At 64.6% G+C, this 56,264-nt stretch carries 54 protein-coding genes, 1 other RNA gene and 1 pseudogene (2 of these 56 cut by a window edge); 32 read left to right on the top strand and 24 right to left on the bottom strand.

Annotated features, from left to right (window positions below; all coding sequences use genetic code 11):
• The 3 genes from urtC to urtA form a co-directional block, all read right to left on the bottom strand.
• On the bottom strand, positions 1–410 hold the 5' end (the start) of the coding sequence (gene urtC, locus HV675_RS10765) for an urea ABC transporter permease subunit UrtC (protein WP_175110884.1). It extends 778 nt beyond the left edge of the window; 410 of the gene's 1,188 nt are visible here — the first part of the coding sequence; the start codon lies at positions 408–410; its stop codon lies off the left edge, out of view.
• A 1-nt stretch (position 411) separates the two neighbouring features.
• Positions 412–2,073, bottom strand: coding sequence for an urea ABC transporter permease subunit UrtB (urtB, locus tag HV675_RS10760; RefSeq protein WP_175110883.1), 1,662 nt, complete (start codon positions 2,071–2,073; stop codon positions 412–414).
• Positions 2,074–2,222: 149 nt separating this feature from the next.
• The gene (urtA, locus tag HV675_RS10755) at positions 2,223–3,521 is read right to left on the bottom strand and encodes an urea ABC transporter substrate-binding protein (RefSeq protein ID WP_175110882.1); all 1,299 of its coding nucleotides are present in this window, start codon (positions 3,519–3,521) and stop codon (positions 2,223–2,225) included.
• Positions 3,522–3,958: 437 nt separating this feature from the next.
• Between urtA and aptA the strand changes: the two genes are divergently transcribed.
• Positions 3,959–5,287: an omega-aminotransferase AptA gene (gene aptA / locus HV675_RS10750; RefSeq protein ID WP_175110881.1), complete on the top strand. Its 1,329-nt coding sequence runs from the start codon at positions 3,959–3,961 to the stop codon at positions 5,285–5,287.
• 152 nt (positions 5,288–5,439) lie between these two features.
• Here aptA and HV675_RS32430 read toward each other — a convergent pair whose 3' ends face one another.
• Positions 5,440–6,504, bottom strand: coding sequence for a DUF3443 domain-containing protein (locus tag HV675_RS32430; protein WP_246270176.1), 1,065 nt, complete (start codon positions 6,502–6,504; stop codon positions 5,440–5,442).
• A 16-nt stretch (positions 6,505–6,520) separates the two neighbouring features.
• Here HV675_RS32430 and HV675_RS32425 point away from each other — a divergent pair, with 16 nt between their 5' ends.
• Positions 6,521–7,210, top strand: coding sequence for a hypothetical protein (locus HV675_RS32425; protein WP_175110796.1), 690 nt, complete (start codon positions 6,521–6,523; stop codon positions 7,208–7,210).
• Here HV675_RS32425 and HV675_RS10735 read toward each other — a convergent pair.
• From HV675_RS10735 to HV675_RS10725, 3 genes are all read right to left on the bottom strand, one after another.
• On the bottom strand, positions 7,146–7,622 hold the full coding sequence (locus HV675_RS10735) for a DUF2844 domain-containing protein (protein ID WP_175110880.1): 477 nt from the start codon (positions 7,620–7,622) through the stop codon (positions 7,146–7,148). The two genes, HV675_RS32425 and HV675_RS10735, sit on opposite strands and share 65 nt — an antisense overlap.
• Positions 7,623–7,898: 276 nt before the next feature.
• Positions 7,899–8,222, bottom strand: a complete 324-nt coding sequence (locus tag HV675_RS10730; protein WP_175110879.1) for a rhodanese-like domain-containing protein — start codon at positions 8,220–8,222, stop codon at positions 7,899–7,901.
• A gap of 47 nt (positions 8,223–8,269) precedes the next feature.
• The gene (locus HV675_RS10725) at positions 8,270–8,923 is read right to left on the bottom strand and encodes a protein-L-isoaspartate O-methyltransferase family protein (RefSeq protein WP_175110878.1); all 654 of its coding nucleotides are present in this window, start codon (positions 8,921–8,923) and stop codon (positions 8,270–8,272) included.
• 416 nt (positions 8,924–9,339) lie between these two features.
• Between HV675_RS10725 and HV675_RS10720 the strand changes: the two genes are divergently transcribed.
• The 6 genes from HV675_RS10720 (at position 9,340) to HV675_RS10695 (ending at position 16,353) form a co-directional block, all read left to right on the top strand.
• Positions 9,340–10,326 carry a LacI family DNA-binding transcriptional regulator gene (locus HV675_RS10720; RefSeq protein WP_246270180.1) on the top strand — a complete coding sequence of 329 codons (987 nt, stop codon included), beginning with the start codon at positions 9,340–9,342 and terminating at the stop codon, positions 10,324–10,326.
• Positions 10,327–10,351: 25 nt separating this feature from the next.
• Positions 10,352–11,839 carry a sugar ABC transporter ATP-binding protein gene (locus HV675_RS10715; RefSeq protein ID WP_175110876.1) on the top strand — a complete coding sequence of 496 codons (1,488 nt, stop codon included), beginning with the start codon at positions 10,352–10,354 and terminating at the stop codon, positions 11,837–11,839.
• Positions 11,820–12,836: an ABC transporter permease gene (locus HV675_RS10710; RefSeq protein ID WP_175110875.1), complete on the top strand. Its 1,017-nt coding sequence runs from the start codon at positions 11,820–11,822 to the stop codon at positions 12,834–12,836. The genes HV675_RS10715 and HV675_RS10710 overlap by 20 nt, the downstream gene beginning before the upstream one ends.
• Before the next feature lie 213 nt (positions 12,837–13,049).
• The gene (locus HV675_RS10705) at positions 13,050–14,015 is read left to right on the top strand and encodes a substrate-binding domain-containing protein (protein ID WP_175110874.1); all 966 of its coding nucleotides are present in this window, start codon (positions 13,050–13,052) and stop codon (positions 14,013–14,015) included.
• Positions 14,016–14,111: 96 nt separating this feature from the next.
• Positions 14,112–15,161, top strand: coding sequence for a sugar phosphate isomerase/epimerase family protein (locus tag HV675_RS10700; protein ID WP_175110873.1), 1,050 nt, complete (start codon positions 14,112–14,114; stop codon positions 15,159–15,161).
• Between the two features lie 52 nt (positions 15,162–15,213).
• Positions 15,214–16,353: a Gfo/Idh/MocA family protein gene (locus HV675_RS10695; protein ID WP_246270175.1), complete on the top strand. Its 1,140-nt coding sequence runs from the start codon at positions 15,214–15,216 to the stop codon at positions 16,351–16,353.
• A 68-nt stretch (positions 16,354–16,421) separates the two neighbouring features.
• Here the strand turns inward: HV675_RS10695 and HV675_RS10690 are convergent, their stop codons facing one another.
• Together HV675_RS10690 and HV675_RS10685 are read right to left on the bottom strand one after the other, a co-directional pair.
• Entirely contained in the window at positions 16,422–16,679 is a 258-nt protein-coding gene (locus HV675_RS10690) for a hypothetical protein (protein WP_175110872.1), read from the bottom strand.
• Positions 16,680–16,748: 69 nt separating this feature from the next.
• Entirely contained in the window at positions 16,749–17,690 is a 942-nt protein-coding gene (locus HV675_RS10685) for a CysB family HTH-type transcriptional regulator (protein ID WP_175110871.1), read from the bottom strand.
• A gap of 236 nt (positions 17,691–17,926) precedes the next feature.
• Here HV675_RS10685 and HV675_RS10680 point away from each other — a divergent pair, with 236 nt between their 5' ends.
• The 11 genes from HV675_RS10680 (at position 17,927) to HV675_RS10630 (ending at position 30,758) form a co-directional block, all read left to right on the top strand.
• Positions 17,927–19,606, top strand: coding sequence for a nitrite/sulfite reductase (locus tag HV675_RS10680; RefSeq protein ID WP_175110870.1), 1,680 nt, complete (start codon positions 17,927–17,929; stop codon positions 19,604–19,606).
• 45 nt (positions 19,607–19,651) lie between these two features.
• The gene (locus tag HV675_RS10675; protein WP_175110869.1) at positions 19,652–20,194 is read left to right on the top strand and encodes a DUF934 domain-containing protein; all 543 of its coding nucleotides are present in this window, start codon (positions 19,652–19,654) and stop codon (positions 20,192–20,194) included.
• A complete protein-coding gene (locus tag HV675_RS10670) occupies positions 20,191–20,931 on the top strand; it encodes a phosphoadenylyl-sulfate reductase (RefSeq protein ID WP_175110868.1) in 741 nt (246 codons plus the stop codon). Before HV675_RS10675 ends, HV675_RS10670 begins: the two co-directional genes overlap by 4 nt.
• Positions 20,932–21,023: 92 nt before the next feature.
• Positions 21,024–21,986 (top strand): sulfate adenylyltransferase subunit CysD, encoded by a 963-nt coding sequence (gene cysD / locus HV675_RS10665; RefSeq protein ID WP_175110867.1) that lies wholly within the window; start codon positions 21,024–21,026, stop codon positions 21,984–21,986.
• A gap of 21 nt (positions 21,987–22,007) precedes the next feature.
• Positions 22,008–23,321, top strand: coding sequence for a sulfate adenylyltransferase subunit 1 (locus HV675_RS10660; protein WP_175110866.1), 1,314 nt, complete (start codon positions 22,008–22,010; stop codon positions 23,319–23,321).
• 84 nt (positions 23,322–23,405) lie between these two features.
• Positions 23,406–24,200 (top strand): uroporphyrinogen-III C-methyltransferase, encoded by a 795-nt coding sequence (cobA, locus tag HV675_RS10655; RefSeq protein WP_175110865.1) that lies wholly within the window; start codon positions 23,406–23,408, stop codon positions 24,198–24,200.
• A 164-nt stretch (positions 24,201–24,364) separates the two neighbouring features.
• Entirely contained in the window at positions 24,365–26,095 is a 1,731-nt protein-coding gene (locus HV675_RS10650; RefSeq protein ID WP_217478096.1) for a flavin-containing monooxygenase, read from the top strand.
• A gap of 352 nt (positions 26,096–26,447) precedes the next feature.
• A complete protein-coding gene (locus HV675_RS10645; RefSeq protein WP_343056779.1) occupies positions 26,448–26,858 on the top strand; it encodes a DUF2778 domain-containing protein in 411 nt (136 codons plus the stop codon).
• 626 nt (positions 26,859–27,484) lie between these two features.
• Positions 27,485–27,835, top strand: coding sequence for a hypothetical protein (locus tag HV675_RS10640; protein WP_175110863.1), 351 nt, complete (start codon positions 27,485–27,487; stop codon positions 27,833–27,835).
• A 211-nt stretch (positions 27,836–28,046) separates the two neighbouring features.
• Positions 28,047–29,171: an aminotransferase class I/II-fold pyridoxal phosphate-dependent enzyme gene (locus tag HV675_RS10635; RefSeq protein ID WP_175110862.1), complete on the top strand. Its 1,125-nt coding sequence runs from the start codon at positions 28,047–28,049 to the stop codon at positions 29,169–29,171.
• 213 nt (positions 29,172–29,384) lie between these two features.
• Positions 29,385–30,758: a DUF1996 domain-containing protein gene (locus HV675_RS10630; RefSeq protein WP_175110861.1), complete on the top strand. Its 1,374-nt coding sequence runs from the start codon at positions 29,385–29,387 to the stop codon at positions 30,756–30,758.
• A gap of 92 nt (positions 30,759–30,850) precedes the next feature.
• On the opposite strand, the gene HV675_RS10625 is transcribed toward HV675_RS10630, so the two are convergent.
• Genes HV675_RS10625 through lptF form a run of 3 tightly spaced genes read right to left on the bottom strand, consistent with a single transcriptional unit; the run spans position 30,851 to position 33,576 of the window.
• Complete coding sequence (locus tag HV675_RS10625) at positions 30,851–31,243, bottom strand: sirohydrochlorin chelatase (RefSeq protein ID WP_175110860.1); 393 nt, start codon at positions 31,241–31,243, stop codon at positions 30,851–30,853.
• A 56-nt stretch (positions 31,244–31,299) separates the two neighbouring features.
• The gene (gene lptG / locus HV675_RS10620) at positions 31,300–32,448 is read right to left on the bottom strand and encodes an LPS export ABC transporter permease LptG (RefSeq protein WP_175110859.1); all 1,149 of its coding nucleotides are present in this window, start codon (positions 32,446–32,448) and stop codon (positions 31,300–31,302) included.
• Positions 32,449–32,451: 3 nt separating this feature from the next.
• The gene (gene lptF, locus HV675_RS10615; RefSeq protein WP_175110858.1) at positions 32,452–33,576 is read right to left on the bottom strand and encodes an LPS export ABC transporter permease LptF; all 1,125 of its coding nucleotides are present in this window, start codon (positions 33,574–33,576) and stop codon (positions 32,452–32,454) included.
• Between the two features lie 134 nt (positions 33,577–33,710).
• On the opposite strand from lptF, the gene HV675_RS10610 reads away from it, so the two are divergent.
• From HV675_RS10610 to HV675_RS10600, 3 genes are all read left to right on the top strand, one after another.
• Entirely contained in the window at positions 33,711–35,222 is a 1,512-nt protein-coding gene (locus HV675_RS10610) for a leucyl aminopeptidase (protein WP_175110857.1), read from the top strand.
• Positions 35,223–35,229: 7 nt separating this feature from the next.
• The gene (locus tag HV675_RS10605) at positions 35,230–35,646 is read left to right on the top strand and encodes a DNA polymerase III subunit chi (protein WP_175110856.1); all 417 of its coding nucleotides are present in this window, start codon (positions 35,230–35,232) and stop codon (positions 35,644–35,646) included.
• A 109-nt stretch (positions 35,647–35,755) separates the two neighbouring features.
• Positions 35,756–36,217, top strand: a complete 462-nt coding sequence (locus tag HV675_RS10600) for a DUF2486 family protein (RefSeq protein WP_175110855.1) — start codon at positions 35,756–35,758, stop codon at positions 36,215–36,217.
• Positions 36,218–36,269: 52 nt separating this feature from the next.
• Here the strand turns inward: HV675_RS10600 and HV675_RS10595 are convergent, their stop codons facing one another.
• Both HV675_RS10595 and ilvD read right to left on the bottom strand, forming a co-directional pair.
• Positions 36,270–36,605 (bottom strand): c-type cytochrome, encoded by a 336-nt coding sequence (locus tag HV675_RS10595; RefSeq protein ID WP_175110854.1) that lies wholly within the window; start codon positions 36,603–36,605, stop codon positions 36,270–36,272.
• Between the two features lie 252 nt (positions 36,606–36,857).
• The gene (ilvD, locus tag HV675_RS10590) at positions 36,858–38,531 is read right to left on the bottom strand and encodes a dihydroxy-acid dehydratase (protein WP_175110853.1); all 1,674 of its coding nucleotides are present in this window, start codon (positions 38,529–38,531) and stop codon (positions 36,858–36,860) included.
• 235 nt (positions 38,532–38,766) lie between these two features.
• Between ilvD and HV675_RS10585 the strand changes: the two genes are divergently transcribed.
• The gene (locus tag HV675_RS10585; RefSeq protein WP_175110852.1) at positions 38,767–39,729 is read left to right on the top strand and encodes a LysR family transcriptional regulator; all 963 of its coding nucleotides are present in this window, start codon (positions 38,767–38,769) and stop codon (positions 39,727–39,729) included.
• A 226-nt stretch (positions 39,730–39,955) separates the two neighbouring features.
• On the top strand, positions 39,956–40,861 hold the full coding sequence (gene lgt, locus HV675_RS10580) for a prolipoprotein diacylglyceryl transferase (RefSeq protein WP_175110851.1): 906 nt from the start codon (positions 39,956–39,958) through the stop codon (positions 40,859–40,861).
• A gap of 276 nt (positions 40,862–41,137) precedes the next feature.
• Here lgt and HV675_RS10575 read toward each other — a convergent pair whose 3' ends face one another.
• The 5 genes from HV675_RS10575 to HV675_RS10555 form a co-directional block, all read right to left on the bottom strand.
• The gene (locus HV675_RS10575) at positions 41,138–41,872 is read right to left on the bottom strand and encodes an SIMPL domain-containing protein (RefSeq protein WP_175110850.1); all 735 of its coding nucleotides are present in this window, start codon (positions 41,870–41,872) and stop codon (positions 41,138–41,140) included.
• Positions 41,873–42,167: 295 nt separating this feature from the next.
• The gene (locus HV675_RS10570) at positions 42,168–42,638 is read right to left on the bottom strand and encodes an EVE domain-containing protein (protein ID WP_175110849.1); all 471 of its coding nucleotides are present in this window, start codon (positions 42,636–42,638) and stop codon (positions 42,168–42,170) included.
• Between the two features lie 114 nt (positions 42,639–42,752).
• Positions 42,753–42,934, bottom strand: a non-coding RNA gene (ssrS, locus tag HV675_RS10565) — 6S RNA.
• 104 nt (positions 42,935–43,038) lie between these two features.
• Positions 43,039–43,353, bottom strand: a complete 315-nt coding sequence (locus HV675_RS10560) for a cell division protein ZapA (protein ID WP_175110848.1) — start codon at positions 43,351–43,353, stop codon at positions 43,039–43,041.
• Positions 43,350–43,712 (bottom strand): ATPase, encoded by a 363-nt coding sequence (locus HV675_RS10555; protein WP_175110847.1) that lies wholly within the window; start codon positions 43,710–43,712, stop codon positions 43,350–43,352. Before HV675_RS10555 ends, HV675_RS10560 begins: the two co-directional genes overlap by 4 nt.
• Before the next feature lie 900 nt (positions 43,713–44,612).
• On the opposite strand from HV675_RS10555, the gene HV675_RS10550 reads away from it, so the two are divergent.
• The 5 genes from HV675_RS10550 to cobC all read left to right on the top strand — a co-directional run bounded on the left by HV675_RS10550 (position 44,613) and on the right by cobC (position 49,036).
• Positions 44,613–45,653: a FecCD family ABC transporter permease gene (locus tag HV675_RS10550; protein WP_175110902.1), complete on the top strand. Its 1,041-nt coding sequence runs from the start codon at positions 44,613–44,615 to the stop codon at positions 45,651–45,653.
• Positions 45,653–46,525: an ABC transporter ATP-binding protein gene (locus tag HV675_RS10545; RefSeq protein ID WP_175110901.1), complete on the top strand. Its 873-nt coding sequence runs from the start codon at positions 45,653–45,655 to the stop codon at positions 46,523–46,525. The genes HV675_RS10550 and HV675_RS10545 overlap by 1 nt, the downstream gene beginning before the upstream one ends.
• A gap of 28 nt (positions 46,526–46,553) precedes the next feature.
• Complete coding sequence (gene cobT / locus HV675_RS10540; protein WP_175110846.1) at positions 46,554–47,609, top strand: nicotinate-nucleotide--dimethylbenzimidazole phosphoribosyltransferase; 1,056 nt, start codon at positions 46,554–46,556, stop codon at positions 47,607–47,609.
• Between the two features lie 93 nt (positions 47,610–47,702).
• Positions 47,703–48,461: an adenosylcobinamide-GDP ribazoletransferase gene (locus HV675_RS10535; RefSeq protein ID WP_175110845.1), complete on the top strand. Its 759-nt coding sequence runs from the start codon at positions 47,703–47,705 to the stop codon at positions 48,459–48,461.
• A complete protein-coding gene (gene cobC, locus HV675_RS10530; protein ID WP_175110844.1) occupies positions 48,446–49,036 on the top strand; it encodes an alpha-ribazole phosphatase in 591 nt (196 codons plus the stop codon). Before HV675_RS10535 ends, cobC begins: the two co-directional genes overlap by 16 nt.
• 120 nt (positions 49,037–49,156) lie before the next feature.
• Here cobC and HV675_RS10525 read toward each other — a convergent pair whose 3' ends face one another.
• The 4 genes and pseudogenes from HV675_RS10525 to cobU form a co-directional block, all read right to left on the bottom strand.
• Positions 49,157–50,113: a cobalamin-binding protein gene (locus tag HV675_RS10525; RefSeq protein WP_175110843.1), complete on the bottom strand. Its 957-nt coding sequence runs from the start codon at positions 50,111–50,113 to the stop codon at positions 49,157–49,159.
• Positions 50,100–51,137 carry a threonine-phosphate decarboxylase CobD gene (gene cobD, locus HV675_RS10520; RefSeq protein ID WP_175110842.1) on the bottom strand — a complete coding sequence of 346 codons (1,038 nt, stop codon included), beginning with the start codon at positions 51,135–51,137 and terminating at the stop codon, positions 50,100–50,102. Before cobD ends, HV675_RS10525 begins: the two co-directional genes overlap by 14 nt.
• Positions 51,138–51,183: 46 nt before the next feature.
• The gene (gene cbiB / locus HV675_RS10515) at positions 51,184–52,119 is read right to left on the bottom strand and encodes an adenosylcobinamide-phosphate synthase CbiB (RefSeq protein ID WP_175110841.1); all 936 of its coding nucleotides are present in this window, start codon (positions 52,117–52,119) and stop codon (positions 51,184–51,186) included.
• Between the two features lie 158 nt (positions 52,120–52,277).
• A pseudogene (gene cobU / locus HV675_RS10510) lies at positions 52,278–52,814 on the bottom strand (bifunctional adenosylcobinamide kinase/adenosylcobinamide-phosphate guanylyltransferase); the annotation flags it as partial.
• A gap of 312 nt (positions 52,815–53,126) precedes the next feature.
• Between cobU and HV675_RS10505 the strand changes: the two are divergent.
• Together HV675_RS10505 and HV675_RS10500 are read left to right on the top strand one after the other, a co-directional pair.
• Entirely contained in the window at positions 53,127–54,743 is a 1,617-nt protein-coding gene (locus HV675_RS10505) for a cobyric acid synthase (protein WP_246270179.1), read from the top strand.
• A 196-nt stretch (positions 54,744–54,939) separates the two neighbouring features.
• On the top strand, positions 54,940–55,380 hold the full coding sequence (locus HV675_RS10500) for a DoxX family protein (RefSeq protein WP_175110838.1): 441 nt from the start codon (positions 54,940–54,942) through the stop codon (positions 55,378–55,380).
• 12 nt (positions 55,381–55,392) lie between these two features.
• On the opposite strand, the gene HV675_RS10495 is transcribed toward HV675_RS10500, so the two are convergent.
• Positions 55,393–55,827: a PaaI family thioesterase gene (locus HV675_RS10495; RefSeq protein WP_175110837.1), complete on the bottom strand. Its 435-nt coding sequence runs from the start codon at positions 55,825–55,827 to the stop codon at positions 55,393–55,395.
• A gap of 186 nt (positions 55,828–56,013) precedes the next feature.
• Here HV675_RS10495 and HV675_RS10490 point away from each other — a divergent pair, with 186 nt between their 5' ends.
• Positions 56,014–56,264, top strand: partial view of a ParA family protein gene (locus HV675_RS10490; RefSeq protein WP_175110836.1) — the 5' end (the start) only. The gene runs 379 nt beyond the window's last position; 251 of the gene's 630 nt are visible here — the first part of the coding sequence; its start codon is at positions 56,014–56,016; its stop codon lies off the right edge, out of view.

Below are 56,264 nucleotides of genomic sequence, written 5' to 3'. Positions count from 1 at the left end.
AGATCGCTGCCGTACTTGCCGTCGTGGCCGATTGCGCGCATCAGGTACATGCCGATCGCGTAACCGCCGAGCGCGAAGAAGAGCCCGTGCCCCAGGCTCAGAATGCCGCAATAGCCCCAGACCAGATCGAGCGCGAGCGCGGCGATCGCATAGCACATGAATTTGCCGGCGATCGTCATCGCATACGCGGACAGATGGAACGCACTGGTTTCGGGCAGCACAAGCGCGGAGAACGGCACACCGAGCCCGATTACGATAATCAGCGCAAGCAGCGCCTGCCACGCGCGCCGCGACAGCAGAGCGGGGCGCGGCGGCAAGCCGAGTGCGAAGCCGGCAAGATCCGCGCGGTTTTCGTCGCTGGTCGCGCCGCGTGCGTCGACGGCGGTGGGAGAGGAAGTAGCGGATGTCATCTCAGGCCTCCGCGCTGCGGCCCTTCAAGGCGAACATGCCCTGCGGACGCTTCTGGATAAACAGCACGATCAGCACGAGCACCGCGATCTTCGCGAGCACCGCGCCCCAGAACGGCTCGATCGCCTTGCTGACGAGACCGAGACCGAAGCCGCCGAGCACGGTGCCTGCCAGTTGCCCGACACCGCCCAGCACGACCGCCATAAACGAATCGATGATGTAGCTCTGACCGAGGTCGGGGCCCACATTGCCGATCTGCGACAGCGCGCAGCCGCCCAGGCCCGCGATGCCCGCGCCGAACGCGAACGCATAGGAATCGACGCGCGCGGTCTTCACACCGACGCACGCGGCCATCCGGCGGTTCTGCGTGACCGCGCGCACGAACAGGCCGAGGCGCGTCTTCGTCAGCACGGTCCACGCGATGCCGACCACGATCAGCGAGAATGCAAGAATGGCGAGCCGGTTGTACGGCAGGATCAGGTTCTGCATCACGGTCACGCCGCCGCTCATCCAAGACGGGTTCACGACCTGCACGTTCTGCGCGCCGAACATCATCCGCGTCGCTTGAATGAGGATCAGGCTGACGCCGAAGGTGGTCAGCAGCGTTTCGAGCGGGCGGCCGTACAGGTGCTTCAGCACGAGCCGTTCGAGCACGATGCCGACCGCCGCGGCGGCGGCGAACGACGCGGGGATCGCGAGCAGCGGATACCAGTCGAATGCACCAGGTGCATAGTGCTGCATCAGGTTTTGCACCACATAGGTTGCGTACGCACCGATCATCAGGAATTCGCCGTGCGCCATATTGATCACGCCGATCAGGCCGTACGTGATGGCGAGGCCCAGCGCGGCGAGCAGCAGCACGCTGCCGAGCGACAGCCCCGCGAACAGCGTGCCGGCAATTTCGCTGCGGCGCTGGATCGTATCGAGTGCGTCGATGCCTTGCTGCGCGGCCGCGCGCACACGCGGGTCGGCTTCGACAAAGCTGCCGTCCGGCTTTTTCGCAACGATCGGGCGCAGCAGTTCGTTCATCTCGAGATCGTGCCGCGCGGCGACCAGTTGCACCGCTTCGAGCCGCTTCGCGGCGTCGGGGTCATGCAGCGCGGTCATCGCCCACAGTACGTCGAGGCGGCGTTTCAGCGCCGGGTCGGTTTCCTTCGCGCGTGCCGCGTCGATCATCGGTTTCATCGCGATGTCGGGGCTTTTCAATAGCGCGGCGATCGCGGCGCGCCGCGTGTCGAGATCGGGCGAGGCGAGCTGCAAGCCCGATAATGCGCCCGCGACTTTCGAGCGCAGCAGGTTGTTCAGCGTAATGGGCTGCGCATCGCCGGCGGCGGCCGGCTTGCCGGTGACCGCGTCGCGCGCGGTGTCGCCGCCTTCGGCCGACTGGATCAGCACGGCGCCGGCGTCGGTGGCGAGCGCGTTGTCTTCGGAGAGTGCTTTCAAAAGCGCGAGCGATGGCGCGTCGTGCATCGCGATCAGCTTGTCGATCGCGGCGGACTTCGCGTCGAAGTCATCGCCGGCCAGCGGCGCGACGTCGGCGGTGGTGAGCGCGAACGCGTGCGGCGCCGCGAGCAATGACGTCAGCATCGCGAACGCAGCCGCGACGGAGAAAAAGCGCGCGGCGCTCGAGCCGCGCCGCGCCAGTCTGGAGAAGGAGAACGCCATGATGGCCTTTGAAGAGGAAAGCGGCAGGCATGTCGGCGGCCTCGAATGGTCGGTCCGAGGCCGCGTGCTACAGGGTATGGCTTGACTTCACTTCACTTGCACGAGCCTCGCTGCACGTTGGGCAGAGCATGCAGCGAAGCGGGGCGCGCTTACGCGACGCGCGCGCGCCGCAGGAACGACGGGATCGAGCTGACCACGTCCGGCTTGCTCTCGTTGCCCGCGATATACGGACTCCACGGCTGCGCGCGAACCGCGGTCTTGGTTTTCCACACCACATTGAACTGGCCGTCGCCGCGAATCTCGCCGATCATCACCGGCTTGTGCAGATGGTGATTGCCGTCCATCTCGAGCGTGAAGCCCGACGGCGCGGCGAACTTCTGGCCGATCATCGCGACGCGCACCTTGTCGACGTCGGTGCTCTTCGCTTTCTCGACCGCCTGCTTCCACATATGGATGCCGACGAAGGTCGCTTCCATCGGATCGTTCGTCACGCGCTTCGCGCCGCCCGGCAGGCTCTGCGCCTTCACATACGACGCGAACTCTTCCTTGAACGACGTGTTGTTCGGGCCTTTCACCGACATGAAGTAGTTCCACGCGGCAAGGTGTCCGACCAGCGGCTTGGTATCGATGCCGCGCAGCTCTTCCTCGCCGACCGAGAACGCGACGACCGGCACGTCGGTCGCCTTCAGCCCCTGGTTGCCGAGCTCCTTGTAGAACGGCACGTTCGAATCGCCGTTGATGGTCGACACGACGGTGGTCTTGCCGCCTTGCGAGAAGGTCTTGATGTTCGCGACGATGGTTTGATAGTCGCTATGGCCGAACGGCGTGTAGACCTCCTGGATGTCGGCATCCTGCACGCCTTTCGAGTGCAGGAACGCGCGCAAGATCTTGTTCGTCGTACGCGGGTACACATAGTCGGTGCCAAGCAGGAAGAAGCGCTTCGCGCCGCCGCCTTCGCTGCTCATCAGGTACTCCACGGCGGGAATCGCCTGCTGGTTCGGCGCGGCGCCGGTATAGAACACGTTGCGCGACATCTCTTCGCCTTCGTACTGCACCGGGTAATAGAGCAGGCCGTTCAGCTCTTCGAATACGGGCAGCACGGACTTGCGCGACACGGAGGTCCAGCAGCCGAAGACGCAGGCCACCTTGTCCTGCGTCAGCAACTGGCGGGCTTTCTCGGCGAACAGCGGCCAGTTCGACGCCGGGTCGACGACCACCGGCTGGATCTGCCGGCCCATCACGCCGCCGCTCTTGTTGATGTCGGAAATCGTCATCAACGCGGTGTCTTTCAGCGACGTCTCCGAAATCGCCATCGTGCCCGACAGCGAATGCAGGATGCCGACCTTGATCGGTCCGCTATTCGTCTGCGCGTTCGCAAACGGCACCTTGCCCGCGAGCGCGAGCGCGCCCGACATCGAGCCGAGCTTCAGAAGACTGCGACGTTTCATGTGCTACCCCTTGTCATGGATGGTGAGTGTTTTTGGGTGTCGCGGCGGCGTAGCGCCCCGGCGACCGAGCGAGGCTGCAGACCGACTCAAAGCTTGCGTAGTGCATGACTGGCCGTGCTCGTTACTGCAAGGCATATGCCAACGCTGCAAAGCAGCACTGAAGGGGCTCGGCGGGCGCTGCGATGCGGGTGCGCATGAGCATCGGCGGGTCGCGTTCGATGCGTCATAAGGGCTAAAGCGGTGCATCGGCGCAGCGCGTGCTTCGTTGCGGTGCGTGCCGCGCCGCAACGAAGCACGCGGGTCACGGCCCTCCGGCGCGGCGCGCCCGATCGGTGCAGCACCGCCGCGAGGTTGTGCACCGGCGTGCCGCTGCTTACACTGAGACTCTCAACAAGGCCCAATTCACCGCAACAATCACCGAACACGAGGAGACTCGCATGAACGACCGCGCTGCCAGTACGCTCGACCTGTCCGCTTTCTGGATGCCCTTTACTGCGAACCGGCAGTTCAAGAGCGCGCCGCGGCTGCTTTCGAAGGCCAAGGGGATGTACTACACGTCCAATGACGGACGGCGCATTCTCGACGGCACAGCGGGGCTATGGTGCGTGAACGCGGGCCATTGCCGCGATGAGATCGTCGCCGCGGTGCAGGAGCAGGCGGCCGAGATGGACTTCGCGCCGACCTTCCAGATGGGCCATCCGAAAGCGTTCGAAGCCGCGACGAAAATCGCGAAGCACACACCTGGCGATCTGAAGCACATCTTTTTGGTGAACTCCGGCTCGGAAGCGGTCGATACCGCGCTGAAGATCGCGCTCGCGTATCACCGCGCGCGCGGCGAAGGACAGCGCACGCGTTTTATCGGCCGCGAGCGTGCGTATCACGGCGTCGGCTTTGGCGGCACGTCGGTCGGCGGCATTCCGGCGAACCGCAAGGCCTATTCGGGCGCGATGCTGCCGGGGGTCGATCATCTGCCGCATACGCTGAACATCAAGGAAGCGGCGTATTCGAAAGGGCAGCCTGCATGGGGCGCGCATCTGGCCGATGAACTCGAGCGGCTCGTCACGCTGCACGACGCGTCGACGATCGCGGCGGTGATCGTCGAACCGGTGGCCGGTTCGACGGGCGTGCTGATTCCGCCGCAGGGCTATTTGCAGCGGCTGCGCGAGATCTGCGACAAGCACGGCATCCTGCTGATTTTCGACGAAGTGATTACCGGCTGGGGGCGTCTGGGTACGCCGTTCGCCGCGCAGTACTTCAACGTGACGCCGGACCTGCTGACGATGGCGAAGGGCACCAACAACGCGGCGGCGCCGATGGGCGCGGTGGCCGCGAGCGACCGCATTCACGATGGGATCATCAACGGCGCGCCGGCGGGTATCGAGCTGTTTCACGGGTACACGTATTCGGGGCATCCGATCGCGGCGGCCGCCGCGTGCGCGACGATCGACCTGTACGAACGCGAGCAGCTGTTCGCGCGCGCCGCGAAGATGGCGCCGGTGTTCGAGGAAGCGATTCATGCGCTGCGCGGCACGCGGCATGTGATCGACATCCGCAACCTCGGGTTGATCGGCGGCATCGAGCTCGCGTCGCGTGACGGCGCGCCGGGCACGCGCGCATACGACACGTTCGTGCGCTGCTTCCAGAAGGGTGTGCTGGTGCGTACTGCCGGCGATATTCTCGCGTTTTCGCCGCCGCTCATTATTGAAGAGGAACAGATTGTGGAGCTCTTCAGGACGGTGGGGGAGGTGTTGAAGGAAGTGGATTGAGCCCGCGCGTTGTTAGCGCGGCGATGCGGCGGGGCGGGTCGTGCGGCAGGCGTTGCCGTTGCGGTCCGCGCCGCCGCGTTTCATTTGCGAGGCGGCTGTTGAGCGCTGTCTGAAGCGTGACTTCAAAAAGCGCGACTCTAAAACGCTTCAGCTCAGAACGCGACAAACGGTCCTGTTTTGCCGCCCGCCTGCGCGCCGCTCAGCAGCGTATACACGCTGCGTCCGAAATAGAACGGCAAGCCCCAGACAAACACATTCGACGACAGCGACAGCGCGCCGAGATTGTCATGCGCCGCATAGCCGGCTTCGAACAGATGTTCGGCATTCGCGATCGAGAACGGCACCGACGCTTGCAAACCGATGGTCGACATCATCGTCGCGGAGAGATTCATCGTGTTCTGCGGGGCATACCAGTCGTTCACGCCGGTTGGGATCGACGTATCGCGGAATAGCAGGCCATTTGTGCCGCTGTCGACGATGCCCGGTACCGAACGGTTCGCGTAGAGCGTTGTGAGCGTGCCTTGCTCGCTGACGGCGAGGATTTTTGCGTTGGCCGGCAGCGCGTTGTTGGCGCGTGTGCCGATGCCAAAGATCAATTCTCCGGTCGCACTCGCCTGGCCATCGGGCGGTAACGCGGGCAGCCGGATGATCGTGCCGTTGTTGTCCGTTGCGAATCCGGCGACCGGGTTGATCGTCTGCCGATCGAGCGGCACGCTTGCGGCGTTGCATGAGGTTGTGCTCGCGCAGTAGTAGTAGGTTGCGGCAAGCGGCGTTTGCGCGGCCTGCGGGAAGTCGCGCACGCGATGACCGATGCCGACGATGCCTTTCGCGCCGAGCGCGTCGATCGTACCGAGGTCCGCGACGCCGCGTGATTCGCAGTCGGCCGGCGTCGATGCATACGCGGCGTCGCCGACGATATGCACCGGGATGTCGCGCGCGGTCATGCCGCCGATCGTGACGTCCGCGCGGCGCAGCGATCCCCACAAATAGCCGGAGCCGAAGAGTGCGCATTGTGCGAGCGGTGCGGTGCCGCTCGTGTCATTCGACGCGCCGGTTTGCTGCGGCAGGCGCGCGGTCAGCGTCGCGCCCAGTGCATTGGCGAATACGCGCACGCCGATTGAACCGGTGTCGAGCAGCATGTGGTCGACTGTCGCGCATGCGGCGTCGCTTTGCGTGTTCGGCGGGCATAGCTTGACCGTGACGTAGGGCTGGTTCACGGTCACGCCGAGCGTGTTGTCAACGACGATCGATGCGATGTTCGATGCGGTCGCGGGTGGGGTGTCGGTGCTGGAGGAGCTTCCGCCCGAAGAGCCACTGCCCGAAGAGCCGCTGCCCGAAGAGCCGCTGCCCGAAGAGCCGCTGCCCGAAGAGCCGCTGCCCGAAGAGCCGCTGCCCGAAGAGCCGCTGCCCGAAGAGCCGCTGCCCGAAGAGCCACTGCCCGAAGAGCCACTGCCCGAAGAGCCACTGCCCGAAGAGCCACTGCCCGAAGAGCCACTGCCCGAAGCGCTACTGCCCGAAGAGCCACTGCCCGAAGAGCTACTGCCCGAAGAGCCGCTACCCGAAGAGCTACTACCCGAAGAGCTGCCACCGCCCGAACCATTCCGCCCCGACGTCCCGCTTCCTGACGCCCCCGCGCTCTGCGTCGACCCCGTGCCGCTCGTCGTCGCGTTGGCCTTTCCACCGCCAGCCGTATCGCTGACCACCGCGCCCGGCTTGCCCAGCCACGACTGCGTATCAGACCCATCGCTCGAACCGCCGCCGCAAGCGGAAAGCACCACAGCGGCAAACGCCGCCGCGCACAACGTGCCGCTGAATCGTTTCATCCTCATCTGTTTCCTCGTCTCGAACATGGCCGGTCTCACTCCAGATCGCCGACATCGACTTGCGCAGGCACGAGCCGCGGCACCCAGGCTTTGCCGATGAACTGTCCTTGATAGCCGATCGATTCGACTTGCAAATCGCCGCTGCGCTCGATAAGCGGTCCGGTACCGCGCTTGCCGCGGCGCGCCGCCGAAGCGAAGTTCGGGAAGTAGCTGCCGAGCAGTGCGGTCATATCCGGGCGCACCGGGCCGCTCCACGTGACCGCGAATACGACGCCACTGCGTGTCGCGTATTCGTGCACCGTGACGCCATCGGCGGTATGCGTGCTGTGCGTCGTGTAAGACCGGTTCGATGTCGGCGCTTGCGCTGCCGCGTCGCGCGCGACAGGTTGATTCGCGGCAAGCGGCACAGCGATGGAATTGGATGGCTTGCCGCCGAGTGTCGCGTGCGACACGCTGGGCAATAGCAGCAGTGCGGCGACCGCGCAGGCTGCAGTCGAGAGGTGTCGGGTCACAGATCAGGCTCCGGAAAAAGGTCGGAGCATGGTGCCAGACGATGCGATCAGGATGGCTTACGAAATTTCAGAATCGATACGAGGAAACCGCATCAGTTGCATGCGAGGCAGAAGTATCAGAAGCGCGAGCAGTCCAGAAACGCAAATGCGCATCAGACGGCTGGGCGCGGCGCAACACAGCAGAATGCAGCGCAACACATCAGAACGCAGCAGCGAAAAAAAGCGCCGGTCAATGTGAAACTGACCGGCGCTTTTCGCAACACTCGACTCGCAAGCTCAATAAGTCGGCACCGAAGGATCCACCTGCCGCGACCACGCATCAATCCCGCCTTGCAGATTGAACACATTCGTATGGCCGCGCGATTCGAGGAACATCGCGACCTGCGCGCTGCGCGCGCCATGATGGCAGACGCAGACGACCGGCGCTTCATCGTCGAGTTCTTCGCTGCGCGCCGGTATCTCGCGCATCGGAATCGACACGCTGCCGGCGATCTTCGCGGTTTCGATTTCCCACGGCTCGCGCACGTCGAGCACCACCGGCGCGGCACGCGATTGATCAGCAAGCCATTCGGCAAGAGCAGGGGCAGACAGGTTTTGCATCAGACAATCCGGTTGGGTTCAGGCTGCGGCGCTTGATCAAGCGTCGCTCAGAACTTGAAGCGCGGCGGCTGCACCGCATTCGTGAGCGGCTCGACGACAGTTTCGAACACGTCGGCGACGCGGAACTGCTTTTCGTCGACGCGCGTGATGATCTGCGCCTTCATGACCGGCAGCGTGCCGACGAAAGCGGCGAGGCGGCCGCCCACCTTCAACTGTTCAAGAATTTCCTGCGGCAGAACCGGCAAGCCGCCTGACACGCAGATCACATCGTACGGCGCGGCGCCGGCCCAGCCGCGCGCAGCGTCGCCGGTCACGACTTCGGCGTTGAGCACGCCGTTGTTCGCGAGGTTTGCCTTCGCGAGTTCGGCCAGTTCCGGCTCGATCTCGACGGTCAGCACATGCTGGCTGCGATGCGCGAGCAGCGCGGCCATATAGCCGGAACCGGCGCCGATCTCGAGTACGCTCTCGTGCTTTTTCACCGCGAGTTCCTGCAGCACGCGCGCTTCGACGCGCGGCGCCAGCATGTGCTGGCCGGCCGGCAGCGGAATTTCCAGATCGGCAAATGCCAGTTGGCGGTACGCGGCGGGGACGAAATTCTCACGCTTGACGATGGACAGCAGGTTCAGCACGTCCTGGTCGAGCACGTCCCAGGGGCGAATCTGCTGTTCGATCATGTTGAAGCGCGCTTGCTCGATGTTCATGATGTTCGTTCTGCGGTGTGTGGTTGGAATGCCGGCGAAGGCCGCGCCCGACGCGCGGACCGCTACGGGAGAACCCTGCGATTGTATCAAACCGGCCGTTTGCGCCGCACGCGGTCCGGCGCGTCGGCCGCTGCTTTGCCTCGCTGTTTCGCCCGCCTGGGACGGCCTGCGAGCCGCACCCGCCGGCGCGAGCCGAGCGGTGTTGCGCCCAACGCGCTCGGTATAAATCCCTACGCTATCGTTCTTGCGATTTGTCGCGGCCGAGTCAAAAATATACCATTACAATGTAATCGATTACATCGCGAGGAGATCTATCCGTGTCAAGACCGTCGCCGCACGATCCGCATCACCTGGCCGGCGCATCGTCGAACTCGCCGTCGAGCCGGTCGCGCGCATCGCCTGGCGTATCGAAGGACATCTCGATCGACGACGTCGCCGAGCAGGCCGGCGTCTCGGTCGCAACCGTGTCGCGCGTGCTGAACGGCCATTCGAACGTGCGCGCGGAAACCCGCGAGCGGGTGCTCGCCGCGATCGAGACCAGCGGCTATCGCGTCAACGAACTGGCGCGCAATCTGCGCACCGCCGAAAGCCGTCTGCTGCTGACGATGGTGCCGAACTTCGGCAATCCGTTCTACGCGGACATCGTGCGCGGCATCGACAGTGTCGCACGCCAACATGGCTATTTCATGTTGTTGTGCGACACCGGCGCCGACCCGGGCCGCGAACGCAGCTACTTCGAGATGCTGCGCCGGCGCCGCGCGGACGGCGCGATCTGCCTCGACCCGGCCGCCGCGCAGCAGGCGCTGTCCGAAGAACTGCACACACTGCCGTGGGTCGCGTGCTGCGAGTTCGATGCGGACGTCGGCGTGCCGTATGTCGGCATCGACAACTACCGCGCGGCCGGCGACGCGGTGCTGCATCTGCTGTCGCGCGGCCATACGCGCATTGCGCTGATCAACTCGGGCGACGGCTACCTGTACGCGCAGCAGCGCGAGCGCGGCTATCAGGATGCGCTGCATAACGCCGGCATTGCGCCCGATCCACGCTGGCGCATGCATCTGGACAGCCTCGACTACGAAGCGGGCGCGTTCGCCGCCGCCAGCCTGATGGCGCAGGCCGACCCGCCGACGGCGATCTTCGCGGTGTCGGACACGCTCGCGATCGGCGTGATCAAAGGCCTGCGCAGCGTCGGCAAGCGCGTGCCGGACGACGTCGCCGTGGTCGGCTTCGACGACATCTCGCTCGCCGCGCAAATCGACCCGCCGCTCACGACCATCGCGCAGCCGATGCGCGAACTCGGCGAAACGGCCGCGCGGCAACTGTTGAAACGTCTCGCGAACCGCAGCGCGAATGTGCCGGGCGTGTTGTTGCCGCACCGGTTGATCGTGCGCGGCAGCGCATGAAGCCCGCCGCCGGAGCGCCGCCACGATGAGCCTCGCCGTCCGTTTCGACGACATCCGCAAAGACTTCGGCCCGGTGCGCGTGCTGCACGGCGTGAGCTTCGAACTCGCGCCGGGCCGCATCTACGGGCTGCTCGGCGAGAACGGCGCGGGCAAGTCGACGCTGATGAAAATCCTCGCCGGCTACGAGCACGCGAGTTCGGGCGAGGTGCTCGTCGACGGCGCACCGCAGCACTTCGACGGCTCGCGGGCGGCCGAAGCGGCCGGCATCGTGCTGATCCACCAGGAATTCAATCTGGCCGAGCATCTGACGATCGCGCAGAACATGTACCTCGGCCACGAAAAGCGCCGCGGCCTGCTGCTCGACGATGCCGCGATGCGCGCCGACGCGAAGCGCTATCTCGCGCAGGTCGGTTTGTCGAAGCATCCGGACACGAAGGTGCGCGACCTGATCGTCGCGGAAAAGCAGATGGTGGAGATCGCGAAGGCGTTGTCGCGGCGCGCGCGTCTGTTGATCATGGACGAACCGACCGCGTCGCTCACGCCTTCCGAAACCGAGCGCCTGTTCGCGCTGATGGCGAGGCTCAAGGCGGACGGCGTGACGATTATCTATATCTCGCACAAGCTCGATGAAGTCGAGCGCATTACGGACGAAGTGATCGTGATGCGCGACGGCCGCTTTGTCGCGCGCAGCGAAACCGCGGCGCTCGCGCGACAGCAGATGGCGAATCTGATGGTCGGCCGCGAGCTCTCCGATATGTTCCCGGACAAGGCGCCGGTCGCGGCCGATGCGCCGGTCGCGTTGCGTGTCGAAGACCTGAGCGTGCCGGACTGGGTCGACACCCTGAGCTTCGAGGTGCGCGCCGGCGAAGTATTCGGCTTTGCGGGCCTCGTCGGCGCGGGCCGCACCGAAGCGTTCGAAGCGATCATCGGGCTGCGCAAACGCAGCGCGGGCCGCATCGAGATCGCCGGCCGCCGCGCGGATCTGAAAAGCCCGCGCGACGCGATGCGCCGCGGCCTCACGTATCTGAGCGAAGACCGCAAGGGCAAGGGCCTGCATGTGAGCATGAGCCTGCAGGACAACCTGACGCTGATGACGCTCGAGCGCTATGCGCATCCGCTGCTCGACCTGAAAGCGGGCCGCGCCGCGCTGACCGAAGCAGTGCGCGAATTCGGCATTCGCACCGGCGACCTGAACAGTCGCGCGCGGATGCTGTCGGGCGGCAACCAGCAGAAGCTCGCGCTCGCGAAGTTTTTGCAGCCGAACCCCGACGTGATCGTGCTCGACGAACCGACGCGCGGCGTCGACATCGGCGCGAAGCGCGACATTTACTTCCTGATTCACCGGCTCGCGTCGGAAGGGCGCGCGGTGATCGTGATCTCGTCCGAACTGATCGAACTGATCGGCCTGTGCCACCGCGTCGCCGTGATGCGCACGGGCAAGCTGCAGGCGACACTCGGCCTCGACCATCTGACCGAAGAGGAGTTGATCGCTCATGCGACCGGCACCCACTGACACCACCGCGCCGACGCCGCGTGCGATGCGCATCGCGCACGTGCTGTACGGCTTCGGTCCGCTCGCGGGCCTGATCGCGCTGTGCATCGCGGGCACGCTGCTGAACCGCGACTTCGCTACCGTCGACAACATGATGAACGTGCTTACGCGCACGTCGTTTATCGGCATCATCGCGGTCGGCATGACCTTTGTGATCATCTCGGGCGGCATCGATCTGTCGGTCGGCTCGATGGCCGCGCTGATCGCGGGCGTCATGATCTGGCTGATGAACGGGCTCGCCGGCAGCGCGGCGGCGCACACGCTGGCGCCGCTCGCGATCGTGACGATCGGCATCGTTTGCGCGCTCGTGCTCGGCGCGCTGTTCGGCTGCGCGCATGGGTTGCTGATCACGAAAGGGCGCATCGAACCGTTTATCGTCACGCTCGGCACGCTCGGTATTTTCCGCGCGGTGCTCACATGGCTCGCCGATGGCGGTGCGTTGACGCTCGACAACAATCTCTCCGATCTGTACGGCCCGGTTTATTACGCGAGCCTGCTCGGTGTACCGGTGCCGATCTGGGTGTTTCTGGTGGTCGCGGCGGGCGGCGTGCTGATTCTCAACCGCACGGCGTTCGGCCGCCATGTGCAGGCGATCGGTTCGAACGAGCAGGTCGCGCGCTATGCGGCGATTCGCGTCGATACCGTGAAGATCGTCACGTACGTGCTGCTCGGCGTGTGCGTCGGCGTCGCGACCGTGCTGTACGTGCCGCGGCTCGGTTCGGCAACGCCGACTACCGGCCTCCTGTGGGAGCTCGAAGCGATCGCGGCGGTGGTGGTCGGCGGCACCGCGCTCAAGGGCGGCGAGGGGCGTGTGGTCGGTACCGTGATCGGTGCGGTCTTGCTGTCGGTGATTGCGAACATCCTGAATCTCACCAGCATCATCAGTGTGTATCTGAACGCGGCGGTGCAGGGCGTCGTGATTATTGTCGTCGCGTTTTTGCAGCGTGGACGGCGTTAGCGCGCGTGTCGTGTCAGGGCTGCGGCAGCGTTTCAACGGCGCGTGAGTTTCAACAGTCGTGAGGTGATGTAGGGGAAGCAAGCAGGGAGGAAGGCAGAGCAGCAACGCGACAAGCGGCACGTCGCGGTCGTTTCGGTCGTTCGACAACGAAATCCGGGCGCCCCCATGCCAACAACGTGCAGACGGCGCCCGCACAAATCAGGAGACAACACCATGAAACACGTCATACGAGCGGTCGGCGCCGGCATGCTGGCGCTCACGATGCTGGGCATCACGGCAGGCGCCGCGCGCGCCGACGACAAGGTCATACTGGGCGTGTCGATTCCGACGGCGGATCACGGCTTCACCGGCGGCATCGTCTGGTGGGCGAACAAGGCGAAAACGGATCTCGAGAAAGAACATCCGGACCTGAAGATCATCGTGAAGACCGCGGCGAGCGCGCCTGAGCAGGCCAATCAGTTGCAGGACCTCGTGACGGTGAACAAGATCAACGCGCTCGTGATCTTCCCGCAGGAATCCGCGTCGCTGACGCAGCCGGTCGCGCAGGTGAAGAAGAAGGGCGTGTACGTGACCGTGGTGGACCGCGGCCTGACCGACACCAGCGCGCAGGACGCGTACGTGGCGGGCGACAACACCGCATTCGGCAAGATTCCCGCCGAATATCTGGCGAAGGCGCTCGACGGCAAGGGCGACATCGTTGCGCTGCGCGGCATTCCGACCACGCTCGACAACGAACGGTGGACCGCGTTCACGTCGGTGATGAAGCAGTATCCGAACATCAAGATTCTCGATGCCAAGTACGCGAACTGGAACCGCGACGATGCGTTCAAAGTGATGCAGGACTACCTGACGCGCTTCAAGCATATCGACGCGGTGTGGGCCTCCGACGACGATATGGCGGTCGGCGTGATGAAGGCGATCGATCAGGCCAAACGCACCGACATCAAGATCGTATTCGGCGGCGCGGGCTCCAAAGGCATGGTGAAGAATGTGATGGACGGCGCGCCGTTGATCAAGGCGGATGTGTCGTACTCGCCGAAGTTTATCTACGACGCGATCAAGCTGACGGCCGAAGCGCGGCTGAAGGGCGACAAGCTGCCTGCGACGACGATCATTCCGTCGGTGCTGATCACGAAGGAAAACGCGCAGCAGTTCTACTTCCCGGACTCGCCGTTCTAACGCCTGTTACGCGTGTGAACAGGTTCTTGCATCCGCGCACGGCGCAGCATGCAGCGTACTGCGCCATGTGGGCTCGACCATTGACGGAGGGGCATGATGAAGACCATCAAGGGACCGGCGATTTTCCTCGCGCAGTTCATCGGGGAAGACCCGCCGTTCGACAACTTCGCGCATCTGGCCGACTGGGCTGCGGGGCTCGGCTTCAAAGGCATTCAGGTGCCGGTCGCGCCGCAGCTGATCGATATCGAGCAGGCGGCGGCGAGTCAGACGTATTGCGATGAATGGCTCGGCGTCGCCGCCGATGCGGGCGTGACGGTGACGGAACTCGCGACGCATCTGCAAGGGCAACTGGTTGCCGTGCATCCTGCTTACGACTTGCTGTTCGACGGCTTTGCCGCGCCGCAGGTGCGCGGCAATCCGCAGGCGCGCACCGAATGGGCGATCGCGCAGTTGAAGCTCGCGGCGAAGGCATCGCAACGTTTGGGGTTGAACACGCATGTGACGTTTTCGGGCGCGCTCGCTTGGCCGTATATTTACCCGTGGCCGCAGCGTCCGGCGGGCCTCGTCGAAGCGGCATTCGATGAACTCGCGCGCCGCTGGAAACCGATTCTCGATGCATTCGACGAAGCGGGCGTCGACGTCTGCTACGAACTGCATCCGGGCGAGGACCTGCACGACGGCGTCACGTTCGAGCGATTTCTCGCGACGGTGAATGACCATCCGCGCGCGAACATTCTGTTCGATCCGAGCCACTACGTGTTGCAGCAACTCGACTATCTGGCGTTTATCGATATCTATCATCCGCGCATCAAGGCCTTTCACGTGAAGGACGCGGAATTTCGTCCGACCGGGCGGCAAGGCGTGTACGGGGGCTACAGCGGCTGGGTCGACCGCGCGGGGCGCTTCCGCTCGCTGGGTGACGGGCAGGTCGATTTCGGCGCGATCTTCTCGAAGATGGCCCAGTATGATTACCCGGGCTGGGCGGTGCTCGAATGGGAGTGCGCGCTCAAGCATCCGCAAGACGGCGCGCGCGAAGGCGCGGAGTTCATCAAGCGGCACATCATTCGCGTCGCGGACCATGCGTTCGATGATTTCGCGGAAAGCGGCGTGGACAGTGCGCAGTTGCGGCGGGTGCTCGGGCTTTGATCATCCGGTTGCGCGCGCAACGTGTGCGCCGCATCTAAAGGAGCAGTACGCGATGGCAACGAGACTGAAACTCGGAATGGTCGGCGGCGGACAGGGCGCGTTTATCGGCGCGGTCCACCGGATCGCCGCGCGTCTTGACGACCGCTTCGAGGTCGTCGCGGGCGCGCTGTCGTCGGACCCGCAGCGCGCGCAGGACAGCGCCGCCGAAGCGAATATCGCGCGCAGCTATGCGGACTGGCGCGAGATGGCGCGTGCGGAAAGCGCGCTCGACGACGGCATCGACGCGGTCGCGATCGTCACGCCGAATCATCTGCATGCGCCGGTGGCGACAGCGTTTCTCGAAGCCGGCATTCATGTGATCTGCGACAAGCCGCTCGCGGTATCGCTCGCGGAGGGCGAGGCGCTCGCGCGGCTCGCACGCGACAAGCAGCGGCTCTTTGCGTTGACGCACACGTACTCGGGCTATCCGATGGTGCGGCATGCGCGCGAACTGATCGAGGCGGGCGAACTCGGCGAGATTCGCGTCGTGCAGGTCGAATACGCGCAGGACTGGCTTGCGGAACCGATCGAGCAGAGCGGCACGAACAAGCAGGCGGCATGGCGCACCGACCCGAAGCTGTCCGGCCCGGCCGGCTGCCTCGGCGATATCGGCACGCATGCGTATCACCTCGCGGGGTTTATCAGCGGCATGCTGCCGGCTGCGCTCGCGGCCGACGTGCATACGTTCGTGCCGGGTCGCCGGGTCGACGATCACGTGCAGGCGATGCTGCGCTATGCGAACGGCGCGCGCGGGATGCTGTGGGCAAGCCAGGTCGCGGGCGGCGCGGAGAATGCACTGCGCCTGCGCGTGTACGGCACGCGCGCCGGCATTGCGTTCGACCAGGAAGAGCCGAACGAACTGTGGTTCACGCCGCTTGGCGGCGCTGCGCAGCGCTTGACGCGCGGGCGGGTAAAGGGTGTGGCCGCCGCGCATGCGACGCGTGTGCCGCCGGGGCATCCGGAAGGGTATCTCGAGGCATTCGCGCAGTTGTACAAAGACGCCGCGCTGCAGATCGAAGCACTCGATGCGGGCCGGCCGGCGCCGCCGGAAAGCCGCTTGTTGACCACCGTCGACGATGGGGTCGCCGGATTGCGGTTTATCGATGCCATGCTGGCGAGCAGTGCGGCTGGCGGGCAGTGGCGTGAGATTTGAGCGGGTGTTTTGGACGCGAACGCCGAACCCGCGCGGTGCGGCCGCGCGGCGCCTGAACAATCAGCCGCTCAGCTTTTGCTCTTCCTGATCTGCTCTTCGAACGCCAGATCGAGCTTGCTGGCCTTGCGCGGCTTCTGCGGTCCGAATTCGTCGACGAACTTCACGAACTCATCGAGCGGCAGCGGCGCGGATACCTTCTGATCGGCGCCGCTCGAACGGTCGACCAGATAGAACAACCCGCCGGACAGCGCGACGGCCGCATAGCGCGGATTGCCGCTGCGGGTCTTCAGGCGTTCGACGGCGTAGGTGGCTCGGGTGGTGCGCATAGTCAGGACGCGAAACGCGGATGGGATAGGGCGAGGAAAGACGTCTACTTTAAGCGATCGCGCATCGAATCAAAGCTCGTACGATTCGCTTTCGCCCTTCAACGCCTGTTCGATCAGCTTGCGGTTCATGCTCGGCGACAGCAGCTCGACCAATGTGTAGACATAACCGCGCAAGTAAGCCCCTTGCTTGAGCCCGACGCGCGTCACATTGCTGCCGAACAGATGCCCGACCGGCATTGCGCGCAAATGGCGGTCGCGTTCCGGGTTGAACGCGATATCCGCCATGATGCCGACCCCCAGCCCCAGTTCGACGTAAGTCTTGATCACGTCCGCGTCGATCGCCTCGAGCACGATGTCCGGGTGCAGGCCGCGCAGCCGGAACGCGTCGTTGATCTTCGTGCGGCCGGCAAATGCGTTTTCGTAGGTGATCAGCGGGTATTGCGACAGGTCATCGAGCGACAGCAGCTTGCGCTCGAGCAACGGGTGGTCGTCGTGCATCACCGCCACGTGGTGCCACGTGAAGCATGGCAGTGTGACCAGCTCTTTGTAATTTGAGAGGCCTTCGGTGGCAATCGCGAGGTCCGCCTGGTCGTGGATCACCATTTCCGCGACCTGGCTCGGGCTGCCTTGCAAAATTGAAAGGTGCACTTTCGGGTAGCGTTTCTTGAATTCGGCGATCGCCGCGGGCAGCGAGTAGCGCGCCTGCGTGTGCGTCGCGGCGATCACCAGATTGCCCTGATCCTGCGCGGCGTAATCCTTGCCGATCCGCTTCAGGCTCTCGACTTCCTGCAAGATCCGCTCGATCGACGCAAGAATGATGTGCCCGGGCTCGGTCATCGAGCGCACGCGCTTGCCGTGCCGCGTGAAGATCTCCACGCCGAGCTCGTCCTCCAGCTCGATGATGGCCTTCGAGACGCCCGGCTGGCTCGTATACAGCGCCTTGGCCGCCTCGGTCAGGTTGAAGTTCTGTCGCACGGCTTCCCGGACGAAACGGAATTGGTGCAGGTTCATTTATAACCTCGCGGCATATCAACAGAATTTTTTAGTCGTTTGAAATATAAGGCGAGTTTATTACGATTTCTCCAACTTTTCCAATATGGATATCTCTTTTCGTCATTAGCAAATCACAAGCGGGTCTAACGTCGTGCATCTGACTTGCTTCTCTAATGGAACGATCAGTGATCTCCATCGCGTAGCGTAACCGGAACGCTGCGTGGGTTGAGACAAACGAAAATTGGGGTCCCCGAATGTATCAATACGATCAGTACGACCAGACCATCGTTGACGAACGCGTCGCGCAGTACGCCGACCAGGTTCGCCGCCGGCTGTCGGGCGAATTGAGCGAAGAAGAGTTTCGTCCGCTGCGCCTGCAGAACGGCCTGTATATGCAGCGCCATGCCTATATGCATCGGATCGCGATTCCGTACGGCAATCTGCGCAGCGACCAGATGCGGATGCTCGCGACCATCGCGCGCGAGCACGATCGCGGATACGGCCATTTCTCGACGCGTACGAACATCCAGTTCAACTGGGTCGAGCTCGAGGAAACGCCGGAAATTCTGCGCAAGCTCGCGTCCGTGCAGATGCACGGCATCCAGACGTCGGGCAACTGCATCCGCAATATCACCGCCGACCATTTCGCCGGCATCGCGCCCGATGAGGCGATCGATCCGCGCCCGTGGGCCGAGATTCTGCGTCAGTGGTCGACGTTCCACCCGGAATTCGCGTGGCTGCCGCGCAAGTTCAAGATCGCCGTGTCCGGTTCGAAGGAAGACCGCGCGGCCGTGCAGATTCACGACCTCGGCGTGTATCTGTCGAAGAACGCCGACGGCGAAGTGGTCGCGAGCATCCTCGCGGGCGGCGGCCTCGGCCGGACGCCGATCATCGGCGCGATCATCCGCGAAAACCTGCCGTGGCAGCATCTGCTCACGTATTGCGAAGCCGTGCTGCGCGTGTACAACCGCTACGGCCGCCGCGACAACCTGTACAAGGCGCGCATCAAGATTCTCGTGAAGGCGCTGTCGCCGGAGAAGTTCGCGCAGCAGGTGGAAGAAGAGTGGCAGCACCTGAAGGACGGCCCGTCGACGCTCACGCAAGCCGAAGTGGACCGCGTGTCGCAATTCTTCGCGCCGCCGCAGTACGACAAGCTGCCGGGCACCGATCCGAGCTTCGAGAAGCATCTGCTCGACAGCCGCGGGTTCGCGCGCTGGGTCGAACGCAACGTGCGGCCGCACCGCGTGGCGGGCTATGCGGCTGTGACGCTGTCGCTCAAGCCGCACGGCGTCGCGCCGGGCGATGCGACCGACGCGCAGATGGACGCGGTCGCCGATCTTGCCGACGAATTCTCGCTGGGTGAAATCCGCGTGTCGCACGAGCAGAACCTGATTCTCGCGAACGTGAAGAAGCGCGACCTGTACGCGCTGTGGGAAAAGGCGAAGGCGCACGGGTTCGCAACGCCGAACCTGGGCTTGCTGACCGACATCATCGCGTGCCCGGGCGGCGATTTCTGCTCGCTCGCGAATGCGAAGTCGATTCCGATCGCGCAGGCAATCCAGCAGCGCTTCGACGACCTCGACTTCGTGTACGACCTCGGCGAAGTGTCGCTGAATATTTCGGGCTGCATGAACTCGTGCGGGCACCATCACATTGGCAATATCGGCGTGTTGGGCGTCGACAAGGACGGCTCCGAGTGGTACCAGGTGTCGCTCGGCGGCGAGCAGGGTTCGGGCGCTGAAGGCGCGCGTCTGGGCCGCGTGATCGGCCCGTCGTTTTCGGCTGAGGAAATGCCGGACGTGGTCGCGAAAGTGATCGATACGTTCGTCGATCAACGCCTCGACGGTGAGCGCTTTATCGACACGTACAACCGCATCGGCATCGCACCGTTCAAGGAGCGCGTGTACGCCTCGCGCCAACCCGCTCACGCGTAAAACCGGCTTAGTTGCCCACGGTTTGCCAGACAAGGAATTCTGCAGATGGCTTCGATTATCAAGGACCGCGCGATCGTCAACGATGACTGGACGGTCGTGCGCGCGGCGGAAGACGGCGCGCTGCCCGCGGTGGACGCATTGCCGGCCGGCAAAGTGATCGTGCCGCTCGCGCTGTGGCAGGCATCGCGCGACGCGTTGACGGCTGCGCATGGTGCGGCCAACGTCGGCGTGTGGCTTGCAGCCGACAGCGAACCGGCGGATATCGTCGGCGATTTCGACAAGGTCGCGCTGATCGCGGTCGATTTCCCGGTGTTTCGCGACGGCCGCGGCTACAGCATTGCGCGCCTGTTGCGCGAGCGTTATGGCTACAAGGGTGAGATTCGTGCGATCGGCGACGTGCTGCGCGACCAGTTGCGCTTTTACGAGCGCTGCGGCTTCAACGCGTATGCGCTTCGTGCGGACAAAGACATCCACGACGCATTGAAGGCGTTTACCGAGTTCACGGTGCAGTACCAGGGCGCATTCGACGAGCCGCAGCCGCTGTTCCGCCGTCGTGAAGCCGTCGCAGCGCAAAAGGTTTCGGCATGAGCGACGTGCACAACGTGGCGCCGGAACTGGCCGCGAAGATCGAGCGGCTCGATGCGCTGCTCGATTCGATCGCGGCGCGCCACGCGAACGTGAAGTTTGCGAGTAGCCTCGCCGCGGAAGACATGTTGCTCACACACGCCATCCTGTCGCGCGGCGTGAAGATCGGCATCTTCTCGCTGAATACGGGCCGCCTGCATGCGGAAACGCTCGGCATGTTCGATCGCGTGCGCGAGCGCTACGGCTATGAGATTGAGCAGTACCACCCGCAGGCAGCCGCCGTCGACGAGTATGTGAATGCGCACGGCCTGAACGCGTTTTACGAAAGCATCGACCTGCGCAAGCGCTGCTGCGAAATCCGCAAGGTCGAGCCGCTGAACCGCGCGCTCGCGGGCGTGAGCGCATGGGTGACGGGCCAGCGCCGCGAGCAGTCGGTGACGCGCGCGGAACTGCACGAGGAAGAGCACGACGCCGCCCGCAACGTGGCCAAGTTCAACCCACTGGCCGACTGGACGGAAGCCGACGTCTGGGCCTACCTCGGCGCGTTCGACGTGCCGGTCAATCCACTGCATGCGCGCGGCTACCCGAGCATCGGCTGCGAACCCTGTACGCGGGCCGTCCGGCCGGGCGAAGATAGCCGGGCCGGGCGCTGGTGGTGGGAATCGCGCGATACTAAGGAATGCGGGCTGCACATCACGACCATTCCGATCGCGGTGAGCACCGAAAACGCATCCGCGTGACCGCCGCCAGCCGCGCCGATCGCCGCCCTGTCTTATCGATATCGCGAGCTGGCCGCGCCGCTCGCCAGATGAATCAACGAAGGACCCGAACTATGAGCACGACGCTCGAACCGACTGTGACCGCACCGCTTCCGAACAAGGGCAACCGGATGGACCACCTCGACTGGCTCGAGGCCGAGTCGATCCATATCCTGCGCGAACTCGTGGCCGAATGCAGCAAGCCCGCGCTGCTGTTCTCGGGCGGCAAGGACTCGGTGGTGGTGTTGCATCTCGCGCTGAAGGCGTTTGGCCTCGGCGCGAACCGCAAGACCGTGCTGCCGTTTCCGCTTGTGCATATCGACACCGGTCACAACTACGAGGAAGTGATCGACTTCCGCGATCGCCGTGCGAAGGAAATCGGCGCGGAGCTGGTGGTCGGCCATGTCGAGGATTCGATCAAGCGCGGCACCGTGCGGCTGCGTCGCGAGACCGATTCGCGCAACGCCGTGCAGGCGGTGACGCTGCTTGAAACGATCGAGCAGTACGGCTACACCGCGATGATCGGCGGCGCGCGCCGCGACGAAGAAAAGGCGCGCGCGAAAGAGCGGATCTTCTCGTTCCGCGACGAATTCGGCCAGTGGGATCCGAAGGCGCAGCGCCCGGAACTGTGGAGCCTGTTCAACGCACGCCTGCATCAGGGCGAGCATCTGCGCGTGTTCCCGATTTCGAACTGGACCGAGCTCGACGTGTGGCAATACATCGCGCGCGAGCAGCTCGAACTGCCGTCGATCTATTACGCGCACTACCGCGAAATCGTGCGCCGCAACGGCCTGCTGGTGCCGGTCACGCCGCTCACGCCGATGCGTGACGGCGAGACAAGCGAACAGGCGCTGGTGCGCTTCCGTACCGTCGGCGACATCAGCTGCACGTGCCCGGTCGCAAGCGATGCGGATACGCTGGAGAAGATCATCGCTGAAACGGCGGTGACCGAGATCACCGAACGCGGTGCGACGCGGATGGACGATCAGACCTCCGAGGCCGCGATGGAACAGCGCAAGAAGCAAGGTTATTTCTGAAGCACACGAGGTAAGACAGTCATGAGCATTCATCAACCGCAAGACCTCGGCGTGCTGCGTTTCATCACGGCCGGCAGCGTCGACGACGGCAAGAGCACGTTGATCGGCCGCCTGCTGTACGACAGCAAGGCGGTGCTGTCCGATCAGTTGTCGGCGCTGTCGCGCGCGAAGAACAAGCGCACGGTCGGCGACGAAATCGATCTGTCGCTGCTGACCGACGGGCTCGAAGCCGAGCGCGAGCAGGGCATTACGATTGACGTTGCGTACCGTTACTTCGCGACCGCGAAGCGCAAGTTCATCATCGCCGATACGCCGGGGCACGAGCAGTACACGCGCAATATGGTGACCGGCGCATCGACCGCGCATGCGGCGATCATTCTGGTCGACGCGACGCGCGTGACGTTCGTCGACGGCGCCGCGCAATTGCTGCCGCAAACCAAGCGTCATAGCGCGATCGTCAAGCTGCTCGGTTTGCAGCATGTGATCGTCGCGATCAACAAGATGGACCTGGTCGACTTCAGCGAAACGCGCTTCAACGAGATTCGTGACGCGTATGTCGAACTTGCGCGCCAGCTCGGTCTCGCCAATGTGCGTTTCGTGCCGGTCTCGGCGTTGAAGGGCGACAACATTGTGACGGCGAGCGAGCGCATGCCGTGGTACGCGGGCGAGCCGCTGCTCGATGTGCTCGAAGCGCTGCCGGTTGAAATTGCCAGCAATGCGGCGCTGCGCTTTCCGGTGCAGTGGGTCGCGCGCCAGGACGGCAGCCAGGCCGACGATTTCCGCGGCTATATGGGCCGTGTCGAATCGGGCGAGGTGAAGGTCGGCGACACGATCGTCGTGCTGCCGGCCAATCGTGAAGCGACGGTCGCAGAGATTATCGCGCCGGTGCCGGGCGGCACCGCGCAAGTGGACCGCGCGTTCGCCGGGCAAACCGTGACGATCCGTCTCGAGCAGGATGTCGACGTGTCGCGCGGCGATACGTTCGTGCTCGCGGGCGACGCGCCGCAGCCGGCGAAGAAGCTCGAAGCGGACCTGTGCTGGTTCGACGACGCGCCGCTGTCGACGCAGCGCAAATATTTGCTGAAGCAGACCGCCAATACGGTGTTCGCGCGCGTCGGCGCGATCCAGCAGGTGCTCGACGTGCATACGCTGTCGCACGCGATCGACCGTCACGAGCTGACGATGAACGATATCGGCCGCGTGTCGCTGACGCTGCAAAAGCCGCTTGTCTGCGACGAGTATGATACGCACCCGGGCACCGGCGCATTTGTGCTGATCGACGAGGCGACGCATCACACGGTTGCCGCGGGCATGATTCGTGCGTTTTCTGCCTGAGAGGCTCGCGTCGGCGCAGTGAAAGCGCGCGAGCCGGTGTGCACAAGCGATTTCACATGAGTCGAATCAACGGAGCGGGAGCAAATGGGTAAGGTGTATCTGATCGGTGCAGGGCCTGGCGCGGCGGACCTCGTTACGGTGCGCGGCGCACGCTTGCTGGGCATCGCCGATGTCGTGCTGCACGATGCGCTGATCGAGCCGGAGATGCTCGAACACGCGCCGCGTGCGCGCAAGATCGCGGTCGGCAAGCGCTGCGGTCAGCGCTCGACCGCGCAGCACTTTATCAACAAGCAGATTGTCGATGCGGCGCGCGAGCATGATGTCGTCGTGCGGTTGAAAGGCGGCGATCCGATGCTGTTCGGCCGCGCCGATGAAGAGATGCGCGCGCTCGAAGCCGCCGGCATCGAATATGAAATCGTGCCGGGCATTACGGCGGCACTCGCGGGCGCCGCGTCGCTGCAGCGTTCGCTGACGCTGCGCGGTGTGTCGCGCAGCGTCGCGCTCGCCACGCACAGCCGCGCGGCCGATACCGAAGCGATCCGCGAGCAGGTGAATGCCGATTCGCTGGTGTTCTATATGGGGCGCGACAGCGCGCCTGAAATCGCGCAACAGCTGATCGACGCGGGGCGTGCACCGGTGACGCCGGTGGCGATCGTCGAGGCGTGCAGCACGCCGCGCGAGCGCACGCTGACGCTGACGCTCGAAGAGCTTGCGGCCGGCGACGCACAGCCGTGGCTGGACCCGGCGCAGCCGAGCCTGCTGATGATCGGCGACGCGTTTGCCGAGCGGCAGCGCGCGGCTGGCACGGTCGACGGCGTGGCCGGCGATGCCGACGCTGAAGCGAGCGGCGATCCAAACGACGTTCGCAGGGTGGCTTGAATCAGCTTGACCCGATTAACCGGTCACAAGGAAACGAAGGCGCGAGAAATCGCGCCTTTTTCGTTTTGGGGAACAGGGGTTCAGTGCACGGGCTCTTTCGAAAGACGGCGCCGCGGGATAATCTGCGCAACCAACGCGGACAGCCGCAGACGGAGATGGATCGAATGACCATGCAACCCACCGGGCACGCGACGCTCGCTTCGTGGCTCGACGCATTCTCGCGTGCGATCGCCTCGAACAACATCGACGATATCGTCGCGCTGTTTGGCGATACCTGTTTCTGGCGCGATCTCGTCGCGTTCACATGGGACATCCGCACGCTGGAAGGGCGCGATGCGATTCGCGCGATGCTCGATGCGACCCTTGCATCGACCCGGCCTTCCGGTTGGGCCGTTGCTCAGCCCGCGCAGCCGGATGCAACCGATGGCTTCATTGCATTCGAGACCGCGCTCGGACGTTGCGACGGCTATGTGCGTCTCGATGCGCAAGGGCGCTGCCTGACGCTGCTGACCGCGCTGCGCGAGCTCAAGGGTTTTGAGGAACCGACGCGTCAGCGCCGCTTGACAGGCCATGAAGCGACGACCGCCGCTTCGCCCGACGAGGCGGCGCAACCTGACGTGCTGATCGTCGGCGGCGGACATTGCGGCCTGGCGCTTGCGGCGCGGCTCAAACTGCTCGGCGTGCCGGCGCGGATCGTCGATCGCCACGCGCGCAGCGGAGATAACTGGCGGTTGCGTTACGCGTCGCTGCGTTTGCACGATCCGGTGTGGACGAACCCTCTGCCGTACCTGAACTACCCGGATCACTGGCCGGTGTTCCCGACGGGGCAGCAGGTCGGCGACTGGCTCGAGACGTATGCGCGGGTCATGGAGCTCGATATCTGGCACAACGCGGAATGCGCGGGCGCACAGTACGATGCGGCGAGCGGCCAGTGGCAGGTGCGTGTCGTGCATGACGGCGAGCCAACGCTGCTGCGGCCGACGCACCTCGTGTTTGCGACCGGCCTGAACGGCGAGCCATTTATCCCGTCGATACCCGGCGCCGGGACGTTCGCGGGCGCGCAATGCCATTCGAGCGCGCATCGGGGCGGAGAAGGTTTCCGCGGCCGCAAGGTGGTCGTGTTCGGTTCGAACACCTCCGCTCACGATATCTGCGAAGACCTGTTTCGCTATGGCGCCGATGTGACGATGATCCAGCGGTCGTCGACTCACGTGATTCGCCAGTCGCATGTACTCGACCTGCTGAGCTCGCTGTATTCGGAAGAGGCCCTGGCTCGAGGACTCGACATCGAGCACGCGGACCTGCAGCGTGCCGCATTGCCGAAGCGGATGATGCCGGCGGTGTTCCGGCCGATGATGGAGCAGATCGCACAGGAGGACAGCGCGTTCTATCAACGGCTCGAGGCGGCGGGATTCCGGCTCGACTTCGGTGAAGACGGCTCGGGCCTGGTCGGGAAGGCGCTGCGCAAAGGGGGCGGGTTCTACATCGATACGGGCGCATCGGAACTGATCGCGAACGGCAGCATCAAGCTGAAGTCCGGTGTCGAGGCGACGCGTATCGGGCGCTCCAGTGTCGAACTGAGCGACGGTTCGCGGCTTGATGCGGACTATATCGTCTACGCGACAGGCTACCGGCCGATGCACGAGCATATTGCGAAGCTCGTTTCACCTGAAGTCGCGGCGTCGATAGGACGCGTGTTTGGATACGGTTCGGGGCTCGACGGCGATCCGGGCCCTTGGGAAGGCGAGTTGCGCAACATGTGGAAACCGACGCGGCAAGCGGGCTTGTGGTTTCACGGTGGCAACTTCCACATGGCGCGCTTTTATTCGCGGGTGCTGGCGTTGCAGTTGAAGGCGCGGTTGGAGGGATTGCCGGTGAAGGTGTATCGGCCGTAGGAGGGTTTCTAACGATACGGTCATGTCAGATCAAGACGCAACGGCGGCCAAGATTGAATTGGAACGTGCATAGGAAGAGGCCAACAAAATTTTACGGATCGTGTTCAGCCACGTGCTAAAAGCACAATTTTTGCCTTTCAAAGGGGCCGAACATGGCGATCCCGCTGCATCTTTGGTTGGAAGACGGATGCGTAGTTCTGTGCGGCTTCAGCGGCGACGCATCGTATGTTGCTGAAGCGAGTCAGGCTCCCGCTGTCCATCCGTACTAGGGGGAACGTTATGCCTGTTCGGTGTACGTTTCATCCTGAACAACGAAGAGACGTCTCGGTTGAGTTGCTCCGGTTTCGGATCGGTGGTCGCTTTCTCGGGGCGGGGAGTCGGGCGCGACAACCCGGCAGCAAGCGCGCTGCAAGACATCGGCCCAATACCGCCGGGTACGTACTATCTGCTTGATCGCGAGTCGGGCGGCCGTATGGGATGGCTATATGACTGGGTCGATTCGCATGGCTACGGAACCACTGATCACACAAAGTGGTTCATGCTCTGGAATGCGAAAAGCGGAGACGCGACCATGGTGAATGGCGTTACGCGCGGAGAGTTTCGGCTCCATCCCGCTGGCCGCTCAGGGCTCAGCAAAGGCTGCATAACTGTCCTCAACCCGTCTGAATTTGATCGCCTCGCGCGCCATATTCGCGCTCGTCCGTCGGACTTGCCGGTTCCGGGCGACGCGCGAAGCGCGTACGGTACGGTGGAAGTGCGATGAAACAGCTTGCTTGCGTAGCGGGTTTGGTCGTGATGTCGTTCATGGGTGGTCACTGGCTAACCCGCGCGCTCGCTCCGTACCCGATGGAGATGCCGCTCTTTCTGTACTACGCCATCGACTTCGTGCTACGTCTAACCGGCAACAGCGATTTGAACAACCCGGAGGACATGGAGACATTAGGGGTAACGTGTCTACTTGTCGCCAACTGCCTTTTTTCAGCGCTCGTTCTAGTGTGTTGCTGGTTCGGATTGCGGCGGCATTTCGTGCGATTCCTGCGACGTTAATTCGATGACTCGTCGTGTCGAACGCGCAAATTCGCCTATAAACCAGTCAAGGTATTTTTCACTCTCTTCGTTGATCTCTCGAAAAAACACCTCCCTAGAATGAAAAGGTTGCCGAAACATCGGCAACACAGGTCCGGAAGCCTGTAGCTGAAACCCGCACGCCTGCGTATGCAGGCCGTGCGTTAGCCTCTGCTCGCCTGCTTTTTCATTGGGCGGGCCGTGATGAGGGAGCCGCGAGGCTCGCCGGTTCAGGTTTCAGCCCGGTCTTCCGACCTCGTCATCGTGCCCGCTCACCCAACTCCCAACTGGGTGAACCGGGCGTTCTCATCAGCGGAGGTGCCTATGACCAGACCAACCCCAGTCGTTACCGTTCAGACGCTCACACGCGAGCAACTCGAGAAGCGCATCGCGCTCCTTGAACGCGTGAACCGTACGTCGATCAATCACGCGGATCAGTACAGCAAGCAGATGGCGAGAGTCGGCGCGTTGGCGCGTGCAGTAAGGCGTGCGGGCGTGACGTTGTCGGATCGCATTGCGTTGGTGGAAGCGCTCGAGGTACTGGCCGATCAAGCGCAAACTGAAGCGACGCTCGACAAGGATTGCATCGAATGGGTGTGCGCGTGTCCGCCGGAAGAATGGGATGAAATGGACGCGGAATTGAATGCAACGCCTGCCGCGGCAACTCAGCACTGACCGTAAGGACGCGCATAAGCGTTGCTAAGTTTGGTTAAGAAAATGTAGCTTCTCTTACCCGACCACCGCCAGCACACTACGCGTTTCAGACGTCAGGCCCTTCGATAAATCACTCGAAGGGCCGATCGGCAATGCGGCAGTGTGGATCCAACCGGACGACGCATTGCAAATTTCCGCCCGATCCGCACGACCCATTCCTCGAGTCCCCGACATGAAGCTGACCCCCTTCAAGCTCGAACGCTACTTCGCCGAGCACGAGTTCACCGCCCGATACCTGTTGTGCAGTTCGGATCCGGAGTCGATGTCGGTCAGCGAATTGCTGGCTTATGAACCCGGTTCATCCGAAGGGCTGGAGCAAACCTGGCTCGGTTACACGGAATATCCGGGCGCCCCGGCGCTGCGCGCCGAGCTCGCAAAGCAGCTTTACACGTTGACCGGCGCCGATCAGATCATTGTTCACACCGGCGCACAGGAAGCGATCTACTCGTTCATGAACACGATGTTCGCGCCCGGCGACCACCTGATCGTGCACATGCCCGGTTATCAATCGCACTATTCAATCGCGCAAGATCGTGGCCTCGCCGTGACGCCTTGGATGGCTCGCGAATCGGCCGGCTGGTCGCTCGATCTCGACGAACTTACCCAGCTGCTGCGCCCCGAAACGAAAGCACTGGTGGTGTGCTTCCCGCACAACCCGACCGGATATCTGCCTTCGGCGGATCAGTTCAACGCGATCATTGACTTCGCACGCCACCACAATCTGCTGCTATTCAGCGACGAGGTCTACCGGGGTCTCGAACTCGACCCGGCGCAACGGCTGCCCGCTGCGTGCGATGTTTATGAACGGGCGATATCGCTGGGCGCGCTCGCGAAGTCGCACGGCCTTGCGGGGTTGCGCATCGGCTGGATCGCGACGCGCGACCGTGAAGTGTTACAGCGCATGAGCACATTCAAGGACTATCTGACGATCAGCAACAGCGCGCCGAGCGAATATCTCGCGACGATCGCAGTCCGTCACACCGCCGCGATGACCCGCCGCGCCACTGACATCACCCGCGCGAATTTGCAGTTACTGGATGCGTTTTTTGCACGCCACGAAAAGACGTTTGAATGGCGTAAGCCGCGAGCTGGAACGATTGCATTCCCGCGTTTGAAGAATACGTCGGCGCATGAATTCTGCGAGAGACTGCTCAAGCAAACCGGCGTCTTGCTGCTGCCGAGCACACTGCTTGACCACGGCGACGCGAATTTCCGCATCGGCTTCGGCCGCAAGAACCTGCCGCAGATTCTGCCCATGGTCGACGACTACCTCAAAAACCTCGGCGGCGCCCGCTAGGCGCGAAGACAATGAGTTGCGACGTCAATCCGCGCCACTTCAATTACCTTATTTAACCATTCATGGCTATTCGATTTAACCATTTGTGATCTTTTCGTTTTGAAACATCAACACTTTATTCTTTGAGTGGACTGATTACATTGAAAACACGGACAAATTGAATTACTCATATATCTGACGCGCCTGAACTCGGGTTTCCCGAAGGAGCCGATGATGAGAGACAAAAAAATCTCCGTGCTGGTTTTTATGCTTTACGCCGGATTGTTTGGCTACATCGCGCCGGGTTACGCCGGCGGCCAGTTTGAAGTTCACTGCACCTATTCGCACACCAAACCCGACGACTCGATCGTATGGCCGAATGCGCCGGGGCGGGCAATGGTGCACGACTTCTTCGGCAACACCGGCACCGACGCCTACAGCGACTACAAGACTTTGAATGCCCACAAGGTCACCACCTGCGACGCGAAAGCGGACGTGTCCGCCTACTGGGCGCCGCAACTCAAGCGTGCATCCGGAATCATCGTGCCCGACTTCGCAAAGATCTACTACAAGAACGACCAGCCCGTTGTGCCGCTCAGTCCGATTCCGGCCGGCCTGCAATTGCTGGCGGGCGACCATATGGGAACCGGCCCGAAGCCGGAGATCAATTATCTGTGCCGCGGCGGCAAATACACGACGACCGCGCCCACCAATTGCCCGGTCGTGACCGATGACAAGGGCACTTTCGCGCAACTCGATATTTCGGTGCATTTCCCGGATTGCTGGAACGGCAAAAAAATAAAGCCGGATATGTCGAGCCCGCATGCCGCCTCAGCCATGATGAACTATAAGAGCGCAATGGACTACATGGCATATCGCAATGCCGACGGTACGTGTCCAAGCGGCTTTCCGGTGAAAATCCCCGAACTGCAACTGAACATCCAGTATTCGTTAGGGCAGGACCCGGACCTGTCGACGGCGCAGTTGTCGATGGACCCGATGATTGTCGACGGTGCCTCAGTACCGCAATGGGGTTCCCTCTATACGGCGCACGGGGATTTCATCGATGCATGGAAAATCGACAGCATGCAATATGCGATCGACAAATGCAGCAATGCCAATGTGGCTTGCGGCAACAACATTCCGCTCTATTATTCGCCCGCGACTGCGGATGGTTGGATCAATGCGGCGGGCGCCGCTACGACATCCGGCCCGTCTTTGCAGGTGGGGCCAGGAGACGTGATATTGATGAATTTCCCGACACCGGCCAATACGAGCGCTTACCCGTGGAGCGAAGTGGACCTGCAGACGCTTGGGCAAAACGTCACGAACACGAGCGCGGTGATGCTCGATCTGTACGGCGCGTCGACGAACTGGAACGACAGCAGTACACCGCCGACCCCCGCGAACTGCTCGACGCAGCATATCGGCGGCATCTATCTGGACAACGCGAGCAAATCGCGCCTTAGCGATGTGACCAGCTATGTCAAAGATGCGATTGCGTCCGGCGCGCCGGCGATCGGTATTTGCGTGCGCAACAACACCGGTACGACGGTCACGTTCTCGTCGAGAGAGGGGTCTTTCGCGCCGGCGCTTTTTCTTCGTTGACGGATAGTCGAACCTGTCGGACGGAGGGGCGCTGTGTGTTTGCGTCGCCGGCCAGGAGTCGCCCGCTTGTCCGCGTGAATCGCGACTCGGAGCTACACCTGCCGCAGGCAATACTGCGCAATCGCCTCGATGACCGTGTCATCTTCGCCGACCGGCGTCACGCAGCGAATGTCCACGCCCGGGTGCGCGGCGCGGCATTGATCGACGATTACCGGCAGGTCCTGGCGGATGTGACCGCCTTGCCCGAAGAATACCGGCACGACCGTGATGACCGTGCAGCCATGCGAGATCTGTTCGGCAACCGCTGTCGGCAAATCGGGTGTCATCAGTTCGAGAAACGCCAGTGCAACCGGCGCGCTGCCGCGCATGCCGCGCAACTTGTCCGCGAGCCGCTCGAACGGCTCCGCCCAGCGCGCGTCGCGCGCGCCATGCGCAAAGAGAACGATGCCTTGCGTGTTTGCCGAATCAGTCAGATCAGTTGCCATCACACGTCTCCCGACTGGCCAACACGGGGCCGCCGTGCCGCCAGGGCTACCCCCCGCTAATGCCGGTCAACCCACTTCAACCCCACCAGCCCCAACACCAGGTACACAAGCCCGGGGGTCGCGGCGGTCAGCGGAGCAGGCCAGGTATTCAGGTTGCCGATGTGCGAGAACAGCGTGTTGAAGAGCTGGAAGCTCATCCCGAGCATGATCCCGCCGAACACCTTCACCCCGACCACGCCCGCGCGCGTATGCAGATACGCGAACGGCAGCGACAGCACCAGCATCACGAACACCGCGAACGGATACAGCAGCTTACGCCACAGCGCGATTTCATAGCGCTGTGTGTCCTGATGGTTCTCGGTCAAATGCTGGATATAGCGGAACAGGTTGAACATCGACATCCGGTCGGGCGCCACCAGCAGCACCGACAGAATTTGCGGCGTCAGTTCCGAGCGTAGCGAGTATTCGGGCAGCGTGATCTGCTGCGCGCGATAGACCGGGTTCAGCGCGTCGGCCGGTGTCACACCGGCCGGCACGACATCGATCAGTTGCGTATCGGTGACGTCGGTCAGCTTCCAGTGGCCGGGCGGCTGAAACACGCCCGACTTCGCAATCCGCACATTCGAGAGCCGGAACTTCGAGTCGAACTCGTAGATGCGCACGTTGCTGATGGTTGCATCGGGCTTCAGTTCGCCGACGTTGACGAAGCGCGTGACCTGCTCGCCGTCGGCGCGCTCGGTGAGCGTGTCCTTCACCCACACGCCGGATTCGAAATTGCTCGACACCGACGAGCCGAGCGCCTCGAGCCGCACGCGCTCGGATAGCTGATCCGTATAAGGCCCGACGACTTCGCCGATCAGGTAGGTCAGCAACACGAGCGGCACGCCGATTTTCAGCAGCGAGCGCAGCGCCTGATTGGTCGCCAGCCCGGACACGCGGAAGATCGTGTATTCCGAGTTCGCGGCCATTTGCGCGAACACGTAAATCGAGCTGATCAGCGCCGCCACGGGAATGATTTCGTAGAAGCGCGACGGCGTTTGCAGCGCGACGCGCAGCACCGCATAACTGAAGTTGTAGTTGCCGCGGCCGACCGAGTTCAGTTCGTTGATCAGGTCGAAAAAGAAAAACAGACCGGAAAACGCGAACAGAATAAAAACAAACGACAGATAAACCTGACGCGCGAAATACCGCTCATAGATCCGCATCGGTCAGGCTCCCTGCGATTGCGACGATGAACTCGCGGCCGCCGAGCGGCTGAACATCGCCCGCGAGAACAGCGGCCGGTTGCGCACGCGCAGCCAGAAAATGAACGCGACGATCAGCGCGACCACGACGTGCAAGCCGACCAGTCCGACCGGGAACGACATTTTCCCTTGCTGGATCCACGACTGCACGACGTTCAGCACGTTCGAATACGTCAGATAGATCAGCACCGCCATCACGAGGTTGATCGTGCGGCTGCGGCGCGGGTTCTGATAGGCGAGCGGAATGGCGAGCATCATCAGGTTGATCGCGATCAGCGGCAACCCCGCGCGCCACGCGAATTCAGCGAGGTTGTCGCGCGTCGGGTTGCGTAGCAGTTCGAGGGTCGGCGTGCCGGTGGTGGTAGGCGTGCTGACCACTGGCTGGCTCTGGATCTTGATGCCGTAGCGCTGGAATTCCATGATGCGGAAATCCGGATGGCCGGGCTCGCCGTCGTAGCGGCGGCCGTTTTCGAGCACCACGAAGCGGTCGCCGTTCTTCTGCGTCTCGGTGTGGCCGAACTTCGACACGACCACGTTCACCTTGCCGTTCTCGGTGCTCGTCACGAACACGTTCTCGACGCGCGACTGGTCCGGCGACATCTTCTCGATGAAGAACACGCGGTGGCTCAACGGCGATTCGCGGAACTGGCCGGGCGCGAGCAGCGACACTTCGTCGCGTTGCTGGAAACGCGCGCGTATCAGCTTGTTCTGCTGGTTCGACCACGGCCAGCCGACGAACACGAAGAACATGATGAGGAGGATGATCGGCGTGGAAAACACCGCGATCGGCTTGATGAACTGCGCGAGACTCACGCCGGACGACAGCCAGACGACCATTTCCGAGTCGCGGTACCAGCGCGTGAGCACGAACAGGATGGACACGAATAGCGTCGCGACCAGCATGATCGCGAGGTAGCCGATCACGGTGAGGCCGATCAGCACCAGCACGTCGCGCGGATCGATCTCGCCCTGCGCGGCGAAGCCGACGATGCGAATCATCATCGTCGTCATCACGAGCGTCAGCAGGACCATGAACACGGCACCAGCCGTGTATGCCAGTTCGCGCTGGAGAGAGCGTTCAAAGATCATCGTTGATGAGGGGAGGGCGCGCCTGGCGGGGCGCCGTATGCGTAGTACGTGCCTCCGAAGCGACGGCCACGGGAAAAATAGCGGATAATTGCGGCTTTCATCCTAAGCCCAGATTTTATCCGAGGACAAGCGCGATGGACTTTAGCATAAAAGCCTGTGATTGGAGCAAAGGCTCGACCCAAGGGTTCCTGACGGGGAAATCCGATTGCATCGTGATCGGTGTGTTCGAATCGCAGACTTTGTCGGGCGCGGCGCTGGAAATCGACACCGCGACCAAAGGCCTCCTGACCCGCATCATCAAGGCGGGCGACATGGACGGCAAGAACGGCAGCACGTTGTTCCTGCATGAAGTGTCCGGCATCGGCGCATCGCGCGTGCTGCTGGTCGGTCTCGGCAAGCAGGATGGGTTCACGCAGAAGGCTTACGGCGACGCGGTGCGCGCCGCCTGGCGCGCAATCCTCGGCACGAAGATCGTGCAGATCACCTTCACGCTCGCGCAGGCGCCGATCAAGGAACGCTCGTCGGACTGGGCGGTGCGTGCGGCCATCCTCGCGCTGCGCGAACTCACCTACAAGTTCACGCAGATGAAGAGCAAACCGGATACCACCGCGCGCGCGTTGAAGCGCGTCGTGTTCAGCGTCGATCCGGCCGACGAGAAGCTCGCGAAACTCGCGGCGAAGCAGGGCGCGGCGCTCGCCAACGGCATGGACCTCACGCGCGACCTGGGCAACCTGCCGGGCAACGTCTGCACCCCGACCTATCTCGCGAACACCGCAAAGAAGCTTGCGAAGGACTGGAAACTGAAAGTCGACGTGCTCGGCCAGAAGCAGATGGAAGCGCTGAAGATGGGCTCGTTGCTGTCGGTCGCGAAAGGTTCGGTCGAGCCGCCGCAGTTCATCGTGCTGCAGTATCAGGGCGGCGCGGCCAAGGCGGCGCCGATCGTGCTGGTCGGCAAGGGCATCACGTTCGACACCGGCGGCATTTCGCTGAAGCCCGGCGACTCGATGGACGAAATGAAGTACGACATGTGCGGTGCGGGCGCGGTGCTCGGCACGCTGCGCGCGGTCGCCGAAATGGGCCTGAAGCTCAACGTGGTCGGCATCGTTCCGACCTGCGAGAACATGCCGTCGGGCACGGCCACCAAGCCGGGCGACATCGTCACCAGCATGTCGGGCACGACCATCGAAGTGCTGAACACGGACGCCGAGGGGCGCCTGATTCTCGCGGACGCGCTGACGTACGCGGAGCGCTTCAAGCCGGCCGCGGTGATCGACATCGCGACGCTGACGGGCGCCTGCATCATTGCGCTCGGTCATCACAACAGCGGCCTCTTCGCGAAGGACGACGCGCTCGCTGGCGAACTGCTCGACGCCGCGAAGGAAGCGGCGGACCCCGCGTGGCGCATGCCGCTCGACGACGAGTATCAGGACCTGCTGAAGTCGAATTTCGCGGATGTCGCGAACATCGGCGGGCGTGCGGCCGGCAGCGTGACCGCCGCGTGCTTCCTCGCGCGCTTTACCGAAGCGTATCCGTGGGCGCACCTCGATATCGCCGGCACCGCATCGAAGAGCGGCGCCGCGAAGGGCGCAACCGGCCGTCCGGTGCCGCTGCTGTCGCAGTTCCTGATCGACCGCGCTGCACAATAACGCGGGCATGACGCGCATCGACTTCCATTCGAACGTCGGCGACTCGCTGCTGTATGCGTGCCGCCTCGTGCGCAAGGCGTATCTGGCCGGCCAGCCGCTCGTCGTGCTGGCCGAGCCGCCGCGGCTGCGCGCGTTCGACGAGCAGCTGTGGACCTTCGCGCCGCTCGAGTTCATTCCGCATTGTGCGGCGGGCAGCGCGCTCGCCGCGGATACGCCGGTCGTGCTCGCGGCGAATCTCGACGACGCGCCGCATCATCAGATCCTGCTGAACCTCGGCGCCACGGTTCCCGCGCAGTTTGCGCGCTTCGAGCGGCTGCTCGAAGTGGTCGGCAATGCCACAGACGAACTCGCGGCGGGCCGCGAACGCTATCGCTTCTACCGCGATCGCGGCTATGCTCTGAACAACTACAAGCAGGGCGGCTGACAGGGCGGCTGACCCCGGGCCCACGAATTGCGGGCCGTGTGATGCTGATCACCCCGCCGGGCCGGGTTCTGGCTCATCGGTTCGTCCGACTTATTGACGGAGTGCACCTATGTCCCATCCGAACGATTCCTCTTCTCCCGAAACCGCCATTCCCGTCCTCGACGAAGTGATCGTTCAGGGCGATCCCGCGCAGGCGCGCGACATCCCGGAACTGTCGGACGTGGTGCCGGAGGAGCCGGCGTTTGTCACGCCGGCGGCTGCGCAGTCGCCGCATGTGCAACCTGCCGCGGCGGCCAGCGCACCCGCACCGGCGAGCGCCGCGCCGGTCGCACCGGATTACGACGCCGATCTGCTTGCCGAGCGGCTGCGCGGCCGGTTCGCAAGTTTTCTGACCGGCGAAGGGCGCACGCTGATCGAAGCGCGCTGCCGCGACACGTTTCAGGAGCACACCACGTGGCTCGTCAACCAGATCACGCGCGAAGTGGCGCTGGCGCTGGAAACGGAGGTGGCGGGCTGGATTCGCGAGGCGATTCGCGAAGAGTTGAAGCAGCGCGGCGACGGCGCGGCCTAGCCGCCGTTCGCAACGCGCCGCACGTTGGTGCCCGCCGTGAAATTCGCGCGGCTTATTTGAGCGTCAGAATCCAGCCGGCGAGTTGCGCGGCTTCGTCAGGCGTGACCTGCGTATTCGCGGGCATCGGCACTGCGCCCCAGACGCCTGCGCTGCCTTCGACGATCTTGCGGGCGAGGTAGGCGGACGCATCGCTGCGCGTCGCGTAGCGATCGGCGATGTCGTGCAGCGACGGCCCCATGAACTGCCGCTTGACCGAATGGCAACTCAGGCAGTTTTCCTGTTGCGCGAGCGCGAGGCCCGCGGATGTTTCCGCGCGCGCCGCCGGTCCCATCGACGCGCAAGCCAGCGCGTACACCAACCCCACTGCCGCATGCGACTTCGCTTTCATCGTGGTCTCCACCGGTAACGGTGCGTGGCGTTGTCGTGCGCGCGCAGGGATGTGGTCGTTGTGCTCGTACCGGGTGCTCCGCATTATAAAAGCAAAGGGCACACGCCTTATTCGCGTGTGCCCTTGCATGGGGTCTTTGCATGTGCCGCCCGGCGTCAGCCGGTGTGATTGGCGAGCGTGCGCCGGTTCGCCGCACGCGGCGGCGGCGCATCCATCCGCCGCCGATGGCCTTGCCTGCCTGTTGCGCAGCGCTTACCCGGTCACCGCACCCTTGTGCGCCGGCAGCGCAAGCGCCGCATACTTCGCCAGCACGCCGTGCGTATAACGCGGCTTCGGCTGCTGCCACGCGGCACGGCGGCGCTGCAGTTCAGCGTCGTCGACGTTCAGTTGCAGCAGCAGCCTGCGCGCATCGATCGTGATCGAATCGCCTTCCTGCACGAGCGCGATCGTGCCGCCGACAAACGCTTCCGGCGCAACATGGCCGACCACCATGCCCCACGTGCCGCCGGAAAAGCGGCCGTCGGTAATCAGCCCCACCGATTCGCCGAGCCCCTTGCCGATGATCGCCGACGTCGGCGCCAGCATTTCCGGCATGCCCGGGCCGCCTTGCGGGCCGAGGTAGCGCAGCACCAGCACGTCGCCGGCCTGAATGGTGTCGCCGAGAATCGCGTCCATCGCGCTTTGCTCGTCGTCGAACACGCGCGCAGGCCCGGTGATCACCGGGTTCTTCAGGCCGGTGATCTTCGCGACCGCGCCGTTCTCCGCGAGGTTGCCCTTCAGGATCGCGAGGTGGCCTTGCTCGTACAACGGCTTGTCGATCGGGAAGATCACCTGTTGATCGGCGCGCGGCTTCGACGGCACGTCCTTCAGTTCTTCGGCGAGCGTGCGGCCGGTGATCGTCAGGCAGTCGCCGTGCAGCAGGCCCGCGTCGAGCAGAATCTTCAGCACCTGCGGGATGCCGCCTGCCTGGTGCAGGTCGGTCGCGACATACTTGCCCGATGGCTTCAGGTCGCAGATGACGGGCACGCGCTGGCGAATCCGTTCGAAATCTTCGATGGTCCAGTCCACTTCCGCCGCATGCGCGATCGCGAGATAGTGCAGCACCGCGTTCGTCGAACCGCCGGTCGCCATGATCAGCGTGACCGCGTTCTCGATCGAGCGCTTCGTGATGATGTCGCGCGGCTTGATGTCCTGCTTCACCGCTTCGACGAGCACGCGCGCCGATTCGGCGGCCGAGTCGACCTTTTCCTGGTCCGGGTTGGCCATCGTCGACGAGTACAGCAGCGACATGCCGAGCGCTTCGAACGACGAGCTCATCGTGTTCGCGGTGTACATGCCGCCGCACGAGCCGGTGGTCGGGCACGCGTTCTGTTCGACCCCGGTGAAATCTTCTTCGGACATGCGGCCCGCGGTGAATTCGCCGACCGCCTCGAACGACGACACGATGGTCAGCGCCTGTCCCTTCCAGTTACCCGGCTTGATGGTGCCGCCGTATACGTAGATGCCCGGCACATTGATGCGCGCGAGGCCGATCATGCCGCCCGGCATGTTCTTGTCGCAGCCGCCGATCACGACGACGCCATCCATCCACTGCCCTTGCACGCAGGTCTCGATGCAGTCCGCGATCACTTCGCGCGAGACGAGCGAGTATTTCATCCCTTCGGTGCCCATCGACATGCCGTCGGAGATCGTCGGTGTGCCGAAGGTCTGCGGGTTCGCGTCGGCGCCCTTGATCGCGGCGACCGCGGCGTCCGCGAGGCGCTGCAGGCCGGCGTTGCACGGCGTGATGGTCGAGTGGCCGTTGGCGACGCCGATCATCGGCTTGTCGAAGTCTTCCTTCTTGTAGCCGATGGCGTAATACATCGAACGGTTCGGCGAACGGGCGACGCCTTGTGTGATGTGCTTCGAACGACGGTTGTACGACATGGGGATCTCCATCCGGTTTGTTGTGATCGGCGCACGCCGGGGCGGTACTTGCCCAGGTCCATGCAGTGTAGGCCGCGCGCGTCGAGCAAGAATGCAGTTTCGGCGAAGCACTGTCCAATATATTATTGAGGGCCGATTAGGTCGTAAAATGTATCAAGCGGGTTGCCGGGAGCTGTCGAGACACACGTCGAGAGACATCGGCGGGCTCTCGAACACCATCGATTCACCATTCCCAATGATTCCGTCCGTGCCCGATCTGCGCCAGTTGCGCTATTTCATCGCCGTTGCCGAAGAGAAGCACTTCGGCCGCGCGGCCGCGCGCCTGTCGATGACCCAGCCGCCGTTGTCGCAGGCGATTCGCGCGTTGGAAGAGACGCTCGGCGTCGAGCTGTTCGCGCGCACCAAGCGCTCGGTCGAGCTCACGCCGGTCGGCGCCGATCTGCTGCCGGAAGTGCGGCGGCTGCTCGCCAGTGCGGACGCGCTGCGGCCGCTGGCGCAGAGCCTCGCGCGCGGCGAGTCGGGTGGGTTGTCGCTGTCGTTCGTGTCGACCGCCGATTACGGCTTGCTGCCGCCGCTGTTGCGCGATTTCGGCGTGCGTCATCCGCGTGTGCGGCTGCAACTCGTCGAAGCGACGAGCGACGTGCAGTTCGAAGAACTGGTCGCGGGCGAGGCCGATGCCGGTCTCGTGATCGGGCCGCTGCCGCCGCGTTACGCGGCGCAGCTGTCGTGGCTGCCGATCGCGCATGAGCCGCTCATCATCGCGATGTCCACGCAGATGGCCGCGCGTATCGAAGCAGGCGAGCACGCCAAAGCGCCGCCGGCCGAATGGCGCGATGCGCCGATCAGCCTGCGCGATGCCGCCGATGCGCCGCTTGTGATCTTCCCGCGGCCTCTGGCGCCGGGCTTTTATGACATCATTATGGATTGCTACGGTGCCGCCGGCCTCACGCCGCACATCGGTCAGGAGGCGATCCAGATGCAGACGATCGTCAGCCTCGTGTCCGCGGGCATGGGCGTCGCACTGGTGCCGCAATCGTTGCGTAACCTGCGGCGCACGGGGGTCGTGTACCGGCCGTTGATCGAGGCGGTGCCGGCCATCGAAACGGGGCTCGTGTGGCGCACGCGGGCGGTCAGCCCGGTGCTGGCGGGCTTCATCGAGATTGCGCGCGCGCATGCGGCGGCATCGCGGTCGGTTTGAACCGTGCTTGCGAGGGTGCGCGCAAAGCTTCCAAACCGCTTGCGCGGTTTGCGCCGCGGGTGCGAATTGAGCGCTCAATGAACGGCCAATTGAAGGGGTCATTGAGCGCGTCATTGAGCGCCTCATTGAACGCCTGAGTGCGCCGGCCGCTCCAACGACACATCCGAAATCCGGATCCCCAAATCCGAACCTGTTAGAACCGAACACGAACACCGATAACCACACGATGCTCATTCACCCGAATTTCGATCCCGTCGCCATCCATCTGGGTCCGCTTGCCGTGCGCTGGTACGGCTTGATGTATCTCGTCGCATTTATTGCGGCGATCGTCATCGGCCGGTTGCGGCTGCGTCTACCGTACGTCGCCGCGCAAGGCTGGACCGTGAAGGACATCGACGACATGCTGTTTTACGGCGTGCTCGGCACGATCCTCGGCGGCCGGCTCGGCTATGTGCTGTTCTACAAGGCGAGCTTCTACTTCGCGCATCCGCTCGATATCTTCAAGGTATGGGAAGGCGGCATGTCGTTCCACGGCGGCTTTCTCGGCGTGGTGCTGGCCATGACCCTCTTCGCGTGGCAGCGTCATCGCACGTGGATGCAGGTGACGGACTTCGTCGCGCCGATGGTGCCGACGGGTCTTGCGGCCGGACGCCTCGGCAACTTTATCAACGGCGAGCTGTGGGGGCGGGTGACCGATCCGTCCGCGCCGTGGGCAATGCTGTTTCCGGGCGCCGCGACCGACGATGCCGCGTGGCTCGCGACGCATCCGGCGCAGGCCGCGCAATGGCACCTGAACGAAGTGTTCGCGCAATATCATCTGCTGCCGCGCCATCCGTCCGAGCTCTATGAAATCGCGCTCGAAGGCGTCGCGCTGTTCTTCGTGCTGTGGTTCTTCTCGCGCAAGCCGCGGCCGGTGGGCGCGATATCGGCGGTGTTTCTGGTTGGATATGGTCTCGCGCGCTTCACAGTGGAGTTCGCGCGCGAGCCCGATGACTTTCTCGGCTTGCTCGCGCTCGGCTTGTCGATGGGCCAGTGGCTGTCGCTGCCGATGATTATCGCGGGCATCGTGATGCTCGTCTGGTCGTATCGTCGCGCGGGACGGCAGGCGCAGCAGCCGGTGAGTGCGAGCTGAGTTTGCGGCGTGGGTGTCGAGCTCGCGTGCGCATGAGCAGGTTGCGCGTGTGAGCTCGACGTCGTTCGTTCGCGACTGACGGCAGGCAACTGACTGAGCGACTGACTGCGCGACAGCCGCCTCGCGGCACAACGGCACGCTTCGCTGCGCGCCGTCATCATCATGAAAATCGCCACGGCATGCCGTGGCGATTTTCGTTTCAATACGACGCGCGGAACCCGCGCTCGATGCGACGCGCGCAGTACGACGCACGCATCACGCACCACCAGGCGCGCGTCACTTCATCTGCACCGACCCCGAGACATTGACGGACACCGTCGACGTGCCGCCTTCGAGCGGCACCGGTGCGGCGACCTTCGCATCGGCGGACATCGCGCGTGCGCTCATCATCATCACCGGCCGCGGCGGGATCGATCCGCCATGGCCGACGTTGACTTCGCGGATCGTATAGCCGCTATAGCCGAACGCTTGCGCAGACGACGTAGCTTGCTGTCGGAACGACGTAATCGCCTCGCCGGTCAGCTTCTGCTCGGCCGCACGCTGCGCCTCCGGAGACAGCGAGAACGACACGTTGCCGACTTGCATCGTCGGCGCCATTTGTCCGGCGAGCTTCGAGGCGGCCGCGAAGTCGTGCGATTCGAGCACGACCTCCGTGCGCCCGCGCCACGCGGAGATGCGGCCATCGCGATCGGTCGACGGGAAGATCGAGAACGAACCGGTGCGCGCGGTCACGCCCGATACGCCCTTGGCCTTCTGCAACGCGGCGTCGGCACGCTGGTTCAGCGTGGTCGTCAACGACGACGGGTCGCTCGCTTCCTGTTCATAGAACAGCGTGATGTCGACGACATCCTGCGGCACTTCGGCGCTGGCCTGCGCATTGAGCGACAGCACGCCGGACGGCTGATAAGGCGCGATGGTTTGCGCGCGCGCCGCGCCCGATGCGAGTGTGAGCAGCAACGGCACAGCGCAGGTTCCGGCAAGCGTCCACGCAAGCCTGGTTTTTGTGATCATGAGTTCGACTCCTTGGTTAGGCGAGGGCGCTCGCGCTGACGATGGCGATAACGCGATGATGCGACGCGATGCATGCCGATGCGAGCTTGCAGATTCCTTGCGATCCCGTTAGGCGGTAACCTTGGCAATCTGGTTCCCGAACCGGACTGGAACAACCGCTCGACGACGCGCGCGATGCGCTGCGCCTGCTTGTGCGGGCGGGGCGGGCACGCACACATGACCGCCGGCGCGCACTTGCCGGCCGCAGCGATATCAGGCGATCAACGGACAATAGCGGCCCCGGCCCGCCATGGCATTACGCGACGGGCTTCGCGAGCCGCTTCGTAATGAATTTCCACTGTGCGTCGGTGACCGGCGTGATGGATAACCGGTTGCCCTTGGCGAGCACACGCATGTCCGCGAGTTCTTCGTGTGCGCGCAGCGCCGCGAGCGGAATCAGCTGCAGCTTCTTCCTGAACACGACGTCGACGAGCAACCAGCGCGGCGTTTCCTGCGACGACTTCGCGTCGTAGTACGGGCTCTTCGGGTCGAACTGGGTGGGGTCGGGATACGGCGTCGACGATACTTCAGCGAGCCCGGCGATGCCCGGTTCCGGGCAGCTCGAATGGTAGAACAGCACGCCGTCGCCGATGGTCATTCCGTCGCGCATGAAGTTGCGCGCCTGATAGTTGCGCACGCCGGTCCACGGCAGCGTGTGCGTGGGCGCGTTCGCGAGGTCGTCGATGCTTGCTTCGTCCGGTTCGGACTTCATTAGCCAGTAGCGCATGAATCGAATGGAACGTGAAGTTAAGGACACGCGGGACGTTGAGGAACAGCCGTGCCGTCGAAACGCAACGCCCAATGAAAAACGGCATCGGACCTTGTCCGATGCCGTTTGATATAGGTCCCCGCCTTAGCCGCTAGGCCGGCATCCTGAACCGGAGGTTCAGAATTGGTCGCAGTTAGCAGCACTTCGGGTACATCAGACAGAGTGACGCGCACGCCCGTGCTACAAATTTCCGCAACCGTGCACATGGCATTGGTTCAAGGAATATATGACCTTGGCGAACCAGGCAGGGAAGCTAAACCTGTTGAAGCTCAAACCGCTGAGACCGGACCGTAACCTGAACGATTGACCTGCGCGATCAACCCGATGACGGCCCTGCCTGAAGATGCTCTAAAGATGCTTACTGAGCGCTGTATTGCTCGATGACCGCGTCGAGCTGCTCATTCATTTGCGTCATTGTACGCCGGATTTCCTCGGCGGGAAACGATTCTCCATGGCGAATACTCGTTTGCAACTGAAGCAGTTCCGATGCCAGCGAAAGCGCCGCCATCACGGCGATCCGGTCCTGGCCGCGCACATTGCTGCTGGCGCGGATTTTGGTCATTTCAGCATCGACGCGTGCGACGCTTTCGAGCAGTTCGCCCTCGGTTTCCGGCGAGCAGGCAAGACGATACGACTGACCGAGAATCGACACTTCGATCTGCTTCGTGCTCATGCGTTTTCTCCGTGGCGGGTCACGTCGCTATGCGCGGTTTCGTGCTGATCGTGATGTTCGGGAGCGAGCAGGTCGAGTTGACTGTCCGGCTCGGCATGAGCACGCGCACGCGGCAGTTTTTCGAGGATCGCGTTGAGGCGCACCTGCGCGTCGTCGATCTTGGCCGACAATGTATCGCGTTCCGCCTGCAACGCATTGCGCTCGTCGCGAGTCTGCTCGAGTTCGGCGCGCGTGGCGTCGCATTCGGCACGCAGCTGGGCAAGCTGTGCCTCGAGCGTGACGCGCGCTTCCTGATGGCGCTGGCTGATCTGAATCAGGCGGCCGATGTTCTTTGATAGGGTTTCGAGTTCGGTGAGCATGAGCTGCGTCCTCTTAAGACCCCGGCATTTTAGCGCGGAATGCGCGGCGTTCGGGCATTTGTCTCGTTTCGAGACGTAACAGCAGCGCTTTACGCTGGTTTTGTGCGCATCGCGCGTAGCCGGCGCCGCGTATGCGACGCACAAAACGCTCTACGTCTACGTGTTTTTCGACGGCAACGCAGGCACGAACAGACGATTGTCCCGGGCTATGCCGGCTCAGCGAGCGCGTGGCGAGTGCTGCCCGTCGAGCGGTGCACGCGCGCAGGCGTGGTGTGCAAGCAGGGCGGCCGTGTCGTCTCTGAAGACCGCCGTCACAAGCAAGTCGCGGACCGTGATGTGCGAGCTGCACCCATATCGATCGCGCGGCGCGACGCATGAACGCGCACTGGTGCGAATCGTGGAGCACGTGGAGCACGTGCTGCGCCGCCGTCGTCGGCGCCGGATTTTGACGCTATCGACACGCTGATTCCAGACCCCGCTGCGTGAACAGCGCGTGCAGTGTGCGAATGGATCGCCGATCGGTTTGGCCTGCCGACCTCTGCTTGAGGCTTGAATTGCGAACGGCAGCGTTACGCGAAGCGGCCTCGCAAAGCGATTCAGTTTTCGCGGGGCAAACAGTTACTATCTCGGCTACGGATAGCGGTTCGACCATGACTGGAAGGCGACTGCAAGCCGGTCCGATCTGTCGCGGCACAAATATAGAACCTTCGACTACGACGATGAACTTGCCTTCACACACACCGCGCGCCCCACGCAGCCCACGCCCCGCACGCACTCCACGCAGTTCGCACGCCATCGTGTCGTATCGGCGCGCGCCTGCGGGCAACGGGCGCGCCTTGAACCGTGGCCTCGACCGCGACCGGTCACACGCACAGGACCGCCGTGACTGAACTCGCCCAGATGAACCGGCCCGCGCCGAACGTTGCGCGCGCAATGACCGCGCGCCGCGCCGCCGCGATCTGGGCCGGACTCGGCGCGCTGGCGCTGGCGGTATTCATCGCGTCGCTGGCGCTGGGCAGCGTGTCGGTTGCGCCCGCTCGCGTGCTGAGTGCGCTCGTCGCTTCTTCTCACGGCACGCCGGGCGACCTCGCCGGCGAGATCGTCCGCACGCTGCGGCTGCCGCGTGCGCTGGCGGGCTTTGCGTGCGGCGCGTTGCTCGCGCTCGCGGGCGCGCTGCTGCAGGTGCTGTTGCGCAATCCGCTCGCGGAACCGTATGTGCTCGGCGTGTCCGGCGGCGCCGCGACCTTCGCGCTATTCGCGATGATGGCCGGCTGCGCATGGTGGCTCGTCGATGCGAGCGCATGCGTGGGCGCGTTCGCGTCGATCCTCGTCGTGCTCGGCCTCGCGCGCGGCGAGCTATGGCGCGGCGAACCGCAGGACACGTCGCCGCGTCTGTTGCTGACGGGCGCGGTGATTGCCGCCGGCTGGGGCGCGGTCATCACGCTGCTGCTGACCGTCGCGCCCGACAGCCGCCTGCGCGGCATGCTGTTCTGGCTGACCGGCGATCTGAACGGCGGCGGCCCGCTGCCGTGGGTCGCGCTCGCGGCGACCGTGCTTGCATTGGCCGCGATCATGCCCGTCGCGCTGCAACTGAATGTGCTGCTGCGCGGCGATTCGGCCGCGCGTGCGCTCGGCGTGCCGGTCGTGCGGTTGCGTTTGCGCGTGTACCTGGTCGCGTCGCTTGCGACCGCCGCCGCGGTGACCACAGCCGGCACGATCGGCTTCGTCGGCCTCGTGGTGCCGCATATGCTGCGGCTCGCGTTCGGCAACGATCAGCGCATGCTGCTGCCCGCGTCCGCGCTGGGCGGCGGCGCGGCGGTGATGGGCGCGGACCTCGTCGCGCGCACGGTGATCGCGCCCGCGCAATTGCCGGTCGGCGTGATCACCGCGCTGGCCGGCGTGCCGGTGTTCCTGTGGATGCTGTTGCACAGGCGGCGCTGATGAAGGCTCACGCGTCGGTTGCCACTACGCTTTGCGCGCAGCGCGTGACACTGCGCGCGGGCACGCGCACGCTGATCGACGACTTCACGCACACCTTCTATCCGGGCGAGATCTGGTGCGTCGCCGGTCCGAATGGCGCCGGCAAGACGACGTTGATCGCGGCGCTCGCCGGGGTGGTGCGTCCGTTTGCGGGCCACGTCGAGATCGATGGGGTGCGCGTAACCGGCTGGCCGCCCACGCGGCTTGCGCAACGTCGCGCACTGATGCCGCAAAGCGTGCACGATGCGTTTAGCGCCAGCGTGCTCGACACGGTGTTGCTGAACCGTTTTCCGCATCTGACCGGCTGGGGCTGGGAGCGAGCCGACGACCGCGCGGCCGCGCATGCGGCGCTTGCTCGGCTGACCCTCGCGGACTTCGCGCAGCGCGACGTGTTATCGCTTTCGGGCGGCGAACGCCAGCGCGTCGCGCTGGCCGCGGTTCTGTGCCAGGATGCGCCGCTGCTCCTGCTGGATGAACCGCTTGCGCATCTCGATCTGCATCATCAGATCGACTGCCTCGACGCGCTGACCGGATGGACGCGCGAGGCAACCGGCGACACGGCGCGCACGGTGCTCTTTTCGTGCCACGACCTGAACCTCGCGCGGCGTTTTGCGACGCATGCGCTGCTGCTCGACGGCCGGGGCACGATCTGGGCGGGTCCGGTGCGCGATGTGTTGACGCCAGAGCTCGCGAGCCGCGCATTCGGCTATCCGCTTGCGCTGATTCACGATGGCGACCACGAGGCGCTGATTCCCGTGTTGCGGCGGCAGTCAGCGGCCCGCTCGCCGCAGCGCTCATCCGGCGACGAGGATGCGTCCACCTCTTTTCATTGACGTTTCAGACACGGCTTTTTTTTCACTCATGACACTCGCGTCCTCCTTACCCGCAGTCGAACCGCTCGATCAGACGATGCGTGCGGAACTGCAGCATCTGATCGATACGAAGACCAAGCCGCCCGGCAGCCTCGGCCGGCTTGAAGCGCTCGCGCTGCAGATGGCCCTGATCCAGCGCACCACGCACCCGGGCATCGAGCGCCCGGTGATGATCGTGTTCGCTGCCGATCACGGCATTGCCGCGCAAGGCGTGAGCCCGTATCCGCAAGCGGTAACGGCACAGATGGTGCTGAATTTTCTCGCGGGCGGCGCGGCGATCAACGCGTTCTCCGGCGTCGCGGGCGTCACGCTCGAAGTGGTGAACGCGGGCGTCGCGACGCCGCTGCCGGTTGCCGCGCATCTTATCGACATTCCGATTGCACGCGGCACGCGCAACTTCGCGCACGAACCGGCGATGACCCGCGACGAGGCGCTTCGCGCGATGCAGGCGGGGGCGGCCCGCGTGCAGCATCACGCGGCGCTCGGCACGACCGTGATCGGCTTCGGCGAGATGGGTATTGCAAATACGTCGGCGGCTGCGTGCCTGATGAGCCGGCTGTGCACGTTGCCGATCGATGCGTGCGTCGGGCGCGGCACGGGTCTCGACGATGCGGGCCTCGCGAAAAAACGCGACGTGCTCGCGGCGGCGCTCGAACATCATACGAACGCGACCGAGCCGCTCGACGTGCTCGCGACCTTCGGCGGCTTCGAAATCGCGATGATGGCGGGCGCGTATATCGCGGCGGCGCAGGCGCGCATGACGATTCTCGTCGACGGTTTTATCGCGACGGCGGCGCTGCTGGTTGCGCTCGCGCTCGCGCCGGCGGTGCGCGACTACTGCGTGTTCGCGCATGCGTCGAATGAAACCGGACACAGGCTGATGCTCGACCATCTGCACGCCGAGCCGCTGCTCGCGCTCGATCTGCGTCTTGGCGAAGGCACCGGCGCGGCGCTCGCAGTGCCGCTGCTGCGCGCGGCCGCCGCCTTTATCAACGAGATGGCGAGCTTCGAATCGGCGGGGGTGGCGAACCGCGATGCGTCGTGATCCATCACCCGCCGGCACGCGCGCCGGCACGCGGCAGCGTGACGCGAGCGCACACGCAGGCGCACACGCTGATTCGCACGAGGGTGCGCAACGATGAATCCGCTCGCTGAGTTGCGTTACTTCTTCACCGCGCTCGGTTACTTCACGCGCTTGCCGGTGCCGCGCTGGGTCGGCTACGAGCCCCACTATCTGCAGGGCGCGGCGCGTTACTTCCCGCTCGTCGGCGTGCTGGTCGGCGGCGTCGGCGCACTCGTCTATCTCGCGGCGCTGCGGTTTTTTCCGGCGGGCATGGCGGTGCTGCTGTCGATGGCGGCAACGCTTTTCGTCACTGGCGCCTTTCACGAGGACGGTCTTGCGGATTGCATCGATGCGTTCGGTGGTGCCTATTCGCGTGAAGATGTATTACGCATCATGCAAGACTCGCGGATCGGCGCCTTCGGTGCGATCGCACTGATGATTGCGCTCGCGCTGAAGTGGCAGACGCTTGCCGCATTGCCGCCGTTGCGCGCGGCGTGGCTGATGGTCGCCGCGCACGCGGCGAGCCGTGCGTGCGCGATCAGCTATCTCGTCACTCTCGATTACGTGCGCGCCGAGGGCAAGGCCAAACCGGTCGCGCAGCGGATGACGCGCACGGCGTTTGCATGTGCGCTGCTGTTCGGCTTGCCGTGGCTTTTCTGGCCCGACTGGCGTGGAGGTTGCTTGATAGCCGGTGTGCTGTGTGCGCTGCGCGTGCTGCTCGGCCGCTATTTCGTGCGGCGCATCGGCGGTTATACCGGCGATTGCCTTGGTTTTGCGCAGCAGATCTTCGAACTGGCCATCTACCTGACGGGGTTCGCATGGATGTCGTCCTGATTCGCCACCCGGCTGTGAATGTCGATGCGGGGGTTTGTTACGGTAACAGTGACGTGCCGCTCGCGGCCGGCCCCGAAACGTCGGCCGAAACGCTCGCGATGCGTCTCGCGACGTTGCAGATGCCGGCGCCGCGCGTCGTGCTGACGAGTCCGCTGACGCGCTGCGCGACGGTTGCCGCCGCGCTGGCCGGCAACTTCGGTTGCGCCGCGAGCAGCGACGACAGCCTGAAGGAAATGGATTTCGGCGACTGGGAGTTGCGGCGCTGGGACGATATCGATCGTGCGATGCTCGACGCATGGGCCGCGGATTTCGAAGGCGCGCGCGTGCATGGCGGGGAGAGCGTCGCGCAGTTCGTCGCGCGTGTGCGCGCGTGGTTCGACGTCTTCGAACAGACGCGCGAACTGAGCCCTGCGTATGTGGTCACGCATGCCGGCGTGATGCGGGTGATCGCGGCGCTCACGCTCGGGCTCACGATCGACGCGTGTCTGCCGTGGGTGCTCGATTCGGGCGCGCTCGTGTGGTTAAGGCGTAACGACGCGACGATGAAGTGGGCGATCGTGCGCTGGAACGCGTGACTGTTGCTCGCGGACGCGATGGAGATGATCTGCGCGGCGGTTCGGCTTGGCGCGTTCGTCGCGGCGATGTGCGGTCGATGTGTAGTCTGCTGACGATCACGACCGCGGCGGCGCTGATGTTTAAGGGTTCGGCCTGCGCGAGCGTGCGGTCTCGAGGTCGTCGCACAGTTGCGCGGCGCCTTGCGCGAGACGCGGTGTCGGCCGGTTGATCAGATCGCCGTCGATTGCGAACAGGTTGTTGCGCGCAACGGCCGTCACGGCGGGCCATTGACGCCAGCTGTCGAGTTGCGGCAAAGCGGTATTCGATGCAGTCGCGCCTGGCGCCGCGGTCACGATGGCCTCGGGGTTCGCGGCCAGCACCGCTTCCGTCGAGACGGTCGGCACGAGCGGCTCGAGTTGCGCGAACACGTTACGCCCGCCGCACAGCGCGATCACATCGCTGATCAGATGCGTGCCGTTCAAGGTCATCAGCGGGCGCTCCCACACCTCGTAGAACACGCCGACGGGCGGTTTCATCGCATAGCGTGCGCGCAATTGCGCGATGTTCCCCCGGTAGTCGCGCGCGGCTTTGTCCGCCACGGGCGATGTGCCGAGCAACTCGCCGAGCTTTGTCAGCGTCACGGCGATATCGTCGAGATGATGCGGCTCGCTGAAAAAGAGCGGCACATGCAGGTCGCGCAGCTGTTCGATCTGCCGCTGCGCATTGCCGTGGCGCCATACGACGATCAGGTCCGGCCGCAACGCGACGATGCGCTCGAGGTCGAGCGCCTTGTTGTCGCCGACGCGCGGCAATTGCCTGGCTTCAGGCGGATAGTCGCTATAGGCGACCGCGCCGACCATCTTCGTTGCGCCGCCCGCTGCGTAGAGCAGTTCGGTGGTGTGCGGTGCGAGGCTGATTACACGTTGCGCGGGAGCGGGGAGCGTGACGGTGGCGCCGGTGTCGTCAGTCACGGTGATGGGCGCCGCATTGACGATCGACGCAGGCGCGATGCAAACGATCGCGTACACGAGCCGCCGCACGGCGCGGGCGAAGGCAAACCCATGCGACACGCGCGGCGTGGCGTTAGCGGGTGTCATGTGTATCGATCTCGCTTGCGCTTTGCGCCAGTGCGCGTTCGAACCGCGACCAGTCGTCTTCCGATGCGGGCAGGCCAACGCGTACGCTCGCTGACTGCGCGAAGAGGCGCGTCCAGATACCGCGCGTGGCGAGCGCACGATGCAACGCCGCTGCGCGCGCATCGGGGGTCCATGCGAAGAGCGGCGTCGCCTGCACGATGAACCGTTGCGCGCGCAACAAGCTCGCGAGCCGTTCGCCTTCGCTCGCAACGCGTACGCGCATCTGCTGTTGCCATTGCGTATCCACTAACGCAGCAGACACCGCATGACGCGCAGGCCCACTGACGGTCCACGCGCCGAGTGTTTCGCGCAGCGTGTCGAGCAGTGCGGGCTGTGCAAGCACGAAGCCCGCGCGCACGCCGGCAAGACCAAAGAATTTGCCCGGCGAGCGCAGCACGATCAGCCCCGGCTGCGCAACGCATGAAGCAAGCGACGCGGACGGCGCGGGCATCGCATCCGCAAACGCTTCATCGACCAGCAGCGTGCCGCCGCGTGCGCGCAATTGCGCATGCCAGTCCAGCAGCGTCTGCGCGCCCGCGTAGGCCGCAGTCGGATTGTTCGGGTTGACGATCACCGCATGGTTGAGCGCGTCAGGCAGCGTGGCGTGCGTCGTATCGAGCGGCACGACGCGATGCCCGGCGCGCTCGAATGCCGGTGCGTACTCGCTGTACGTGAGCGGGGCGATGCCGACCGTCGCGCGCGGCAGCAAGGCGGGCAGTGCGCGAATCGCCGCCTGGCTGCCCGCGACGGGCAGCACGTGCGACGCATCGGGCGCGCCGTAGTAGCGCGCGGCGAGCGCGGCGAAACCGTCGCCGTCGTCGGGCAGGCGCCGCCATGCGTCGGCCGGCACCGGCGACACCGGATAGCCGTGCGGATTGATACCCGTCGACAGATCGAGCCATTGACCGTACGGGATGCGATACAGCCGCGCCGCTTCGTGCAGATTGCCGCCGTGCGTAATCGGATGAGCAGGGGTGTCGTTCATGAGCGGGAGCCGTCGGTCAAACGCGTGCTGTGCGATGCGTCGCGTGTCATGACTGAAACGGCACGCTCAACAGCGCGAGCACGATCAGCACGGCGAGCCACAGAATTTCGGTGCGCTCGACGAGCGCGAGCGCCGCATGCACATGCGTGGCCGTGGCCGGCTGACCCGCGCCGAGCGTCGGCCGGCGCTCGATCTCGCCGTCGTAGACGGCCGGGCCGCCGATCACCACGTTCAGGCTGCCGGCGCCCGCGGCCATCACCGGCCCGGCGTTCGGGCTGTCCCAGCGCGACGCCTGCTCGCGCCAGCAGCGCCACGCGGTGCGTGTGTCGCCGAGCAGCGCGTAGCTCGCCGCGGTGAGACGCGCGGGCGCCCAGTTGAGCACATCGTCGATACGCGCGGCGGCCCAGCCGAAGCGCAGATAGCGCGGCGTCCGGTAGCCCCACATCGCGTCGAGCGTATTGGCGAGGCGGAACGCGAGCGCGCCCGGGCCGCCGAGCAGCGCAAACCAGAAGAGCGCACCGAAGATCGCGTCGTTGCCGTTTTCGAGCGCCGATTCGACCGCGGCACGCGACAGCGCCGCTTCATCCGCGTGCGCGGTTTCGCGCGACACGATGCGCGAGGTCAACTCGCGCGCGGCGCCGAGGTCGCGTCGCCCGAGCGCCTGCGCGATCGGCGCGATATGCTCGCGCAAGCTGCGCGCGCCGAGCGCGAACCACAGCAGCGCGACGTGCAGCGCGCACGCGAGCGTGACCGGCAAAATCGCGACCAGCACCCACGACACGACGACCGGCGGCATCACCGCCAGCAGCCACGCAAGGAGGCCCGCCGGGCGGCCGCGGCGGCCGGTGTTGTAGTGTGCTTCGAGCCGCATCGCGAGGCGGCCGAATGCTTCGAGCGGATGATGGCGGCGCGGCTCGCCGAACCAGCGGTCGACGACCATGCCGGCGGTCGCGCAGGCGGCGATCAGAGGCATCGACAGCATGGTTAGCGGCCCTTTGCGTGTGACGCCGCGTTGGTCGACGGCGCGTCGCTCTGCGCGGTTCCGGTCAACGATGCTTCGCCGCTGGCCGTTTCGCTCTGCGCGGTTCCGGTTGGCGAGGCTTCACGCGTTATCGTCGCTTCCGTCCCGCCGCCATGCGGTGCGGTTTTGAGCACGAGCGGCAAGCCGGCCACCATCATCGTGACGTTCGCGGCGCGCGCGGCGATGCGCTGATTGAGCCGGCCGAGTTCGTCGACGTAGAGGCGCGTTGCCGCGCCGAGCGGCACGACGCCGAGTCCGATCTCATTGCTGACGATGAGCACTTTCGCCTGCGCGGTGCTCAACGCCGCATCGAGCGCGTCGATAGGCTGTTGATAGTTCGCGCTGGGCGCCGCGCCATCGGGCGGGCACAGCAGATTCGCGAGCCACAGCGTCAGACAGTCGATGAGGACGCAGTGACCGCGCGCATCGGCGGCCGCGAGCGCGCCGGCCAGATCGAGCGGCGCTTCGACGAGCCGCCAGTGCGCGGGCCGTCGCGCGCGATGCAGCGCGACGCGCGCGGCGAATTCGTCGTCGGCGACGCGCGCGGTGGCGAGATAGGTGACGGGACACGCGCTGGCGCTCGCGAGCTGTTCGGCGTGCGCGCTCTTGCCGGAGCGCGCGCCGCCGACGATCAAGGTGACGTCGGGTGAAATCATCGCGTGATTGTACCGGCGCGATGGGATAATGCGGCCTTCGCTTCGCCTTCTGCGCGCCGCGCCTCGCCGTTGCGCCCATCGCCTCCCGTGACTGCATCCAATCCGACTTCGTCCGTTCAGTCTGAAGCTCAGCCGGTGGCTCGGCCGGCTGAGCCACCGGCAGATCAACCGTCTGCGCAGTCGACGGTTCCGCCGTCAGCTTTGCCGTCAGATCAAGCGCCCGCTGAACCGGCAGCCCGACAGACGCCGGTTCAACAGCCGGTTCATCCCGCTGTTCCGGCAGACAAGCTCACCGTGCCGCGCGGCACCCTGATGATCCAGGGCACCACGTCCGATGCGGGCAAGAGCACGCTGGTCGCGGGCCTGTGCCGGCTCGCGCGCCGCGCTGGCGTGCGGGTCGCGCCGTTCAAGCCGCAGAACATGGCGCTCAATAGCGCGGTGACCGTCGATGGCGGCGAGATCGGCCGCGCGCAGGCGCTGCAGGCGGTCGCGGCCGGCATCGATGCGCATACCGACATGAATCCGGTGCTGCTCAAGCCGACCAGCGACCGTGGCGCGCAGGTCATCATCCATGGCAAGGCGCGGATGAATCTCGATGCGCGTGCGTATCACGACTACAAGCCGGTCGCGTTCGAAGCGGTGCTCGAGTCGTATGCGCGGCTCAAGGGGGCGTACGACACGATTTTCGTCGAAGGCGCGGGCAGCCCGGCCGAAGTGAACCTGCGCGAGCGCGACATCGCGAATATGGGGTTCGCGGAGGCGGTCGATTGCCCGGTCGTGCTGGTCGCCGATATCGATCGCGGCGGCGTGTTCGCGCATCTGACCGGCACGCTCGCGTGCCTGTCGGCAAGCGAACAGGCGCGCGTGCGCGGTTTCATCATCAACCGGTTTCGCGGCGATCCGGCTTTGCTGAAGCCCGGACTCGACTGGCTCGAAGCGCGCACCGGCAAGCCGGTGCTCGGTGTCGTGCCGTATCTGCATGGCCTGACGCTCGACGCGGAAGATATGCTGCCGCGCGAACTGCGTGCTGCCGCTGAGGCGGGGCAAGCGGTCAATGCGTCCGGCGCGAACGGCGCGTCCGGCACGAACGGTGCGAACGGTGCGAACGGTGCGAACGGTGCGAACGGCGCGAACGGCGCGAACGGCGCGAACGGCGCGAACGGCGCGAACGGCGCAAGCGACCCGCGCGCCTTCGCGCCCGGCAGCGTGCTGCGCGTGGTCGTGCCGGCGCTGCCGCACATCAGCAATCACACCGATTTCGACGCGCTACGCGCACACCCGCGTGTCGATTTCCACTATGTGAAGGCCGGTACGCGGCCGCCCGCGGCGGATCTGATCATCCTGCCAGGCTCGAAGAACGTGCAGGGCGATCTCGCGTTCCTGCGTGCGCAGGGCTGGGACGCGGCGCTCGAGCGGCATCTGCGTTACGGCGGCCGCGTGATCGGCGTGTGCGGCGGGATGCAGATGCTCGGCCGCGAGGTCGCGGACCCGTATGGCGTCGAAGGCGTGCCGGGCAGTGCGGCGGGCCTCGGCTGGCTCGATTTCACGACGACGCTCACGCGCGAGAAGACGCTGAAAAACGTGACCGGCCGGCTCGCGCTGCCCGGTGCGCCCGCGCTGGCCGGCTACGAAATCCACATGGGCGAAACCGACGGCCCGGCGCTCGCGACACCAGCCGTGCGGCTCGCAACCGCGGACGGTGGCGAGCGCCCGGACGGCGCGCGCTCCGCGGACGGTCAGATTCTCGCGACCTACGTGCACGGGCTGTTCGACACGCCGGCCGCGTGCGCGGCGCTGCTGGAATGGGCGGGGCTTGTTGACGCGCCGCCGCTCGACTACCCGGCGCTGCGTGAAGCGTCGCTCGACCGGTTGGCGGATACGCTAGCCGCCCATCTCGATCTGCCACGGCTGTTCGGCGCGATGAGTTGAAGGCCGGTTGCCCGCTGCGCCGGCGTGGTCAACCGGAAAACAACGGGCGTGCACGGTGTAGGCGGTGATTCATTCCTATTGAGAAATAATCTAAGCGTACCAGGCGGTTTTTCACCCAAATAGGTTCGAATAAAGTCGGTTCCAGGCGACGACGCGCTAGGCGTCGTCCAGTCAACACATCGAAAAAGGAACCGACATGAACCGTCCGATCGCCGCCACCGCTCAGTCCTCGAACGCCGAACTTGCCGCGCTATTGCTGCGTATCGCGCTAGGCGTGCTTTACCTCGCGCACAGCCTGCAGAAGATTTTCGTGTTCACGCTGCCGGGCGCCGCGCAATTTTTCGTATCAGTCGGTTTCCCGGGCTGGCTCGCGTACGTGACGACCTTCGTCGAACTGTTCGGCGGCATCGCGCTGCTGCTCGGCGTACAGGTGCGCTGGGCCGCGCTCGTGCTGCTGCCGTTCATGCTGGGCGCGCTGTCGGTGCACTTTCATAACGGCTGGGGATTCGCGTCGCCGAACGGCGGCTGGGAGTACCCGGCATTCTGGGCGGTCGCGCTCGTCGTGCAATCGCTGCTGGGCGGCGGCAGGTTCGCGCTCGGCGCCGCCCGCGCGCCGCAGGTCGCCCGCGCGCAGTAACGCGCCGCCAGCTCAGTACAGCACCATCTGCGTACAGCGGAAGAGCGCGATGGTGCGGCCGTCCGGCCCCGCGACGGTCGCGTCCCACACCTGCGTGCTGCGCCCCAGATGCACGCCTCGCGCGACCGCGCGGATCGTACCGTCGGTCGCGGTGCCGAGAAAATTGCTTTTGAGCTCGATCGTCGTGAAGCTGTGCGCGGCCGGCGGCAGGTGCGCGAGACACGCGTAGCCGCAGGCGGTGTCGGCAAGGCCGATCACCGTCGCCGCATGCAGAAAGCCGTTTGGCGCGAGCAGCTCGGGCCGCACCGTCAATTCGGCCCTCAAGGTGCCTTCGCCGAGCGCGGTCGCGCGCACCCCGATCAGCGCCGGCAGCGTGCCGGGCTGCCGTGCGCGCAGCCAGTCGAGACCGCGGTCCGCACGCAGTTTGCCCCTCTGCGATTCGTCCATCACGCCTCCTGCAAAAGGGAAGGGATTCGTCCAAATGGCCTTCGGGGGCTTTCGAGCCGCCCGGCTTTGCCGATATTATCAACGCCTGTGCCGGCCCGGCCGACGCCCGTTGCGGCCGTCGCGCCCAGCTGGCGGGGCCATTTGAGATAATCCAACAACTAGCAGGCCTTCTTCCCGGGAGTATTCATGACGGTAATCGTGGTGGCGAATCCTAAGGGCGGCGTGGGCAAGAGCACGCTCTCCACCAATCTGGCAGGCTATTTCGCAGCCGAGGGCGAGTGGGTGGCGCTCGCCGATCTCGACCGGCAGCAGTCCGCGCACGCATGGCTCGACCTGCGTCCGAGCGGCCTGCCGGCGATCGAGACATGGCATGTCGACCCGGAAGCGCCGGTAAAACCGCCGAAGGGCCTCGAGCGCGCGGTGATCGACACGCCGGC

It is taken from the genome of Paraburkholderia solisilvae, from assembly GCF_902859875.1.
Classification (GTDB): Bacteria; Pseudomonadota; Gammaproteobacteria; order Burkholderiales; family Burkholderiaceae; genus Paraburkholderia; species Paraburkholderia solisilvae.
This window is presented reverse-complemented; position numbering and strand designations above follow the sequence as displayed.

Bases quoted from the DNA above. Each gene is read 5' to 3' on its own strand.
- HV675_RS10675 (WP_175110869.1), top strand. From the start codon at position 19,652: ATGGCTTCGATTATCAAGGACCGCGCGATCGTCAACGATGACTGGACG.
- cobC (WP_175110844.1), top strand. From the start codon at position 48,446: ATGGATGTCGTCCTGATTCGCCACCCGGCTGTGAATGTCGATGCGGGG.
- HV675_RS10625 (WP_175110860.1), bottom strand. From the start codon at position 31,243: ATGGCAACTGATCTGACTGATTCGGCAAACACGCAAGGCATCGTTCTC.
- HV675_RS10560 (WP_175110848.1), bottom strand. From the start codon at position 43,353: ATGAGCACGAAGCAGATCGAAGTGTCGATTCTCGGTCAGTCGTATCGT.
- HV675_RS10550 (WP_175110902.1), top strand. From the start codon at position 44,613: ATGAACCGGCCCGCGCCGAACGTTGCGCGCGCAATGACCGCGCGCCGC.
- HV675_RS10600 (WP_175110855.1), top strand. From the start codon at position 35,756: ATGTCCCATCCGAACGATTCCTCTTCTCCCGAAACCGCCATTCCCGTC.
- HV675_RS10700 (WP_175110873.1), top strand. From the start codon at position 14,112: ATGAAGACCATCAAGGGACCGGCGATTTTCCTCGCGCAGTTCATCGGG.
- cobA (WP_175110865.1), top strand. From the start codon at position 23,406: ATGGGTAAGGTGTATCTGATCGGTGCAGGGCCTGGCGCGGCGGACCTC.
- urtB (WP_175110883.1), bottom strand. From the start codon at position 2,073: ATGGCGTTCTCCTTCTCCAGACTGGCGCGGCGCGGCTCGAGCGCCGCG.
- HV675_RS10610 (WP_175110857.1), top strand. From the start codon at position 33,711: ATGGACTTTAGCATAAAAGCCTGTGATTGGAGCAAAGGCTCGACCCAA.
- HV675_RS10690 (WP_175110872.1), bottom strand. From the start codon at position 16,679: ATGCGCACCACCCGAGCCACCTACGCCGTCGAACGCCTGAAGACCCGC.
- lgt (WP_175110851.1), top strand. From the start codon at position 39,956: ATGCTCATTCACCCGAATTTCGATCCCGTCGCCATCCATCTGGGTCCG.
- HV675_RS10630 (WP_175110861.1), top strand. From the start codon at position 29,385: ATGAGAGACAAAAAAATCTCCGTGCTGGTTTTTATGCTTTACGCCGGA.
- HV675_RS10730 (WP_175110879.1), bottom strand. From the start codon at position 8,222: ATGCAAAACCTGTCTGCCCCTGCTCTTGCCGAATGGCTTGCTGATCAA.
- urtA (WP_175110882.1), bottom strand. From the start codon at position 3,521: ATGAAACGTCGCAGTCTTCTGAAGCTCGGCTCGATGTCGGGCGCGCTC.
- HV675_RS10595 (WP_175110854.1), bottom strand. From the start codon at position 36,605: ATGAAAGCGAAGTCGCATGCGGCAGTGGGGTTGGTGTACGCGCTGGCT.
- HV675_RS10685 (WP_175110871.1), bottom strand. From the start codon at position 17,690: ATGAACCTGCACCAATTCCGTTTCGTCCGGGAAGCCGTGCGACAGAAC.
- HV675_RS10535 (WP_175110845.1), top strand. From the start codon at position 47,703: ATGAATCCGCTCGCTGAGTTGCGTTACTTCTTCACCGCGCTCGGTTAC.
- HV675_RS10715 (WP_175110876.1), top strand. From the start codon at position 10,352: ATGAGCCTCGCCGTCCGTTTCGACGACATCCGCAAAGACTTCGGCCCG.
- HV675_RS10495 (WP_175110837.1), bottom strand. From the start codon at position 55,827: ATGGACGAATCGCAGAGGGGCAAACTGCGTGCGGACCGCGGTCTCGAC.
- cbiB (WP_175110841.1), bottom strand. From the start codon at position 52,119: ATGCTGTCGATGCCTCTGATCGCCGCCTGCGCGACCGCCGGCATGGTC.
- HV675_RS10680 (WP_175110870.1), top strand. From the start codon at position 17,927: ATGTATCAATACGATCAGTACGACCAGACCATCGTTGACGAACGCGTC.
- cysD (WP_175110867.1), top strand. From the start codon at position 21,024: ATGAGCACGACGCTCGAACCGACTGTGACCGCACCGCTTCCGAACAAG.
- HV675_RS10650 (WP_217478096.1), top strand. From the start codon at position 24,365: ATGACCATGCAACCCACCGGGCACGCGACGCTCGCTTCGTGGCTCGAC.
- HV675_RS10695 (WP_246270175.1), top strand. From the start codon at position 15,214: ATGGCAACGAGACTGAAACTCGGAATGGTCGGCGGCGGACAGGGCGCG.
- HV675_RS10575 (WP_175110850.1), bottom strand. From the start codon at position 41,872: ATGATCACAAAAACCAGGCTTGCGTGGACGCTTGCCGGAACCTGCGCT.
- lptF (WP_175110858.1), bottom strand. From the start codon at position 33,576: ATGATCTTTGAACGCTCTCTCCAGCGCGAACTGGCATACACGGCTGGT.
- HV675_RS10705 (WP_175110874.1), top strand. From the start codon at position 13,050: ATGAAACACGTCATACGAGCGGTCGGCGCCGGCATGCTGGCGCTCACG.
- HV675_RS10710 (WP_175110875.1), top strand. From the start codon at position 11,820: ATGCGACCGGCACCCACTGACACCACCGCGCCGACGCCGCGTGCGATG.
- HV675_RS10525 (WP_175110843.1), bottom strand. From the start codon at position 50,113: ATGACACCCGCTAACGCCACGCCGCGCGTGTCGCATGGGTTTGCCTTC.
- HV675_RS10545 (WP_175110901.1), top strand. From the start codon at position 45,653: ATGAAGGCTCACGCGTCGGTTGCCACTACGCTTTGCGCGCAGCGCGTG.
- lptG (WP_175110859.1), bottom strand. From the start codon at position 32,448: ATGCGGATCTATGAGCGGTATTTCGCGCGTCAGGTTTATCTGTCGTTT.
- HV675_RS10555 (WP_175110847.1), bottom strand. From the start codon at position 43,712: ATGCTCACCGAACTCGAAACCCTATCAAAGAACATCGGCCGCCTGATT.
- HV675_RS10585 (WP_175110852.1), top strand. From the start codon at position 38,767: ATGATTCCGTCCGTGCCCGATCTGCGCCAGTTGCGCTATTTCATCGCC.
- HV675_RS10640 (WP_175110863.1), top strand. From the start codon at position 27,485: ATGACCAGACCAACCCCAGTCGTTACCGTTCAGACGCTCACACGCGAG.
- HV675_RS10670 (WP_175110868.1), top strand. From the start codon at position 20,191: ATGAGCGACGTGCACAACGTGGCGCCGGAACTGGCCGCGAAGATCGAG.
- cobD (WP_175110842.1), bottom strand. From the start codon at position 51,137: ATGAACGACACCCCTGCTCATCCGATTACGCACGGCGGCAATCTGCAC.
- HV675_RS10660 (WP_175110866.1), top strand. From the start codon at position 22,008: ATGAGCATTCATCAACCGCAAGACCTCGGCGTGCTGCGTTTCATCACG.
- HV675_RS10505 (WP_246270179.1), top strand. From the start codon at position 53,127: ATGATCCAGGGCACCACGTCCGATGCGGGCAAGAGCACGCTGGTCGCG.
- HV675_RS10570 (WP_175110849.1), bottom strand. From the start codon at position 42,638: ATGCGCTACTGGCTAATGAAGTCCGAACCGGACGAAGCAAGCATCGAC.
- ilvD (WP_175110853.1), bottom strand. From the start codon at position 38,531: ATGTCGTACAACCGTCGTTCGAAGCACATCACACAAGGCGTCGCCCGT.
- HV675_RS10605 (WP_175110856.1), top strand. From the start codon at position 35,230: ATGACGCGCATCGACTTCCATTCGAACGTCGGCGACTCGCTGCTGTAT.
- HV675_RS10500 (WP_175110838.1), top strand. From the start codon at position 54,940: ATGAACCGTCCGATCGCCGCCACCGCTCAGTCCTCGAACGCCGAACTT.
- HV675_RS10635 (WP_175110862.1), top strand. From the start codon at position 28,047: ATGAAGCTGACCCCCTTCAAGCTCGAACGCTACTTCGCCGAGCACGAG.
- aptA (WP_175110881.1), top strand. From the start codon at position 3,959: ATGAACGACCGCGCTGCCAGTACGCTCGACCTGTCCGCTTTCTGGATG.
- HV675_RS10725 (WP_175110878.1), bottom strand. From the start codon at position 8,923: ATGAACATCGAGCAAGCGCGCTTCAACATGATCGAACAGCAGATTCGC.
- cobT (WP_175110846.1), top strand. From the start codon at position 46,554: ATGACACTCGCGTCCTCCTTACCCGCAGTCGAACCGCTCGATCAGACG.